This window comes from Weissella cibaria KACC 11862, from assembly GCF_000193635.1.
In the GTDB taxonomy this organism is placed as follows: domain Bacteria; phylum Bacillota; class Bacilli; order Lactobacillales; family Lactobacillaceae; genus Weissella; species Weissella cibaria.
This window is the reverse complement of record NZ_AEKT01000057.1, coordinates 57672-115342: the sequence shown is the minus strand read 5'-3', so window position 1 is coordinate 115342 and position 57671 is coordinate 57672. Positions and strand designations below refer to the sequence as shown.

The 57671-nt window shown below is 45.9% G+C and carries 47 protein-coding genes, 1 pseudogene, 1 riboswitch and 1 other annotated feature (2 of these 50 cut by a window edge); of the genes and pseudogenes, 44 read left to right on the top strand and 4 right to left on the bottom strand.

Annotated features, from left to right (window positions below; translation table 11 throughout):
* From ESE_RS0111055 to tyrS, 5 genes are all read left to right on the top strand, one after another.
* Positions 1 to 4640 carry the 3' portion of a mucin-binding protein gene (locus ESE_RS0111055; RefSeq protein WP_010375301.1) on the top strand. It extends 2749 nt beyond the left edge of the window, so 4640 of the gene's 7389 nt are visible here — the last part of the coding sequence; its start codon lies beyond the left edge, outside the window; the stop codon is at positions 4638 to 4640.
* A gap of 102 nt (positions 4641 to 4742) precedes the next feature.
* On the top strand, positions 4743 to 5108 hold the full coding sequence (locus ESE_RS0111050) for a hypothetical protein (RefSeq protein ID WP_010375298.1): 366 nt from the start codon (positions 4743 to 4745) through the stop codon (positions 5106 to 5108).
* A 53-nt stretch (positions 5109 to 5161) separates the two neighbouring features.
* Positions 5162 to 5797: an NAD(P)-dependent oxidoreductase gene (locus tag ESE_RS0111045; RefSeq protein ID WP_010375295.1), complete on the top strand. Its 636-nt coding sequence runs from the start codon at positions 5162 to 5164 to the stop codon at positions 5795 to 5797.
* Between the two features lie 669 nt (positions 5798 to 6466).
* Entirely contained in the window at positions 6467 to 7372 is a 906-nt protein-coding gene (locus ESE_RS0111040; RefSeq protein ID WP_010375292.1) for a sulfite exporter TauE/SafE family protein, read from the top strand.
* A 396-nt stretch (positions 7373 to 7768) separates the two neighbouring features.
* On the top strand, positions 7769 to 9028 hold the full coding sequence (gene tyrS / locus ESE_RS0111035) for a tyrosine--tRNA ligase (protein WP_010375289.1): 1260 nt from the start codon (positions 7769 to 7771) through the stop codon (positions 9026 to 9028).
* Positions 9029 to 9070: 42 nt separating this feature from the next.
* On the opposite strand, the gene ESE_RS0111030 is transcribed toward tyrS, so the two are convergent.
* Positions 9071 to 10264: a VanZ family protein gene (locus ESE_RS0111030; RefSeq protein WP_010375287.1), complete on the bottom strand. Its 1194-nt coding sequence runs from the start codon at positions 10262 to 10264 to the stop codon at positions 9071 to 9073.
* Positions 10265 to 10493: 229 nt separating this feature from the next.
* Here ESE_RS0111030 and ESE_RS0111025 point away from each other — a divergent pair, with 229 nt between their 5' ends.
* Both ESE_RS0111025 and ESE_RS0111020 read left to right on the top strand, forming a co-directional pair.
* Positions 10494 to 11438: an NADP-dependent oxidoreductase gene (locus tag ESE_RS0111025; protein WP_010375283.1), complete on the top strand. Its 945-nt coding sequence runs from the start codon at positions 10494 to 10496 to the stop codon at positions 11436 to 11438.
* A 141-nt stretch (positions 11439 to 11579) separates the two neighbouring features.
* Entirely contained in the window at positions 11580 to 12329 is a 750-nt protein-coding gene (locus ESE_RS0111020) for a glycosyltransferase family 2 protein (RefSeq protein WP_010375281.1), read from the top strand.
* 394 nt (positions 12330 to 12723) lie between these two features.
* Here ESE_RS0111020 and ESE_RS12305 read toward each other — a convergent pair whose 3' ends face one another.
* Both ESE_RS12305 and ESE_RS11750 read right to left on the bottom strand, forming a co-directional pair.
* On the bottom strand, positions 12724 to 12876 hold the full coding sequence (locus tag ESE_RS12305; RefSeq protein WP_010375275.1) for a hypothetical protein: 153 nt from the start codon (positions 12874 to 12876) through the stop codon (positions 12724 to 12726).
* A gap of 31 nt (positions 12877 to 12907) precedes the next feature.
* A complete protein-coding gene (locus tag ESE_RS11750) occupies positions 12908 to 13171 on the bottom strand; it encodes a hypothetical protein (RefSeq protein WP_010375272.1) in 264 nt (87 codons plus the stop codon).
* A 145-nt stretch (positions 13172 to 13316) separates the two neighbouring features.
* Here ESE_RS11750 and ESE_RS0111000 point away from each other — a divergent pair, with 145 nt between their 5' ends.
* The 29 genes and pseudogenes from ESE_RS0111000 to ESE_RS0110860 all read left to right on the top strand — a co-directional run bounded on the left by ESE_RS0111000 (position 13317) and on the right by ESE_RS0110860 (position 47291).
* Positions 13317 to 14351: a branched-chain amino acid aminotransferase gene (locus tag ESE_RS0111000; RefSeq protein WP_010375270.1), complete on the top strand. Its 1035-nt coding sequence runs from the start codon at positions 13317 to 13319 to the stop codon at positions 14349 to 14351.
* Positions 14352 to 14567: 216 nt separating this feature from the next.
* Complete coding sequence (locus tag ESE_RS0110995) at positions 14568 to 14888, top strand: PTS sugar transporter subunit IIB (protein WP_010375267.1); 321 nt, start codon at positions 14568 to 14570, stop codon at positions 14886 to 14888.
* A gap of 51 nt (positions 14889 to 14939) precedes the next feature.
* Complete coding sequence (locus ESE_RS0110990; RefSeq protein WP_010375264.1) at positions 14940 to 15266, top strand: PTS lactose/cellobiose transporter subunit IIA; 327 nt, start codon at positions 14940 to 14942, stop codon at positions 15264 to 15266.
* Complete coding sequence (locus ESE_RS0110985) at positions 15266 to 16708, top strand: 6-phospho-beta-glucosidase (RefSeq protein ID WP_010375262.1); 1443 nt, start codon at positions 15266 to 15268, stop codon at positions 16706 to 16708. The genes ESE_RS0110990 and ESE_RS0110985 overlap by 1 nt, the downstream gene beginning before the upstream one ends.
* 1 nt (position 16709) lies before the next feature.
* Positions 16710 to 18089, top strand: a complete 1380-nt coding sequence (locus ESE_RS0110980) for a glycoside hydrolase family 1 protein (RefSeq protein ID WP_010375259.1) — start codon at positions 16710 to 16712, stop codon at positions 18087 to 18089.
* 20 nt (positions 18090 to 18109) lie between these two features.
* Complete coding sequence (locus ESE_RS0110975) at positions 18110 to 19528, top strand: PTS sugar transporter subunit IIC (protein ID WP_010375256.1); 1419 nt, start codon at positions 18110 to 18112, stop codon at positions 19526 to 19528.
* Positions 19529 to 19706: 178 nt separating this feature from the next.
* Positions 19707 to 20276, top strand: coding sequence for a hypothetical protein (locus ESE_RS0110970; RefSeq protein ID WP_010375253.1), 570 nt, complete (start codon positions 19707 to 19709; stop codon positions 20274 to 20276).
* Positions 20277 to 20586: 310 nt separating this feature from the next.
* A complete protein-coding gene (locus tag ESE_RS0110965) occupies positions 20587 to 21789 on the top strand; it encodes an aminotransferase class I/II-fold pyridoxal phosphate-dependent enzyme (protein ID WP_010375251.1) in 1203 nt (400 codons plus the stop codon).
* Between the two features lie 4 nt (positions 21790 to 21793).
* Positions 21794 to 22783 (top strand): NAD(P)-dependent oxidoreductase, encoded by a 990-nt coding sequence (locus ESE_RS0110960; RefSeq protein ID WP_010375248.1) that lies wholly within the window; start codon positions 21794 to 21796, stop codon positions 22781 to 22783.
* Between the two features lie 5 nt (positions 22784 to 22788).
* Positions 22789 to 23832, top strand: a complete 1044-nt coding sequence (locus ESE_RS0110955) for a PTS sugar transporter subunit IIC (RefSeq protein WP_010375245.1) — start codon at positions 22789 to 22791, stop codon at positions 23830 to 23832.
* A gap of 123 nt (positions 23833 to 23955) precedes the next feature.
* Entirely contained in the window at positions 23956 to 24768 is an 813-nt protein-coding gene (locus ESE_RS0110950; protein ID WP_010375242.1) for an AraC family transcriptional regulator, read from the top strand.
* A gap of 173 nt (positions 24769 to 24941) precedes the next feature.
* The gene (locus tag ESE_RS0110945; RefSeq protein ID WP_010375239.1) at positions 24942 to 26348 is read left to right on the top strand and encodes a glycoside-pentoside-hexuronide (GPH):cation symporter; all 1407 of its coding nucleotides are present in this window, start codon (positions 24942 to 24944) and stop codon (positions 26346 to 26348) included.
* Position 26349: 1 nt separating this feature from the next.
* Complete coding sequence (locus ESE_RS0110940; protein ID WP_010375236.1) at positions 26350 to 27531, top strand: galactokinase; 1182 nt, start codon at positions 26350 to 26352, stop codon at positions 27529 to 27531.
* A gap of 9 nt (positions 27532 to 27540) precedes the next feature.
* On the top strand, positions 27541 to 29046 hold the full coding sequence (locus ESE_RS0110935) for a UDP-glucose--hexose-1-phosphate uridylyltransferase (RefSeq protein ID WP_010375233.1): 1506 nt from the start codon (positions 27541 to 27543) through the stop codon (positions 29044 to 29046).
* A 232-nt stretch (positions 29047 to 29278) separates the two neighbouring features.
* Entirely contained in the window at positions 29279 to 30277 is a 999-nt protein-coding gene (locus ESE_RS0110930) for an ABC transporter ATP-binding protein (RefSeq protein WP_010375230.1), read from the top strand.
* Positions 30278 to 30286: 9 nt separating this feature from the next.
* Positions 30287 to 31243 (top strand): ATP-binding cassette domain-containing protein, encoded by a 957-nt coding sequence (locus ESE_RS0110925; protein WP_010375227.1) that lies wholly within the window; start codon positions 30287 to 30289, stop codon positions 31241 to 31243.
* Position 31244: 1 nt separating this feature from the next.
* A complete protein-coding gene (locus ESE_RS0110920; RefSeq protein ID WP_010375224.1) occupies positions 31245 to 32204 on the top strand; it encodes an ABC transporter permease in 960 nt (319 codons plus the stop codon).
* Between the two features lie 13 nt (positions 32205 to 32217).
* Positions 32218 to 33099 (top strand): ABC transporter permease, encoded by an 882-nt coding sequence (locus tag ESE_RS0110915; protein WP_010375221.1) that lies wholly within the window; start codon positions 32218 to 32220, stop codon positions 33097 to 33099.
* Between the two features lie 113 nt (positions 33100 to 33212).
* Positions 33213 to 35015, top strand: a complete 1803-nt coding sequence (locus tag ESE_RS0110910) for an oligopeptide ABC transporter substrate-binding protein (RefSeq protein ID WP_010375218.1) — start codon at positions 33213 to 33215, stop codon at positions 35013 to 35015.
* A 73-nt stretch (positions 35016 to 35088) separates the two neighbouring features.
* A pseudogene (locus ESE_RS11745) lies at positions 35089 to 36846 on the top strand (ABC transporter ATP-binding protein).
* On the top strand, positions 36839 to 38629 hold the full coding sequence (locus ESE_RS0110900; RefSeq protein WP_010375215.1) for an ABC transporter ATP-binding protein: 1791 nt from the start codon (positions 36839 to 36841) through the stop codon (positions 38627 to 38629). The pseudogene ESE_RS11745 and the gene ESE_RS0110900 overlap by 8 nt, the downstream one beginning before the upstream one ends.
* A 17-nt stretch (positions 38630 to 38646) precedes the next feature.
* Positions 38647 to 39903 (top strand): MFS transporter, encoded by a 1257-nt coding sequence (locus ESE_RS0110895; RefSeq protein ID WP_010375212.1) that lies wholly within the window; start codon positions 38647 to 38649, stop codon positions 39901 to 39903.
* Positions 39904 to 40144: 241 nt separating this feature from the next.
* Positions 40145 to 40483 (top strand): thioredoxin family protein, encoded by a 339-nt coding sequence (locus ESE_RS0110890; RefSeq protein ID WP_010375210.1) that lies wholly within the window; start codon positions 40145 to 40147, stop codon positions 40481 to 40483.
* Positions 40484 to 40561: 78 nt separating this feature from the next.
* Positions 40562 to 40801: a binding site (T-box leader), on the top strand.
* Between the two features lie 100 nt (positions 40802 to 40901).
* A complete protein-coding gene (locus tag ESE_RS0110885) occupies positions 40902 to 41402 on the top strand; it encodes a GAF domain-containing protein (protein ID WP_010375208.1) in 501 nt (166 codons plus the stop codon).
* Between the two features lie 64 nt (positions 41403 to 41466).
* Positions 41467 to 42807, top strand: a complete 1341-nt coding sequence (locus ESE_RS0110880) for a dihydrolipoyl dehydrogenase family protein (RefSeq protein ID WP_010375206.1) — start codon at positions 41467 to 41469, stop codon at positions 42805 to 42807.
* A 194-nt stretch (positions 42808 to 43001) separates the two neighbouring features.
* Positions 43002 to 44063: an SGNH/GDSL hydrolase family protein gene (locus ESE_RS0110875; RefSeq protein ID WP_029237525.1), complete on the top strand. Its 1062-nt coding sequence runs from the start codon at positions 43002 to 43004 to the stop codon at positions 44061 to 44063.
* Positions 44064 to 44136: 73 nt separating this feature from the next.
* Positions 44137 to 44235: riboswitch (purine riboswitch) on the top strand.
* 108 nt (positions 44236 to 44343) lie between these two features.
* The gene (locus ESE_RS0110870; RefSeq protein ID WP_010375203.1) at positions 44344 to 45666 is read left to right on the top strand and encodes a nucleobase:cation symporter-2 family protein; all 1323 of its coding nucleotides are present in this window, start codon (positions 44344 to 44346) and stop codon (positions 45664 to 45666) included.
* On the top strand, positions 45663 to 46253 hold the full coding sequence (locus ESE_RS0110865; protein WP_010375202.1) for a xanthine phosphoribosyltransferase: 591 nt from the start codon (positions 45663 to 45665) through the stop codon (positions 46251 to 46253). The genes ESE_RS0110870 and ESE_RS0110865 overlap by 4 nt, the downstream gene beginning before the upstream one ends.
* A gap of 84 nt (positions 46254 to 46337) precedes the next feature.
* Positions 46338 to 47291 (top strand): aldo/keto reductase, encoded by a 954-nt coding sequence (locus tag ESE_RS0110860; RefSeq protein ID WP_010375201.1) that lies wholly within the window; start codon positions 46338 to 46340, stop codon positions 47289 to 47291.
* Positions 47292 to 47650: 359 nt separating this feature from the next.
* Here ESE_RS0110860 and ESE_RS0110855 read toward each other — a convergent pair whose 3' ends face one another.
* Positions 47651 to 49270, bottom strand: a complete 1620-nt coding sequence (locus ESE_RS0110855) for an L-lactate permease (protein WP_010375200.1) — start codon at positions 49268 to 49270, stop codon at positions 47651 to 47653.
* Between the two features lie 188 nt (positions 49271 to 49458).
* Here ESE_RS0110855 and ESE_RS0110850 point away from each other — a divergent pair, with 188 nt between their 5' ends.
* The 8 genes from ESE_RS0110850 to ESE_RS0110815 form a co-directional block, all read left to right on the top strand.
* Positions 49459 to 50952, top strand: coding sequence for a helix-turn-helix domain-containing protein (locus ESE_RS0110850; protein WP_010375199.1), 1494 nt, complete (start codon positions 49459 to 49461; stop codon positions 50950 to 50952).
* A 143-nt stretch (positions 50953 to 51095) separates the two neighbouring features.
* Positions 51096 to 51872 carry a glucose 1-dehydrogenase gene (locus ESE_RS0110845; RefSeq protein WP_010375198.1) on the top strand — a complete coding sequence of 259 codons (777 nt, stop codon included), beginning with the start codon at positions 51096 to 51098 and terminating at the stop codon, positions 51870 to 51872.
* Positions 51873 to 51977: 105 nt separating this feature from the next.
* On the top strand, positions 51978 to 52847 hold the full coding sequence (locus ESE_RS0110840) for an NAD(P)-dependent oxidoreductase (RefSeq protein ID WP_010375197.1): 870 nt from the start codon (positions 51978 to 51980) through the stop codon (positions 52845 to 52847).
* A gap of 157 nt (positions 52848 to 53004) precedes the next feature.
* Positions 53005 to 53247 (top strand): hypothetical protein, encoded by a 243-nt coding sequence (locus tag ESE_RS0110835; RefSeq protein ID WP_010375196.1) that lies wholly within the window; start codon positions 53005 to 53007, stop codon positions 53245 to 53247.
* A 133-nt stretch (positions 53248 to 53380) separates the two neighbouring features.
* On the top strand, positions 53381 to 54439 hold the full coding sequence (locus ESE_RS0110830) for a DUF3324 domain-containing protein (protein ID WP_010375194.1): 1059 nt from the start codon (positions 53381 to 53383) through the stop codon (positions 54437 to 54439).
* Between the two features lie 232 nt (positions 54440 to 54671).
* Positions 54672 to 55442 carry a WxL domain-containing protein gene (locus ESE_RS0110825; RefSeq protein ID WP_010375193.1) on the top strand — a complete coding sequence of 257 codons (771 nt, stop codon included), beginning with the start codon at positions 54672 to 54674 and terminating at the stop codon, positions 55440 to 55442.
* A gap of 155 nt (positions 55443 to 55597) precedes the next feature.
* Positions 55598 to 56023 carry a hypothetical protein gene (locus tag ESE_RS0110820; protein ID WP_010375192.1) on the top strand — a complete coding sequence of 142 codons (426 nt, stop codon included), beginning with the start codon at positions 55598 to 55600 and terminating at the stop codon, positions 56021 to 56023.
* Positions 55951 to 57671 carry the 5' portion of a hypothetical protein gene (locus tag ESE_RS0110815; RefSeq protein WP_158004767.1) on the top strand. 646 nt of this gene lie beyond the right edge of the window, so only the first 1721 of its 2367 coding nucleotides appear in the window; the start codon lies at positions 55951 to 55953; the stop codon falls past the right edge of the window. The genes ESE_RS0110820 and ESE_RS0110815 overlap by 73 nt, the downstream gene beginning before the upstream one ends.

Genomic DNA, 57671 nt, shown 5'->3' with positions numbered 1-57671 from the left:
GTCAAGCCGGCAGTCCGTTGGATAAGACACCAGCGACGCAGGCGCTTGCTGATTTGACGAGCCGTGGCTATACGGTGACGGATAATGGTTTGACGACGGCACCAACTGTTATGCCGACGGAAGTTATGTCGCCGATTGTCGTGACGTTGGGTCACCAACAACACGAAGCGACAAAATCTGTGACACTAACCCATACGGTTGTCTATCAAACAGCAGACGGGACGACAAAAGCGCCGACTGCCACACAAACGGCAATCGTTATGCGACATGTGATGGTTGATGATGTGACCGGGGATGAAGATGCTACCACCGTGACTTATACGGTGACTGGTGATGGAACGGTCGATGCGACCACGGGTCAGGTGGACTTTGCACCTGTTATTACACCGACGTTAGCGGGTTATACCGCTAATCACAAGACGGTCACTGCAACAGCCACGATGACTTCGCCTACGAAGCATGATGTTGTCATCTATACACCAGCAACGCAGACGGCAACTGTCACGATTGTTGACGCCACTACTCACGATACGTTGACGACAATGACGTTAACTGGCTCATCAAATAGCACGGTGCCAACCGATGCTGTACAAACGTATCTTGATAAGCTAAAGGCCGCGGGCTACGATGTGACCGACGCCTTACAGCCATTGTTGCAACAAGCGTTTGATACTGATGATACCGTCGATCAACCGTATACGTTGACGGTGACGCACCATGTGAGCCAGCAAAGTGAGACGCGGACATCAACGAACACAATCAAATATATCGGTGCGCCGACTGTGATTGATCCAGTTACACAAACGGTTGATGTGACCCGGACGTATAGTGTTGATGATGTGACAGGACGCGAAATTCAAGCGACGGATGCTGACAAGTACGGCACCGCTTATCAAGCCGAACGCTTCACCGGTAGTAATGATGCGGTCGCGACGGTTGATGGCACAACAGGTGTCATTACCTATCAGACAATCCCAACCAAGCCACAGGCCGGCTATACCGCGAAACCTGATCGGATTGATGCGGTTGCCACGTTTGATAATTTGAACGTTAATGAAGTCGTACAATATGACGCCAAGCCACAACGCGCGCAAATTACGTTTACGGATGCCATGGCAGATAATCGTGTGATTACGACGGTTTATCTCAAGGGTGAAACTGATGGCGCCATGGATCAAACTGAAGTGCAAGCACAAATTGCGGCCTTGGAGAAGGCTGGCTATGTGTTGGTAACGAATGCCTTCCCACCGACGGCAAGCTTTGATGCACAAGACGATGGTGATGGTGTACCGTCACAGTTGTATGAGATTGTGTTTAAGCATGGCGTTACAACCACAACGGATACGAAGCCAATCAGTAGCACAATTATCTATCAAGGAACAACGACTAAGGTACCGGACCAAGTTGTGTCAGCGGAAGTGACAAAGACACAGTCGGTGGATGCGGTAACGGGCGATGAAATTTTGCCGGCGAATGCTGCTAAATATGATGGTTACCAAGCACCAAAGTATGCACTAGCAACGGAGAACGCAGCAGCTAGCGTAGATGCGAAAACTGGGGCTGTTACGTTTGCACCGGTCACGACGCCAAGTATGCCAGGCTACACAGGTAATCCAACGCAGGTCACGGCGACGGCTAGTTTTGATAATCCAACGACGACTGCGGTAGTAACTTATACGCCAGCGGAACAGACTGCGCTGGTCACGATTCATGATGAAACAACGGGCAAGGACTTGCCAGCAATTAACTTAGCAGGTAAAACTGGTGACACAATTTCCTTTGCAACTGTTGAGCAGGCCTTGCAGGCGTACATTAAGAAGGGTTATGAAGTTGTTTCCGATCAGGAACTAGTGGCAGGGACGCTATTTACGCCGGCCACAGATGATCAGCAAACGTTCCAAGTGACGTTACGTCATGCGACGAAGCTGGAAACGACGCCAATTGATATGACAAATACGATTAATTATCAAGGGGTAACGTTACCAATGACGACGCAACACGTGACGGTAACCCGGACTGATACCCGGGATCTGGTAACGAACCAGGTGGTGGCGTCAACGTATACGGTACCGGCTGATGCGCCAGCCACGATTGACGAGGCAACCGGCGCAGTCACGTTCGCCCAGGTGGATTCACCAGCGGTGGCAGGGTATACAGCTAGTCAGCAGAATGTGCACCAACAAGTAACGGTGCAACAATCTACGGCGAACAATACGGTAGTGTACACGCCTGATATGCAAACCGTGATTGTGCACTATGTTGATGTTAATGGTGACAAGACGGTTGCAACGGTCACGATTAATGGGCGCAGTGATGCAAAGATTGATACGGCAACAGCCAATAAGACACTGGCCAATTTAAAGGCGACCGGTTACGTGATTGTTGACGCAGGTGATTGGCCAGCTACTTATGACACGGATGATGCGACATCACAGCAGGTGACGGTACGCTTGGATCACGGTACAACGACCCAGCAAAGCAGTTATCCGGTTCACTATACGGTCAATGCTGTAACTGCACCAAATGGCCAGCCAGTGGTTGTGGCCACACAAACAGCGACCGTGACGAAGACTGTCGTTGTCGATGCGGTCACGAAAGCGGTATTGACGGATCAAGCGCCAGCCTATGCCATCACGGGTGATGCAACGATTGCGACTGATGGGACGGTGACGTTTAAAACAGTGACCGTACCAGCTAAACCAGGCTATACGGTGACGCAATCAACGGTTAACGGCCGATTAACACCGCAACAGCAAGCAGGTCAAACGACCGTGACGTATGAGCCCGATGTGCAAATGACGCATGTGATTGTGCGTGATGCGGTAACGGGTGAAACGTTAACTAGTTATCCAGTGTCAGGGGTGACGGATGCAACTGTACCGTTGACGAGTTTGCCGGATGTGGTGGCGAAGTATGTAACGGCGGGCTATGTCGCACCGGATACTTTGCCGAGTCAGGTTGCCTTTGGTGCGACTGGTGCGGCTGATGTAGTAGTGACCTTAGCGCACGGTTCAGCTGTGCAAGTCACACAGCATAAGGTGACGAACACGGTGCACTATGTTAACGCACCAACGGCATTGGCTGATGTGGTTCAGTCGGCAGTCGTAACAAAGACGATTGTTGTTGATGCTGTAACTGGCCAACAAACGACTCAGGCAACGTACCAGACAACGGGTGCGACAGTCGATGCCAAAACGGGCGTGGTTACTTTCCCACGGGTCACGACCCCAGCCCAACCAGGTTATACACCAAATCAGCGTCAAGTGACGGGTCAGGCGTCATATGATGCTGATGGGTTAGAACAAGTAACCTATACAGCTGATCAACAACGCATTCATGTGGTTTACGTGGATGACGATGCGCATGGTGCAGTTGTCCAACATGGCGCGGACGTCATTGGCCGTTCGGATGAAGATGTTTACTTCCAACCAATTGAATTAGCAAATTATGATATTGCATCAGTTGATATGCAGGATGCCCAAGGCTTTGATCATGATGATAATCACGATCAAACAATTACAATTCATTTGACGCATGATGTTGGGACAGTGGTTGTAGCAGTTAACCGCAATGTTAGTTACCAAACGAGCAATGGCTATCCAGCGCCAAAGCAGGTGACGCAACAAGTGACGTTGCATGGTCAAATGGATTTGATTACAGGTCAGGTAACGTGGCAACCGGTGACAATAGGTGCAGTTGATACACCAACGATGACGGGCTTTACCGCCGATCAACGCCAGATAGCAGCGGTGACCATCACGTCACCAACGGACGTTCAAGATGTGACGGTGCACTACACACCACAGCAACAACAGGCTCACGTAGTGTACGTGGATGATGACCAAGATGGTCGGATTGTACAAACCGGTCCAACAATCACAGGCTTGGGTGGTAGTCATGCCACAGTAAAGCTGGTTGGTGTACCGCACTATCACGTGATTAACGAAATTGGTGGCATCGACTTTGACTACGACACAACGACTGATCAAACGATTGTGGTGCATTTAGGCCATGATCACCGTCTTGTGACAACGACGGTGCAACGACCAATTCATTATGTTGATCAGCATGGCCACCAGCTCGTACCAGATACTGTGCAAGCAACCGTTTTGACGGGGGATGAAGATTTGGTGACACAGGTTATTACCTGGTTGCCAAGTGAATTGCTAGCTGAAGCAACGCCGGTAGTGGCGGGCTATCAGACGTCAACGACTGAAATCGCAACGGTTGCGGTGACTATGCCAGGTGATTTGCCTGCTGTGACGGTTGTCTATCAACCAATTCCGGTTACGACCGTGCAACCAAAGCGTCCGGTTAAGCAGCAACCAGTTGTGAAGCATGTGCCAGCTAAGTCAGCAGTACAGCCAGTTGCGAAGGTAAGTGCTAAGCATGCTGTCGCACCAGCACCGGTGCCAGTCGCAGCTGCACAACCGACGCAAGCGGGTATGACGACGACGGCTAGTGCACCATCAACGCCAGTGATTACGGCAGCGAAGCACCCATTGGTAACTAGCGAAGGCAATTCAGTTTCAGCAGCAACGTTGCCAGAAACTGGTTTTGAACAAGAATACTGGCTAACGATTGCTGGTTTGCTAAGCTTGTTGGCGACAGCTGGTGTGGTTTTGAAAAAGGTTTTGTAAATTAATGGTATTGGGAGGCTAGAAACCTAGAGTTTCCGGCCTCCTTTCTGTTTGCAGACCTGGTAAGATGGAAGTAAAGAAAAATTGGAGAGGTTTGCCAAAATGGCTAAGAAAAAGAAAAATCCCGTAACGACGTGGGTCAAGCGACTCGCTGCGCTATTTATGCTGTTCCTGATGTTGTTTGGTGTGTTCTGGGCGGCACGTTCAGCTTTCATTCAGAATGAACCAACGAGCAGTAAAAAGGCCCAACAATCATCAGCTAAGGCGGATACACCGATTGCAGAACTCATTCTAACGAATGGGGAGTCGTATATTTTACCAGGCACAGATACGATTTCAAAGAACCCAGAAACGGTGAAGTCGATTGTGCGTCAGTCAGACGGTAGTTATATTATTACGAAGCCGGATGATCAAACCCGGGTGAAGGTCTTGAAAAACCAAGTTCGTCAGGTTATTCATGAAAAGTAAGCGAAATTGTTTGATACAATAGACGTATTAAAATGGATTTGGGAGATAACGTAATGAAGATTGCAGTGATTGGCGCAACTGGTATGGCAGGACGCGCAATATTTGAAGAAGCAACAACACGTGGTCATGAAGTGACGGCTATTGTCCGGAATGTCGAAAAGGCACGTGCCGAACTTGGCGCCGGGGCAACGCTGTTGGTATCAGATATCTTTGATTTAAAGCGTGCGACGTTGGAACAGTTTGATGTTGTGGTCAATGCATTTGCCAACCACAAGGAGGCATATTTGAATTTGGATGCGGTGACGCATTTGATTCATGAATTCCGCCAATCAGAAACACGGGTTATTTTCTTGTTGGGGGCGGCTTCATTGATTCAAGCGAATGGCACACGCCTTTTTGATTTCTTGGTCGAGTTACCAGGTAATGAAGCTTGGATTGATGAGCCACGTTATGGTGTGCTGGAATTAGATATTTTGCGCGCGACGCCAGATGTGAACTGGACTGGTGTCTCACCACAACAAAACTTCACGCCAGGACCAGCAAGCGAGCACCGCATTGCGTTGAACGATTTGTTATTGTCAGCAGATGGTAAGTCACACGTTACGGCCGGTAACATGGCGGTCGGCGTGTTAGACGAAATTGAAACACCCCAACACATCCGTGAACGCTTCACGGTTTCAGATATGTAATTAAACCAGAACCATCAAGTCTAATAGTGACTTTGATGGTTTTTTGGTGTGTCGTGCTATCGCACGAGCAACAGGTCGGGGGTGGATCCTACGCCTTTGTTCAAAACATCGGCAACCGAATGGCGCAGACGCCATTCAGCGGGGCAAGTAATTCCCCCTAAAGCCTCCGGGTCGGTGTGGGCTTTTCTGAATAGCGCTGGCCATGCGGCATGTTGCCGATTTTTGAACGCTCCGGATCCGCCCCCGACCTGTTGCAACAGCCGAGATGTACTCTGATGTTTGGGAATTTCAAAGTTGTGTAGGCATGCATAATTATAATGACAATCCCATCACTGATTACCAAACAAATAGAGATTATCTTGGCTGCTAGTATGGTGGGTGGGGTGTGACGTAGTGATTGGCCGGGGTGAACTCACAAGTTCGGCCGACCGCCGGTTAGATAAGGCGAACAGGCCTTGACCCTTAGCCCAATTATTTGGGAGCTAGCCGTTGCTCGTGCCGGCGGAGTTTACCCCGGTCAATCTTTGGCGAAGTCGCACCCCACCCACCATACTTCGTCGCAACGCGACGACCCAATAATCCAATAAGACTTACTGGTCAAAAATCGTGCCTAAACCACTAATTTTTGGTAAACTTAATTTTCGGACAAACAAATTTTAGGAGTTTTTTATGACAGAACATTTGGTATTACGCGCCCTACAGGTGCTATTAATCATTGCATTAATTGGGATGGCAATTTTGTACATCACCACAATGCGTCGCAACAAAGTAAACCTACTCCAAAAGTTTGTCCCGGGATTCATCATTGGGTTTATTACAGATTTCGGTGATACAATCGGTATCGGTTCATTCGCAACGACGACCGCGTTCTTCAAAGGTTTTAAGTGGCTGGATGACGATCGTAAATTGCCGGGTACAATGAATGCTGGTCATGCAATCCCCGTGTTTGTGGAAGCTCTGTTCTTCCTCACATCCGTTAAAATTGAAGTGTCAACTTTGATTCCAATGACGTTAGCGGCGGTGGCCGGGGCGGCATCTGGTACACGTATTACGGCTAATTGGCCAGTGCGTAAGATGCAACGCGGGTTATCGATTGCCTTGACGCTGGCGGCCGTCACAATGTTCATTAAGTTGCTGACGAACCCAGGCCATGCTGAATCAATGACGACCCACGGGTTGCATGGTTGGCTACTTGTCTTGGGCTTGGTGGTCAACTTTACGTTGGGGGTGTTGATGACCATTGGCTTGGGAAATTACACACCAGAGTTGATTTTTTTCTCACTAGTCGGTGTTAATCCGTTGGTTGCCTTTCCAGTGATGATGATGGATGCTGCTATGATCATGATGACGTCAGCGATTGGTTTTGTGAAGACCGGCCGTGTTGAGTGGCGTGGATTCACCGGTATGGCAATCGGTGGTGTTATCGGTGTTATCGTGGCTGCGAAGTTAGTGACCAACATTAACATTGCCATTTTGAGCTACTTTATCGTCGCACTAGCGTTGTACACGGCATTTAATCTATTCCGTGATTCACGTCAACCAGAACCAGCAGATATTATTAATCGCGATAACTAATTTCTAAAAGCAATGTTGCCAGAAAAAAATAATGGTAGCATTGCTTTTTAATTTCGAGACATCGCGATAACTGACAACCATGTTATTAGTATCTGTTTATCGGAAAAGGTGCGTGCTATAATAGATTTATTACATGAGCGAATTTAGTAGGGATTTTGGTGGACATGCAGAGAGCTAGCGGATGTTGTGAGCTAGCCAAGTCCAAAACCTGAATTACACTCGCACAAACATCATGTACGTCACCCCAACGTTACTGGGAAGATGAGTGGTCACGAAATATCGTGGCAATTTAGGTGGTACCGCGTTTAACAGCGCCCTAATCAGTGTTAACTGGTTGGGGTGCTTTTTATTACCCCAACCAAAAAGAATGTCATCATTTTTTAGAGGAGAGTAGCTATGGCAGAAGATATTTTGCAAGAACTAGCATGGCGTGGTGCCATCAATCAAACAACCGATGAAGATGGTCTACGCGAGCAAATGACCAAGGAACAAATCGGTGTGTACGTAGGAATCGACCCAACCGGGGATTCAATGCACATCGGACACTTGATTCCATTTATGATTTTGAAGCGATTCCAATTGGCTGGTCAAAAGCCAGTGATCGTTGTGGGTGGTGCCACTGGTTCAATCGGTGACCCATCAGGTAAGAAGTCAGAGCGTAAGTTGTTGTCACAAGAGGACGTGGCTGCTAACGTTGAGAAGATTCGCGCCCAGATGGTAAAGTTGTTCGGTGAAGATGGTTTCACAATTGTGAACAACTTTGATTGGTTGGGCAAGTTGTCATTGCTCGACATGTTGCGTGAATACGGTAAGTTGTTCTCGATCAACACCATGTTGGCGAAGGATGTCGTTGCGTCTCGTTTGGAAGCCGGCATTTCATTTACGGAATTTACGTATCAAATCTTGCAATCAATCGACTTCCATGAGTTGTGGAAGCGCGAAAATGTGCGCTTGCAAGTTGGTGGTTCAGACCAATGGGGTAACATCACGGGTGGTATCGATTTGATCCACAAGCTTGAGGGTGGTGAAGCACCAGCCTTTGGTTTGACAGTGCCTTTGCTGTTGAAGGCTGACGGTACAAAGTTTGGTAAGACTGAAGGTGGTGCCGTTTGGCTTGATCCAGAGAAGACGACGCCATTTGAGTTCTACCAATTCTGGTTGAACACAGCTGATTCTGATGTCGAGAAGATGTTGAAGTACTTTACGTTCTTGTCACAAGACGAAATCAGCGCTTTGGTAGCCGACTTGCAAGAAAATGCAGCTGCGCGCAATGCACAACGTCGTTTGGCACAAGAAGTGACGACATTCGTGCACGGTGCTGAGGCTGTTAAGACGGCTGAAACGATGACGAAGGTGTTGTTTGGTAACGCTGACGTCGCTGAATTGACGACTGAAGAAGTGGCAATTTTGGCTGGTAACGTCCCAACGTTTGAAATCGACAATGCTGAAATTGGTTTGTTGGACTTGGTTGTGGCAGCCGGCTTGGAAAAGTCAAAGACAGCCGCTCGTAAGTCAGTTAAGGACGGTGCCATCCGTATTAATGGTGAGCAAATCACTGATGAAGAAGCCGTCATTAACCCAACCGCAAAGTACGATGGACAATATGTCATTGTGAAGCGCGGTAAGAAGAAGTGGGCCGTAGCGGTCGTACGTTAATAAAAAAATGCCTGATGGAATTCTCCGTCAGGCATTTTTTCATTAGTGATGACGCTCGCTACGTGAAGTAGGTTGTTGGTCAACTTCAGGTTGTGGCGTAGTCTGTTCTTTTAGAATTGGCGCGTCGGCCATTGTTGTTGTTTTAACAATCGCTTCTGATCCAGCGCCACTAATTTTCTCGTACAACAACTTATGCTGTGGTCGGAAAATGGTAATCAGCCAATCAATGACTAAAATCACCGCTGGGGCCGCGAACAGCAAGATGAATGTATAGGTGCGGTTCAAAGTTTCAGCTGAAACGGTCCCGGTTGAGCCAATCAATTGGAGCCAGAATGGGAAGAAGTAAATGGTAAATCCAACCATTAAAGCGTTACGAACAATGATGCGCCAACGTTGTGACTTGGCGACATCGTAACGAATACGTACGACCATTTGTCCCAAAGTTGCACCGAGCAAAAGCGGCACAACACCCCAGACAATGATATAAGACAAGATGTCAGCACTCGTTTCATTGGGCAAAATTTGCGTCAAAACGAAACTAATGGCCGTTGCAATAACGAAATCCAAGCCGAATGATAGTAAGCGACGTACCAATGTTACACGGTGGCCAAGACTGCGAGCACGTTCATCCATCCGATCACGAGATGGCAACAGGATACCAAGTAATGGCGCGAAAACCCAGCCAATCAGGCCACCAGTGGTGTTCAAAATCAAATCATCAACGTCAAACAAACGGTATGGACGCCAGTATATATGGTACAAACCGGTGTATTGGGTTGTTTCATAAAAGAGCGTCAGCATGAATGTCAAAATTAAGGTGGTAAAGAAGCCACGCTTGAAATAGAAGTGCAAGTACATGCCGAATGGCACGGTTAGTAAGACGTTAAAGGCCGCTTGCGTAAAGGATGGATCCAATAGACCGGCTTTTAACCCACCACCGTGGAAGTAGGGATTGTCTTGGAAGAAGGTCCGAACAACTTGCAAGGGATCTAAATTACGCGTTGGTGCGCCGATGGCTTGCAAGTGTTCGAGAGTCGCTTCCGTTGGTAATGGTAAAATAACCAAGAAAAATGCTGTCGTGAAATAAAAAACAAAACTAAACGTCATCACCGTGTGCCAAAAGGTCACGGCACCATAACGACGATACTGTAGGAATAAAAATGGAATGAATAGCGCTATCAAAATAATAGGAAATGCAATGATAGCGTCAATAATAGGAACGCCAAATCCGCTCACGAGACTTACCTCCGTTTTTCTGTCATAATGAATTATACAGGGTTGTAACAGTAAATTCACTTAAACTTCACTTGTTAAAAAACAAGCAAAGTCGCCCTTTGTGGACATTGTCGCAAATTGTTTTTCACAATCTTGGCTTTTTTTGTTGCATTTACTTTTCGTAAGTGTAAAATTAAGGTCATCAATTAAGAGAAATAGTATTTTTGAAACGAAAGAAGGAATAATACTCATGGCTACGATGAAGGCTGTTGTATTTGATGAATTTGGTGATGTTGACGTATTCCACGAAGCAGAAGTGGAAAAGCCAGTTTTGACGAAGGGTAGCATCTTGATCAAGCAAGCTGCTATCGCAATGGACCCATACGACGTGAAGTTCCGTGCCGGTGCCTTTGGTGTACCAGCTAAGGAAAACATGATCGGTGGTTCAACGATTGCCGGTGTTGTTGAAGCGGTTGCGGCTGATGTAACTGAGTTCAAGGTTGGTGAGCGTGTTGTGGCAGTTCCTCACGAGCACGGTTACGCAGAGTACGCCGTTGTTGACGCTGACACTGCTGGTCACTTGCCAGATTCTGTTTCATTCGAAGATGCTGCTGCATTGGCTTTGGGTGGTCAAACTGGTTACCAAGCCGTTGTTGACGCTTTGAACTTGCAAGAAGGTGAGTCAATCTTGATTCACGGTGGTGCTGGTGCCGTTGGTTACGCCGCTTTGCAAACGGCTTTGTACCGTGGCGCATCAAAGATTTACACGACTTCATTGCCAACTGATATTGATTACCTACACGAGTTGAACGAAGACATCGTGGCAATCGACTTCACGACGCAAAAGTTTACTGACGTTATCCCAGAGTCATCAGTTGATACTGTTGTTGAAATCATTGGTGGTAACAACGCTTTGGGTTCAATGCAAGTTTTGAAGGATGGCGGACGTATCGTATCTACTGTTCCTTTGGGCGACGACGTTAAGGCTGCTCGCGATGCCAAGAACATCAAGGGTGACTACTACGTGATGCAATCAACGACTGAAGTTTTGACGCAATTGATGGAGCACTTGGGAAACGGTGACTACAAGGTTGCTGTTGCTGAAGTAAAGCCATTCAGCTTGGAAAACTTGAAGGAAGGTCACAAGATTGTTGAAGCACAAGCCGTTCGCGGTAAGGTTGTTTTGACGTTCTAATTGACTGATTAAAACTAATCGACAAATTAAAAATCCGCATGACCTTTTCCTACCGGTCATGCGGATTTTAGTATATAGTAGTGTCGGAAAGTGGGACAGGGATGCTGCCTGTAATTAAGAAAGCAGAAGAAGGATAAGAACATGACACAAGAACCACTTGTAACGGTTGCCGTTTTGAGTCATAACCTAGAAGGCTATATCGGCCACAGTCTAAAAACAATTAATAAGCAAACATATCGGAATATGGATATTGTCATTTTGGATGATGCATCAACGGATGATACATTGACTGAAATTAATCACTGGGTGGCCCGTGATGATCGGATGCGGTTGATTAAGAATAATAAGCGTCGTGGCGTGGCAACGATGCGCAATCGCGCGCTTAAGGAAATTCGCGGTAAGTACTTCATTTTCGTTGATGGGGATGACCAATTAGCGCCAGCCTTTGTTGAAACACTCGTGAAGGGGCTTGAAGAAAATCCTGATGTTGATATCGCAAGTGTCGGTTTTAGCTGGGGCGCCAGCGGTGTACCTAAGAAGGCGAACGAAGTTAAGTTCCGTCGCATTGATCGGGCCGCGATGTTTGAAGGGGTTACGCACCGTGGCCACGTCATTTCAGGCATGGTTTGGAACAAGGCGTACCGTTCAGCTAATCTGTTAGATAGTCAGGTACGCTTTGACGAATCATTGGAGCTAGCCGAAGATCACTTGTGGATCGCCCAATTGGTCGCATCAAAGGCGATGTCAGAGTATTCAATCTTTGCATCGGATGTCTTGTACAACAAGGTATCACGGTCAACGAGTATTATTCACACAGCCTCACATGCATTACGTGAGCGCGAACGTGAGATTGACCAACAAATCGCCCGCATTGGGGATGACATAATTTAGCGCCACGCTGCTTTTTTGTTGTGTGTCGTGCTATCGCACGAGCAACAGGCCCGGGTGGTATCCTACGCCTTTGTTCAAAAACTCGGCAACCGAATGGCGCGGACGCCATTCAGCGGGGCAAGTAATTCCCCCTAAAGCCTCAAGGTCTGTATGGGCTTTTCTGAATAGCGCCGGCCATGCGGCATGTTGCCGATTTTTGAACGCTCCGGATACCACCCGGGCCTGTTGCAGCAGCCAAGATGTTCTCTGATATTTGGGAGTGTCAATGATTGTGGCATAATGGTAGAGGGTCCAATGATGATTATCAAACAAACAGAGAATGCCTCGTCGCAACGCGGCGACGAAAGAAACTAAACACAAAAGGCTGTTCAGTATTTTCGCTGAACAGCTTTTTTTAAAGGTCATGTTTACTTTCCAAAAATTCTTCATATTGTAAATTTGATTGTGAAACTTGCGTTCGTTGCTGAGGCCCACGACGACTAAACAACATGATAATAGGACTGCTTATCAATGATAATAATCCTAAGCCTAATAATACTTTTCCCATAAGAATGTCCTCCTGCAGGTAACATGACGGTTCACTTAGAAATAAGCTGGTAGTCCGTGTGGAAACTTTTTTCGCTGATGACACGATAGGTATTCTCAGGTGACTTTATTAAGTACCAACCGGTTGTGCCCATACTTACCCCTAGTCGAGGTGTTGCGATAACGAGTACATCTTTTTCCGGTGTATTCCACCAGATTAGTTTGCGATTAAAAGCTGTCATTACCCAATCTGGCGTATCGCCAGTAGTCGTGATTTGCCATGCATCAACCTGACTGTTGTTAATTATTGCTTTCATAAGAATATCCCCCCCTGAATGTATTGGGGACAGTATGGAACACTAATAATTATTATGCAAGCGATTGGCTTACTTTTTGCAGTTGACAAAACTCTCATTTTAATCTCATAATTGTGGCACATCAAAAATATTAGGGGAAATAATTATGGGGAAAACACAGGTAACAGATTTAGATTGGGATAATCTTGGCTTCGCGTATCATGATTTGCCATACCGGTATCGTGCAGTTTACCGGAACGGGGCATGGGAGCCTGGTGAACTCATCACAGACAGTGATTTTCAAATTAGCGAAGCGGCGGTTGCGCTACATTATGGGCAACAAGCTTTTGAAGGGCTGAAAGCTTATCGTCGCCCAGATGGTGGGGTTAACTTGTTTCGCCCAGATCAAAACGCAGCCCGCATGGCTCGCTCGGCGGAACGGTTGCGGATGCCAGCCTATCCAGAAGATTTGTTTGTCGAGGCGGTGAAGCAAGTTGTGGCTGCAAATCAAGAATTTGTCCCACCGTATGGTTCGGGAGCAACCTTGTATCTCCGACCATTGTTGATTGGATCTGGTCCAGCTGTCGGTGTACATCCCGCTGATGAATATATTTTTAACATTTATGCGACGCCAGTTGGGGCCTACTATAAAGGTGGCCTAACACCGACTGCGTACGTCACGAGTGAATATGACCGAGCTGCCCACGGTGGTACGGGGCAAGCGAAGGTCGGTGGTAACTATGCGGCTTCGATGCTGCCCGGTGAACAAGCGCACGCGGCTGGGTACTCCGATGTGGTGTATCTTGACCCCCGATTGCATGAAAATATTGAAGAACTTGGTTCAGCAAACTTCTTCGGTATTACGCGGGATGGCCGTTTCTTAACACCAAAGTCGCCCTCAATTTTGCCATCAATTACCAAATACTCATTGCTGACCTTAGCTAAAGAAGCTGGCCTGCAACCTGAGGAAACCACGATTAGTATTAATGAATTGGAACAATTTGAAGAAGCTGGTGCGATGGGGACCGCGGCGGTTATTTCACCGGTTGGTTCAATTACGCATCGTGGCCAGAAGCATGTTTTTTATTCAGAAACAGCTGTGGGACCAAAGACGCAAGCGTTATATGACCGCTTAACTGGTATTCAATTTGGTACCGAAGTTGGTCCGGCCGGTTGGGCAGTCGATGTGCCGTTACAATAACTGAAAAATTACCTGGAAACCGGTTTGGATGATTGTTATCCAACCGGTTTTTTACATATTTTTGATAAATAAAGCAATAACTAGATAAAAAACTTTTATGAAAACGCTTGCATAATAAAAAGTAAGCGCTTACAATAAATGTATACCTTGATGAAAGGTAAATTAATAATTTATTAAAAATATATCATTTAGTATTTGGTGTTGGGGGAAATAATCATGGCAGAGAAGACGATTATGTTAGCTTGTGCAGCAGGTATGTCAACGTCAATGTTGGTTAAGAAGATGCAAGATGCCGCTAAGGCTGCTGGCAAGGATTATGAAATCTTTGCAACATCAACGTCAGACGTTGATGAGAAGTTGGCAAGTAGCAACAAGCCAGATGTTGTATTGCTTGGCCCTCAAGTGAGTTACATGAAGAAGGAAATCCAAGCCAAGACGGATGCCGCCGGTGTCCCATTGGACGTTATCAACATGATGGACTACGGCATGATGAAGGGCGACAACGTATTGAAGACGGCGGAAGCCCTTATTTCTTAAAGAGTTACAAGCAGCGATTTGGTCATGAGTTAATATTCGGGGGATGACGTAATGGATGACGAGCGTATGGCGGTTGTAATGGGATTGATTATGCACGGTGGTAATGCCAAGGGGCAAGCCTTCCAAGCTATTCAATTTGCAAAGGCGGGTCAGTTTGATGAAGCTGACGAAGCGTTGGTAGCAGCAAATCAAGAATTGAAGGAAGCGCATGATGTGCAAACCGATATGTTGACCAAGGAAGCTCAAGGCGAGCATACCGAAGTTGATTTATATATGGTGCATGGTCAGGATCACTTAATGAATGCCATTACTTTCCGTGATATGGCTGTTGAACTGATTGCGTTGATGAAGCGGGTACAAGCATTGGAGGAAAAGTGATGGTAAAAGGATATCGCATGCCCGACGGCTTCCTTTGGGGAGGGGCCGTTGCAGCGCACCAGCTTGAGGGGGCTTGGGACGTTGATGGCAAAGGTGTATCAATTGCGGATGTGATGTTAGCTGGTAAGAATGGTGTGCCACGTGAAGTGACTGATACGGTTCTACCAGATGGCAACTATCCAAATCACCGTGGGATTGATTTTTATCACACTTATCCAGCTGATTTTAAATTGATGAAGGAGTTGGGCTTGAAAGCTTTCCGGACGTCAATTGCTTGGACCCGGATTTTTCCAAATGGGGATGAGACGGAACCAAATGAAGCGGGACTCGCATACTACGATGCCTTGATTGATGAGATGTTGGCGAATGGCATCGAACCAGTTTTGACATTGAGTCACTTCGAAATACCGTATCATTTGGTGACCGAGTATGGTGGCTGGCGTAATCGTCAGTTGATTACATTCTTTGAACGACTTGCTCGTGTAGTCTTTGAGCGATTTGGGGATCGCGTGAAATACTGGATGACGTTCAACGAAATTAACAACCAAACATCATGGATGGATCCACACCCCATGTTGCAAAACTCAGGGTTGAAGGATTATGACGAAGCAGATGCGGAAGAATTGATGTACTTGGCATCGCACCACGAGTTGGTGGCCTCGGCATTGGTGACGAAAGCTGCGCATGAAATTAATCCGAATATTCAAGTTGGTGACATGATTGCGATGAATCCGGTTTATCCGGCAACGTCGAAACCTGAAGATATTATGATGGCTGAACGCGCCATGCAAGCACGCTACTTCTGGGGGGATGTACATGCTTTGGGGCAATACCCAAATTGGTTGCGTAAGTATTGGGACCACAAGGGCTTCGATATCGATGTGACGCCAGAAGATGAAGCTATCTTGGCCGCAAACACGGTTGATTATGTGGCGTTCTCGTACTATATGTCATGGACAGTGACGGATACTGGTGATGAATGGCTCGCCTACAACGAAGAAAGTAATCATGGCGATAATCCATTCTTACAGAAGTCGGATTGGGGCTGGCAAATTGATCCAGTCGGCGTCCGTTGGGCCATGAACTGGATGTGGGATCGCTGGCATAAGCCAATGTTTATCGTTGAGAATGGCTTTGGCGCTTATGACAAGTTGGAAGCTGATGGCACTGTGCATGATGATTATCGCATTGCCTACTTCCAAGGCCACATCGAAGCGATGGAACGCGCGGTTGTGTTGGATGGCATTCCGTTGATTGGTTACTTACCATGGTCAGGCATCGATATTGTCTCAGCTTCAACGGGTGAGATGTTGAAGCGATATGGCTTTATCTATGTTGATTTAGACGACATGGGTCAAGGTAGTGGCGAACGATATCGTAAGGATTCGTTCAAGTGGTACCAGCAGGTTATTGCATCTAACGGTGAAGATTTGGAGGTGTAGCATGACGCAACCAAACATGCCGGCAGATTTTTTCTGGGGTAACTCAGTGTCATCAATGCAGACAGAAGGTGCCTGGCAGGAAGACGGTAAGGGACTGTCAGTGTATGACGTGCGACCAGCCACTGATCACACAATGGATTGGCATGATGCGATTGATGAGTATCATCGTTATGCCGAAGATTTGGATTTAATGGCGGATATGGGGATGAACATGTACCGTATCCAAATTTCATGGTCCCGGGTCGTGCCAGATGGTGATGGGGCGTTTAATGAGGCTGGCATCCAGTATTACAGCGATTTGATTGATGCGATGATTGCACGCGGCATTGAACCAATGGTGAATTTATATCATTTTGATATGCCACTGGCGTTAGCGAAATCAGATAACGGCTTTATGTCACGACATACGGTTGACGCCTTTGTCCGGTTTGGCGCCGAGATGTTCAAGCGTTTCAGTGATCGGGTTAAATACTGGATTACGTTCAATGAACATAATCTGTATTTTACCGATGAGGTGTTTGAGATTTCAGGTTATGACCATGGGGAACGGACGTTGTCAGAGATGTATCGCATCTTCCATCATACGATGTTGGCCCATGCGCGCTTGGATGCGATTGCGCATACCAAGTATCCAGGCTTACAACTTGGCGGTATGCTAGCCCATGCGGCAACGTATCCGGCGACATCGAAACCAGAAGATGTCTATGCAGCGCGTAAGTTGAATGAGTTTTTGAACAACAACCTATATGATGCGTTTGTTTTGGGCCGTTATTCACATGAAGTCATGCACTATGTGAAGGTCCATGAGATCGATTGGGATTACCAACCGGAAGATGCCTCTGTACTAAGTAAGATGCATGCAGATTTCTTGGCGTTTTCGTATTATCGAACGGATACAGTCAATGCAGATAAGATTCCAGCCGGTGAGGCGCCGAATCGTTATTTAAACACAGCAAATGAGACGAATCGTTTCTTAGAGACGAATGACTGGCAGTGGACGATTGATCCATTGGGCTTCCGGACAATCTTGGCGGATGTGTACAGTCGTTATCGTGTGCCAATGTTCCCAATCGAAAATGGGATTGGGTTACATGAAACATGGGACGGTGTTCATGAAATTGCAGATGAGCGGCGAATTTCATATCATCGTGACCATATTCAGGCCATGAAAGACGCCATGTTTGAAGATGGTGTCGCAGTACTGGGTTACTTGGGTTGGGGCTTAATTGATATCCCAAGTTCTCATGCAGATATGGAGAAACGTTATGGCTTTGTTTACGTCAACCGGTCGAACCATGATTTGAAGGATATGAGGCGCGTACCTAAAAAATCTTATCATTGGTTCAAACAGGTCATGGCGACAAACGGGGATAAGCTGTAGCCACTTTAGGGGGAAACATTATGGATAATGTTGGACGAGGTAATTGGGTCAGCGAGAAGTTGCTGCCACCCATTATGAAAGTTGTTAATACGAAGGCGATGAATGCCCTGAAAGATGGGATGGTTTACTCATTACCATTCATCATCATTGGGTCAATCTTTTTGATCTTATCAAATATCCCGTATAAGCCAGTTGCGCAAGCGTTGACTGATTCGGGTTGGAGTGCCATTTTTACCCAGGCATATACCACATCATTCGGGATCATGGCGGTCTGGGCGGTTGTTGGAATTGCCTATGTTTATGTACGTAATGAAGGGTTTGAGGCCTTACCTGCTGGTTTGACCTCACTTGCAATCTTCCTGGGCTTGCAGTCATTGCAAGTTGCCTCACCATTGTCAGCAGCAATGGGTAAGGCTGGTTCAGGAGTTGGTAGCTTATCAGGGACACAAGTAGCAGAACACATCGATAAGTTGCCACACGCTTTGCAAACTTTCTTGACGTCACCAGTTACTGGGGCAATCAACATCACCTGGCTGGGTGGTCAGGGAATGATTGCCGCCATCTTGATTGGTATCTTCGTCGGTTGGGGATACTCAGCTATGTTGCGTGCCGGTTGGAAGATTACGTTGCCTGAGCAAGTGCCAGCTAACGTTGCGAACCAATTTACGGCAATGATTCCAGCGGGTGTTTTGATTACCGTGGCGATGTTTATCTACGCCTTCTTCAGCTTCATTGTGAAGGAAGACTTGTTGCAAACGATTTACACGTTGATCCAAACACCACTACAAGGATTGTCAGATTCATTCGGTGGCGCTTTGATTATCGCCTTCTTGGTACCGTTCTTCTGGTTCTTCGGTGTCCACGGTGGATTGATTATGGGAGCCATTACAACTGGTTTGTTGGTACCAAACACATTTGATAATGCGGCTTTGTACCACGCTGGCAAGTTGTCATTGGCTAACGGTGCCCACATCGTGACCAACGAGTTCTATAACAACTTCATTAACCTGACTGGATCAGGTATTACCATTGGTTTGGTGATCTTTACCTTGGTGGCTGCGCGTTCAGTGCAATTGAAGTCATTGGGAAAGATTGAAGCTGTACCAGGTTTGTTCAACATTAACGAACCATTCTTGTTCGGATTGCCATTGGTTTTGAACCCATTCTTGGCGATTCCATTCTTCTTGACGCCGGTGCTAGTTGCCGCATCAACATACTTAGTCATCTACTTCGGTATTGTGCCACCACTAAACGGTGTGGCCGCACCTTGGACGACACCACCAATTATTTCAGGATTCTTGATCGGTGGGTGGAAGATGGCCGTTTGGCAAGCTGTTGTTTTGGTAATGTCAGCTGCGATCTACTGGCCATTTGCTAAGCGTTATGACAAGATGTTGTTGGCTCAAGAGCAAGAAGCTGAGGCTGCTGAAAACGCCTAAAAATTGTTAGTGAGTCAACGAATTCCCTGAAAGGGGGGATGCGGATAACATGATAACCCAAAATGTTAGCGTGTCCGGTTACATCTCCGTGTAATCGATTAGGTACGCTCTATTAGAAGCGACGGTCTATCCTCTAGGGTAGGCCGTCTTTTGTTTTTAGAAAGACAGGTGAATACAGATGGCGAATAATTTGACGATTCATACCCCAATTGCGTTTAATGATTTGGCGGGTAATTTAGGTCGCAAAGTTGAAGAGGTTAGCTTAACGATTGCTGGTAATCACTTCGATGCGACTAAAAGCACAGCGTTATCTTGGGGGCTGATGTTAGCGCCACGGAGCGGTCGTGAGATTGGGGCGTTAACGCTAGCAGATAACGGTATTAAATTGCAAGACGCAACCGGTAGCGAGATTGAGACAGTCACATATGAAGATGTATCGCGGGTTGAAGTAGGTGTCCTGCAGTCGTTATCTCGTTATAGTTCGGCAGTCTTACCTTATAGTCATTTCTGGACCTTTATAGAAATAACGTTACGTGACACCCGTGTTTTACAGTTTATTAATGCTAATCTGGCAGCTGCACCAGTCTTATTGACGTATCTCAAGAAACAAGCGGTTCGGGAGGTAGTTGATCCGTTTGAATTGGTTGATTTAACTGCGACTGAAGTGAGCACCTACGTGACACAACATTTTGAAAGCCAGGCTAAGTTGGTCAATTATCCTGTGACAGTAGCTGGATTGGGTAATTAACATTCATTATGATAAACTGTTGACAATAATTAGAAAGAGATTAGAATTAAAACCATCAAGAAATCAAGGAGAGCAAAAATGATGATGACGCCAACAATCACAACTACAAACGTCTATTACTTTTGGTTCTTTCGGCAACTATCCGAATTGAGCTAAAAGCATTTTTGCACGGCTTCTCGGATAGTGATTAAAACATCCGAGAAACCAAATAAAACGCCCGCGATTTTTTGCGAATACGTGTTTACCAGGTAACCGGATGTTTTCCATTAAGGAAACGTCCGGTTTTTTATTGTCTAAAGGAGAAATGATTATGCCCACGATGAAAGAGTCACTCAGCCAACGATTGAACCAAGATTTAGCGAAAATCCAGCCCAACGAAATTCGAGCGTTTGATGCGAAAGTTTCGGCGATGCCAGACATGATTAAGTTAACGCTCGGTGAACCCGATTTCGATGTGCCTGAAGTCGCAAAAACTGCAGCCATTAATAGCATCACTGCCAATGATTCCCACTACGCGCCAGGCAATGGGTCGGTGGCGTTAAGGGAGGCTGCAACCAATTTCTTGGCTGACCGCTATGGGTTAACATACGATGCGGATACAGAAGTAGTGATTACAATCGGCGCGACTGAGGCAATCTATGCCACGTTAACAGCTGTATTGAATCCAGGCGACAAAGTCTTAATTCCGACACCAACTTTCCCACTCTATGATGCCATTACGCTCATGAATGGTGGTGAACCCGTGTACTTGGATACTAGCGCAACGAGATTTGTGTTGACGCCGGTGCAATTACGGGCGGCGATTGCGGAACACGGTGATGCGATCAAGGCAATTGTCTTGAATTACCCCTCTAATCCAACGGGGGTGACATATTCAGCCGCAGAATTAGAGGCGTTAGCAACTGTCCTGGCTGACACGGACATCATCGTGATTGCTGATGAAATCTATTCAGAATTAGTTTACGAAACCGCCCATGTGTCAATTGCCACCTACTTGCCGGGCCAGACGTTGTTGCTAAATGGGGTGTCTAAGTCACATGCCATGACGGGTTACCGCATCGGGTTTATAGCCGGACCGGCGGGCTTGATGCGCACGGTGGGAATGACCCACCAACTAGTGGTGACGTCACCATCCAATCCGGCGATGGCTGCCGCAACCGTGGCGTTAGGAACCGAAGCAGGGCATGCAGCAACCTTAGCAATGAAAGCACAATACGCTGCACGGCGCGATTTCGTGGTGGAACAGATGCGGGCAGCTGGGTTTGAGGTTGAAACACCAGGTGGCGCCTTCTACGTTTTCGCTAAAATTCCGGCTACGCATAACCAAGACGATCGTGCATTTGCCCTGGCACTTGCTGAAAATGCCCACGTGGCAGTTATCCCGGGTAGTGCGTTTGGTCAAGGTGGGGCCGGTTACTTACGTCTCAGTTACGCAACGAGTTTGGCAACTTTGACGGAAGCCATGCAACGCATTAAGACATACATGCAAACAGCAATGACTGTAGGAGAATAAAACTATGAAAATTTTGATGACAAGTGTTCGAGATGATGAAGAAGCAGCAATTGCAGCCTACACGGCCCGGACGGGAGTTGAGATTATCACGTCAGCAGCACCGTTGGAAGATAACCTTGACCAATTGGCGGCGGTTGATGGGGTAATTATGCAACAACGGAATCGATTAGCTGATGCAATTTACGCACAATTAGCTGAAGCTGGTTTGAAACAAATTTCAACGCGAACAGCTGGGTATGATGTGATAAATGTGCCACTCGCCCATGAACATGGCTTGCGTGTGACAAATGTCCCGGCCTACTCACCACGAAGCGTCGCCGAACATGCCCTGATGCAAATCCTACGTCTGCTACGTAAGTCTTATGAAGTTGATCGCCGTGTGGCAAACAATGATTACCGCTGGGGCGGGTTGCAGGCCAAGGAAATTCATTCCGCAACCATTGGCATTATTGGTGTTGGCCGGATTGGTGGTGCCTTGGCCAAATTATTGGCCGCGTTGGGGGCAACGGTCCTTGGTTATGACGTTAATCCGCGCGATGATTTGGCAGGTATTGTGACGTACACAACCAAAGCGGATTTGTTGCAGCGGGCGGATGTGGTCAGCCTACACGTTGATTTAAATGAGACGTCAGTTGGACTAATTGGAGCTGCTGAATTTGCGTTAATGCAGCCAACCGCGGGCTTGGTGAACGCGAGTCGCGGACCGGTAATCGATACGGCAGCATTAATTACAGCCTTGGAGACAGGCGAATTGGCCGGAGTAGCGTTGGACACCGTGTCAGGTGAAGAAACCATCTTTAATGTCGATCACCAAGATGACGGCTTGACGAGTCAGCCAAATATCGAAAAGTTGCACGCGATGTCGAATGTCATGTTGACACCGCATATCGCCTTCTTTACGAATATTGCGGTGCAAAATATGGTTGATATTGCCCTGGATGATGTGCAATTAATCTTGAACGGTGAGACATCACCACATGAAATTGAGAGGTGAGCATAATGGAAAAACCACAATTAGCAGTAAAGCCAACCATCATGGCCGTTCTGAACGGGAACTCATTTGCGGTTGTCGCCGCGTTAATTCCGGCCGCTTTGATTAGCCAACTACTCAAAGCGCTACCGCAAACAGGGCTGGTTGGGCAAGTTGAAGTAATGGTCGCATTGGCGCAAAGCACGTTACCCTTGATTGCCGCATTTGTTGTTGGTAATATGTTGCGCCTGTCTAATTTGGAAACAGCCTCAATGGCGTTGGCAACTTTTGTCGCATCGGGCGTTGTGACAGTTAAGGGCGATGCGTACATGATTGCCGGTACTGGGGTGATTTTGAATATCATGTTAACGACTTTGATTGCCAGTTATGTGGCCTGCTTGAGTAGTCGATTACTGGGTCAATTACGGATGGTCTTTGAACCATTGGTTGTACTACTTATCAGTGGTGGGATTGGTCTACTGACATTGCCAATCATGGTGGCGGTGCAAGGTGCAGTGGGTCAAGTCGTCGCCCAAGCAACCCGGGTATCACCATTGTTGATGGGGGTCTTGTTGGGGATGCTTTTCGCCTTCTTAATTGTGTCGCCACTCTCATCAGTTGGCATTGCCACGGCGATTGGTTTGTCCGGCGTTGGATCGGGCGCTGCGAATGCCGGGATTGTCGCTGCAGCGATTACGCTTGCTGTGATGGGAGCTGGCGTAAATTCAGGTGGGGCAATCATTGCCCACTTTATGGGTTCACCTAAAATTCAGATGGCCAACATGTTATCACATCCGAAATTATTCATGTCGGTATTACTAGCTGCCGGTGTGAGTGGCGGCGTAGCGAGTTTGCTGGGGATGTCAGGCACGGCCTTTTCCGCCGGCTTTGGCTTGTCCGGCTTTATTGGCCCCTTGACTGCGCTGAATGAGTCGCAGGGTGACTTATTAGGTATTCGGGTGATACTGGCGTTTATTGTGGTGCCCTTACTATTGGGCATCTTAATGAAACTAGTATTTATGAAAAAGGTGCCATTGATTCAAGGTGAAGAATTAGCGTTACCGGATATTTAGGGCGTTCCAAAAGCAGTCGCGTTGGTGACTGCTTTTTTATATTTAGGGCAGAATTGCCGTTGTGCTAACCGCATTCCTGACATATACTCAAGGGGCAATCTAATAGTCGAGGGGGCGAAACAATTGCGAACATTTTTTAATGTGGCAGATTTAAGTTTGCCAGTCATGGTTGAACACGTGGGGGCGGAATGGCAACAGGGGGTTATTATTCGCTATCAGGGTTTTCCGCACTTTCATTGGTTGCAGTCACAAACTGGAACGGGGGCGTTTTGGGTGCGTGACAAACGCTATGAGTTGGCGCCTGGCATGGGGATTTTAATTGCCCCTGGCGTGCCACACCGGTATGAGCCGATTGGCAACGAACCGTGGCAGGTCCGGTTTGCAACCTTCCAAGGGTCCTTGGTTGATGATTTACAAAAACAAATGGTGAATTCAGAGTTTGTTCTGATTGAGGCAAGTGATGCACTGGTGTATGAACGGCTACATGAGACGTTATTGACGCGATTAGGTCATGAGCCGGCGGATGATCTAGCAATCTCGGCGGCTGCCTATCAGTTATTGCTGTGTCTGACTCGCCATCAGAAACAAACGATTGATCAACATCAACCAGATTTTCAACAATATGTTGGACCGGCGATTGCGTATATGCAGGAGCACCTAGCAGAGGATATTTCAATTAGCCAACTAGCAGCAATGTTGTCAGTGTCTACGCAGTATCTTAATCGGGTGTTTAATCGATTAGTGCAGCAGACACCGAGTGAATACCTGACACAGATTAGAATTAGTCATGCCAAGAAACTGCTGGTATCACAAAAATATTTAAAAATTAATGTCGTGGCTGAACAAAGCGGTTATGCAGATCCAGCCTACTTTGGTAAAGTTTTTAAAAAGCAAACGGGCGTTAGTCCATTGAATTATCGCCATTGGCAAACATAACCTGGTTGAGGTTGAGACGGCTGCTGCTGTCTCAACCTCTTTTTGTGCTGCTCATCACACTGTTTCAATAAGTTATATTTTTTGGTTTTATATGTCCTTTTTCTAAAATGAAAGCGCTTTATTATTAATTAGTAGGGTAATAATGAAACCAAATTATTGGGGGATAATTTAACATGAATAAGGTGAAGCAGTATCTGTCGTATGCGGCAGGGGCGTTTGGGCACGATGCCTTCTACGCGACATTGAGTACTTATTTTATGATTTTCGTGACAGGACAATTGTTTGATACGCCGGACAAGGCATTTAACAATCAAATGATTGGCTGGGTCACAACGATGATTGTGGGTATTCGGTTAGTGGAAATTATTTTCGATCCAATCATTGGTGGTATCGTTGATAATACAAGGACCCGTTGGGGAAAATTTAAGCCATGGCTAATTATTGCCGGGCTAATTAGTTCAGTATTGTTGGTTGTTATTTTTACGAATTTTGGCGGGCTAGCAACCGCTCATCCAATGCTTTACTTGGTTTTGTTTGGCATTGTATTTGTAACGTTGGATGCATTCTATTCGTTTAAGGATATTGCGTTCTGGTCAATGCTACCAGCGTTATCACTTGATAGCAGTACGCGTGAAAAGTTTGGTACGGTGGCACGCTTTGGTTCAACGCTAGGACAACAAGGTGTCCAAATTGTCGTTGTGCCATTGGTCATGTTTTTCTCAATCACCTTTACAGGCGCACACACTGAAACGCGGACCGGTTGGTTCTGGTTTGCGGTTGTCATTGGTGTGATTGCTTATCTTGGGGCGTTGTTGACGGCCGCAGGTACGAAAGAAGAGGATAATATCGTCCGCCAAAACACTGAAAAAGTGGGTCTGTTGGAGGTCTTTAAGGTCGTCGGTAAAAATGATCAATTGATGTGGCAAGCCATTTCATACATTATGTTCGCATTGGCTTATGTTGTGACAAACTCATTGTTGTTGTACTACTTTAAGTATGTCATGGGTGCTGATAGTAAGTTCTACTTGGTTGGTATTTTTACCGCCATTGAAGGGATGGTTGCCGTCGCAATTTTCCCAACGTTAACGAAGTTTTTGGCACGTCGGACGATTTTCTTCAGTGGTGCCGTAGTCATGCTAGCGGGTTATGTCTTGTTTATGGTTGCCGGTAACAATTTACCAGTTGTTTTGACAGCAGTGACGATGTTTTTTATGCCATATCCAATCATGTTCTTGGTTGTGCTGATGACGATTACGGATTCAGTGGAATATGGCCAATGGAAGTTGGGGACGCGTCACGAATCAGTGACATTGGCAATTCGACCATTGCTAGATAAGTTAGCAGGTGCCTTTGCTAATGGTGTCGTCGGCTTTGCTGCCGTGGTTGCTGGGATGACTGGTAGTGCTAAGCCAAGCGATATTACTGCGCAAGGGTTGCAACTATTTAAGGTATTTATGTTCTACGGGCCAATGATTTTGATTGTTATTTCAGTCTTGATTTACTGGCGTAAGGTGACGTTGACCGAAACACGTCACGCTGAAATTGTGGCAGAATTAGAAGAGCGATTGCAGGAGAAGTAAAATGGCATATGAATTACAAGAAGAATTAGCACAATCATTTAACAAGCGGTTTGGCTATGATCCAGCCAAGCTTTATTTTTCACCCGGTCGGGTTAACTTGATTGGTGAGTATACAGATTTTAACGGGGGCCACGTTTTCCCGGCTGCCATTAGCGTTGGGACATACGGGGCAATTGCTCCACGTGATGATAATCAAATTCGGACGTATTCGGCAAACTATCCTGAAGCGGGGATTCAAACGATTACGGTGACGGATTTGGCGTTGCGCCCCTACGATACCTGGATTAAGTATCTCCGTGGTGTCATGACGGTGATGGCTGAAGCTGGTTACCCAGTGTCAAAAGGGTTTGATTTGGCCATTGTTGGCGATATGCCCACGGCGTCGGGCCTCTCATCGTCAGCTTCTTTGGAGATTTTGTTGCTAAACATGCTCAAGGATATGATGGGTTATCAGATTGATAAGTTGACGATTGTTAAATTAGGTCAAGCTGTTGAAAATGATTATCTAGGTCTCAAAACTGGCATCATGGACCAATTTGCGGTGGCCTTCGGGGAAGACGAACAAGGGATTTTCTTAGACACCAACACCATGGCGTATGAGATGGTGCCAGCCGAATTTGGCGAGTATCGATTGCTAGTCATGACCACGAATAAAAAGCGCGAATTAACGGATTCTAAGTATAATGAACGACGGGCGGAATCTGAAGAAGCCCTGGCGTTGTTGCAAGAAAATGTTGATGTAGAAACGCTGGGCGATTTAACAGTACCGCAGTTTGAAGCAGCGGCCGCGGATTTTGAAAAAGACCATGCTCTGGTCATGAAGCGAGCTCGCCATGCGGTATCTGAAAACCAACGAACGATTGCAGCGAAAGCGGCCTTACAAGCACATGATTTGGTTCAATTTGGTGAATTGCTGACGGCATCACATGCATCTTTGCGTGATGACTTTGAAGTGAGTGGTATTGAGCTTGATACACTGGTTGAGACGGCCTTACGTCAGCCTGGTGTCTTGGGTGCGCGGATGACAGGAGCTGGCTTTGGTGGTTCGGCCATTGCGTTAGTTGAAAAAGACCAAGTACCAGCAGTTACCACGGCGGTTGGGGATGTGTATACCGCTGAGATTGGCTATCAACCCGCCTTTTTTGTCGCTGAAATTGTTGCGGGCACACACGAAATTGCGTAGGAGATAAATATGTTAGATGCACATGATACCCAGTTAGTGCTGGATTTTGTCGCTTGGGGTGTTAAATTAGGTGCGTATTCAGATTTGGAAACGGTGTATCGCACTAATTTAGTGCTAGCTGAAATTCAGGCAAATGGGGTGACTTCTGGACTGGTGGGAAACACCGAGCGGTCATTAAGTGACTTAGCGACAGCTATTTTAGCCTTGGCCCCCCAGTCGGCTACCGACCGCTGGCAGGTGGAGATTGATCGCGCACGATTGCTTAACATTGTGACACCGACACCTGATCAATTACAACAAACGTTCATGGCGAAGTATGCGCAAAGTCCAGCAACCGCAGTGGCTTATTATTATGACCTAAGTCGCGCCGTGGAAAATGTGAAAGTTGCCGATATCCAACGTAATATTGCTTATACAGCGTTGACGGATTTCGGTGAGTTGGAAATCACGATTAATTTATCTAAGCCAGAAAAGACGACGGCTGAAATAAAAGCAGCTGCATCGGCGCCTAAGAGTGACTATCCACCAACCGCTTTAGATTATACAAACGAAGGATTTGTTGGTTCGATTAAACAGGCGCCACGTAGCACGCACCGGTTTATTCGTGAAACAGTGAACGGGCAAACTTGGGGTTGGCATTATTCGCCGTATGCGTATTTTGAAGAGCATGCGATCTTTGTCGATTTTGCGCGTGAAGCAATGACCATTGACCGGCAAACGTTTGCCAATTTATTGACGTTGGTGGCACGATATCCGATGTATTTTGTTGGGTCAAATGCTGATTTACCAATTGTGGGTGGCTCGATTTTGTCACAAGAACATTTTCAAGGTGGCCGGCACGTCTTACCTTTGATGAAGGCCCCAGTTGAACGTGAAGTGACATTGCCTGCCTTCCCAGCAGTGCATGCTGAAATCCTCAAGTGGCCAATGACAACCATTCGCATTACGGCTAAAGTCGCCGCCGATATTGTGACGGCTAGTGAATTTATTCGCCAAGTCTGGGCAACGTATTCAGATGAGCGGTTAGATATTCATGCCATCAGTCCAACGGGTGAGGCGCAACATACGATTACCCCGATTGCACGACAAGTAGGTGATCAATTTGAAATGTACTTGGTATTACGTGACAATGGCACTTCAGCCACGTACCCGGATGGTATTTTTCACCCACATCCAGATGTACAACACATTAAGCAAGAGAATATTGGCTTGATTGAAGTGATGGGGCTGGCAATTTTACCTGCGCGGTTACAGACAGAGCTACAGGAAATTGCTAACTACTTGGTCGGCGATCAACCGTTAAGTGCAGTTGCACCGAGTCACCGCGATTGGGCGGCCGCCTTGCGTGAGAACGCAACAGTTACACGTGAAAATGTGATGACTGTTATACGCCAAGCTGTGGCTGACGTATTTATTCGAGTGCTAGCTGATGCGGGTGTGTATAAATACGATACGGCTGGCCGTGAAGGCTTAATGCGCTTCATTGCGCACTTAACGGCTGCCGGTAAGCAGTGATGATAATTTAAGATATTGCACGAAACACATGCAGCTAACCGAATGTTATTGGTTAGCTGCATGTGTTTTTGCGTATGAACCCGAAAAAAGGAAATTTAAAGTTGGATTTCAAGGGGGAAATCCGATAATTTTTCTTGTAAATTAAAATTAGATTAAAACAAACTATTGAAAAACTCATAATATCGTCATATTATAAAACAAATCATTTTATAAAAAGTAAGGGTGGCAAAATATGAGCGATGCGGAACTATTAGTTGCAAAAAATGTCAGTGTCAGTTTTAAGATTCACGGCCAATATGTCCAAGCAATCGAAGATGTTAGTTTGTCGGTACGGCCGAATGAGGTTGTGGCTTTGGTGGGTGAATCAGGTTCCGGCAAGTCAACCTTTGCCACGTCAATTATTGGGCTACATGATTTAACACTGACCCAGGTAACCGGACAGATTTTAGTTAATCAACGCGATGTACTGAATTTAGCACCGGCTGAGTGGACACAAGTGCGCGGCGCTGAAATCGGCATGATTTTTCAGGACCCACTAGCAGCGTTGAATCCGTTGATGAAAATTGGCGACCAAATCAAAGAAGCGTTGGCGGTGCACGATGTTTACCAAGAGCCACAATACAATGACCGCGTGATTGAATTGCTCAATCAAGTTGGGATTCCCTTCCCAGAACGTGTGGCGAATGAGTTTCCACATCAGCTGTCTGGGGGGATGCGGCAACGTGTCGTGATTGCGTTGGCAATTGCGAATAAGCCCAAGTTAATCATTGCGGACGAGCCAACTACCGCATTGGATGCGACGATTCAGGCGCAAATTTTGGACCTACTCCAGGATATTCAGGCTGAAAATGGGGCCGGCATTATTCTCATTACGCACGATTTGAGTGTGGTGGCTGAGGTAGCTGACCGTGTGGCGGTCATGTATGCCGGCCAAATTGTGGAAGAGGCTGAGGTCGGGGAACTCTTCGCTAATCCGAAGCACCCGTACACGCGCTCACTACTACGGTCAAATCCAAGTTTGGACAATGAATCGGATGAACTTTACGTCATTCAAGGGACTGTGCCTGGTTTGACACACATTGACCACCACCGCGATATGTTTTTGGATCGGACGCCATGGCTGCCCGAAGACGTGCGCCAAGAACAAGATCCAAAGTTGGCGGAGATTACACCAGGTCACTGGGTGCGTGGTAATGCATGGCGGGTATTTAAGTTTGCTGACGAAGATTGAGGTTAGATAATGAGTGAGTTATTAAGAGTAGAAAACGTTAAAGTACACTATCCGATTCGAAGTGGGTTTTTCAATCGGGTGACTGATTATGTATACGCGGCAGACGGGGTAAGTTTCTCAATTGAGGCTGGTAAAACGTATGGGTTAATTGGGGAATCAGGATCCGGTAAGTCAACAATCGGGAAGGCCATTGTGGGATTGGAGCCGATTACGTCAGGACATATTTATTTTCAGGGCGTTGATATGACGGACGCCAAGAACCGCGCCCATGTTAATTACAACAAGGACGTGCAAATGATTTTCCAGGACTCGATGTCGTCGTTGAATCCACGTAAGACAGTGTTTGATATTATTGCGGAACCATTGCGTAATTTTTCAGGGTTAAAAGAAGACGGGCTGGCCCAGGAAGTGCGGCATTTGCTTGATATTGTCGGACTGCCGGCTGAAACGATGTACCAATTTCCATTCCAGTTTTCAGGTGGTCAACGCCAACGTATTGGGATTGCCCGTGCAGTGGCGACAAAGCCTAAGTTGATTGTCGCGGATGAGCCAGTTTCAGCATTGGACTTGTCAGTGCAAGCGCAAGTGTTGAATTACATGAAACGCATTCAAAAAGACTATGGCATTGCCTTTCTGTTCATTTCGCACGATTTGGGTGTTGTGCGCCACATGACGGAAAATTTGGCCATTATGCACGCCGGCCGATTGGTTGAAATTGGTTCACGTGACGATATTTTTAACCATGCCCAACACTTGTATACCAAGCGTTTGTTAGCAGCAATTCCAGAAATTGATGTGCCGAATCGGGCGAAAAATCGTGCCCACCGTAAGGCTATTGAACAAGAGTTTCAGGATCAAAAATCAGCATATTATGATGCCGATGGCCGGGCGTTTCCGTTAGTCGCGGTTAGTGAAACCCACCAAGTGGCACTGCCTGAATCAATGCTAGAAGGAGAGGGGTTCTAATATGTGGAAAACGATTTTGCGTCGATTGCTGATTATGATTCCGCAATTGTTTATTGTGTCTGTGTTGGTCTTTTTCTTGGCCAAGTTAATGCCTGGTGATCCATTCTCAGGAAAATTTGGGCCAAACACTGACCCAGCTCAAATCGCGGCATTACGTAAGGCTGCTGGGTTGGATGATCCGTGGACGGTGCAGTATGCCCGTTGGATTGGCAATGCGGTGCACGGTAATTTTGGTGATTCTTTCCAGTTGAAGCAACCAGTTGCACGTGTGATTGGTGCCCGTTTGGGGAATACGGTTTGGCTGTCATTGCTGGCCTTGATTGGTACGTATGTGACGGCAATTACGATGGCATTAGTGGCAGCTCGTCGTGAGAATTCACGGACGGACCATGCGTTGGTGGTCTACAACTCATTGATTTATTCGTTGCCAGCTTACCTATTTTATTTATTTGGTATTTTTATCTTTGGGTACACGCTTGGCTGGTTCCCAACATCGGGAACAGTGTCGGCTGACGCTAATGGCTTCTTCCCGGTCTTGGGTAGTCGCCTGTATCACATGATTCTACCGGCTTTGATTGTGGCACTGATTTCAACAACCAGTACCTTTTCGTACTTGCGTTCCGGTATTTTGGATGAGTCCAAGCAGGACTATGTGAAGTTAGCCCGGGCAAAAGGGGTGCCTGAGAATCGGATTTTCTCACGGCACGTGTTGCGTAACGCCTTCTTGCCGATTGCTTCAACGATGGGGTATGCCATTACGGGTATTTTCGGGGGCATGATTATTGCAGAAACGATTTTCTCATTCCCAGGAATTGGGTCATTGTTTGTGCAATCAGTTTTGACGCGAGATTATCCGGTGGTGACCACGTTGGTTCTATTCAACGGTGTCTTAGCGGTGTTGGGTGGTTTGTTCTCAGATATTATCATGAGTGCAGTCGATCCTCGTATTCGAATTTCTTAAGGAGGCGCAACAAATGGAACAAGCAAAGAAAACAGCGCCGACATTACGAAATGCCTTGCGACGCGAATTTCAACAAGATCAAGTGGCTCAGTTTGCCATAATTCTATTACTGTTACTGACAGTGGCTATTTTTGTGGGTGCGTTGTTTGTCCCCAAAACGGCTTACACGGACGTCAATATTATGAATCAATACCTACCGCCAATGACAGACGGGCACATCTTTGGTACCGATAATGGTGGTAAAGATATCTTTTCATTGTTGGTGGTCGCTGCGCGTAATTCTTTGACGATTGCGTTTTTCGTAACCGTGCTTATTCTGGCACTCGGTACGATTGGTGGTTTAGTTACGGGTTATTTTGGTGGCGTTTTTGATCTCGTGTTCATGCGTTTTATCGACTTTATGACAATTTTGCCAGTGATGATGATTATTATCGTGCTGGTCACGGTTATTCCGCATTACAACATGTGGTCATTGATTATCATCATGACGTTGCTGGGGTGGTTTAACACAGTGCGTTTGATTCGTGCGCGAACGTTGGTTGAGGTGAATCGGGATTATGTCCGAGCTTCTAAGACGTCAGGAACGTCTAATTTGAAGATTATTTTCCGCGAGATTTTTCCGAACTTATCATCGTTGATTATCGTTGAAGCCACGTTGATGTTTGCTGGAAATATCGGTCTTGAGACGAGTTTGTCATTCTTGGGCTTCGGTCTGCCGGCGAACACGCCATCATTGGGAACGTTGATTAACTATGCAACCGACCCTGAAACGATGACAGGTAAGCCGTGGGTTTGGATTCCTGCCGCAGTGATGATCTTGTTGTATACCGTATTGATTATGATGATTGGGCAAGCGCTACGACGGGTAGCTGATCAACGCCAATCACTAGGCTAACCGACTAATAACATCTAAATTAGAATTTAATTAGAATAATGTGTTGACAATTAAAATTACCGCGAGTAAAGTCAATGTCAACGAAATATAAGGGAATATATGGGGGTGTTCGTATGAGTAAGGCAGTTAAATGGTTGCTCGGACTGGTCGTTGTGGTGTTAGCGGCGGTCGCAGCGTTCTTCGCGTTCGGTCACGGGAATGATAAACAAGCTGTGAATCATGACAAAGTGGGTAAGTTGCCGGTTGCGTATAACAATCCGGGTAAGGCTATCAAGGGTGGCGATTTGAAGATTGCGGCTGTGTCAGATACACCGTTCCAAGGATCGTATTTGTCACCGTTGTCAGATGATGCGTTGACGAGTGATATGTTCAATCCGACAGGTCAAGGATCATCAGGAATTTTCGCAACTGATAAGCAATTTAAGATTAATGATAAGGGTGCTGCTACGGTTAAGTTTGACGATGACGCTAAGACGGCAACTATCACGCTGAATAAGAAGTTGACCTGGTCAGATGGTAAGCCAGTGACAGCCAAGGACTATGAGTTCACTTATGAAGTGTTGGCAAACAAGGCGTATGGTTCAGATCGTTGGACAGAGTCATTGGCTAATATCGAAGGTTTGTCGGATTTCCACGATGGTAAGACCAAGACGATTTCAGGTATTACCTATCCGGATGGTGAAGACGGCAAGAAGGTAGTGGTTCACTTCAAGGCGATGAAGCCAGGAATGCCATATTCAGGAAATGGCTACTATCTTGAGACGGTTACGCCATATCACCAGATTAAGGATATCGCACCTAAGAAATTGGCATCATCGGAAGCTAATACAACGAAGCCACTGGTTTGGGGTCCATATCAAGTTGCAAAGGTGGTGCCAGGTGAGTCAATTAGGTTGACGCCGAACAAGTACTACTATGGTGAAAAGCCTAAGTTGAATTCAATTACTGAACAGGTGGTTTCACCAACTAAGATTGCGGCAGCCTTCAATGCACACAAGTACGACTTGTCAATTGAGAATATTGCGTCATTGTACCCACAAATTAAGAAGGCCTCTGGCTATAAGATGACGGGGCAAAACCAATTGTACGTCTCAATGGAAGTCTTCAACTTGGGACACTATGATGCCGATAAGAGTGAAAACGTGCAAGACCGTGATACACCTTTGCAAGACAAGCGTGTCCGTCAAGCACTGGGATATGCCTTGAATACGCAACAAGTTATTGATAAGTATTCAAATGGGCTTGGAACACGGGCAACGTCATTAATTCCGCCAGTCTTCTCATCTGTGCAAGACAAAGATGCTAAGGGGTTCCCATTGAACCAGAAGAAGGCCAACGCTTTGTTGGACGAAGCTGGTTGGAAGCTGAACAAGAAGACGGGTTACCGTGAGAAGGACGGCAAGGAGCTTGATTTGGTCTATATGGCTCGTTCAGGTGCACCAACATCAGAAGCGGTTTCACAAAACAACATCCAACAATGGAAGAAGGTTGGGGTTAAGGTCAGCCTTTACGGTGGTCGTTTGACCGACTTTAACAGCTGGAGCAAGATTGTCCAAGACGGTACGAGTCAAAAGTGGGATATCACGGATGCGGCTTGGGGCTTGTCATCAGAACCTTCACAAATGGATTTGTTCTCAAAGGCCGCTCCTTACAACTTGGGTCACGCGACGTCACCTGAGTTGACGAAGTTGTTGAATGACATTGACTCTCAATCAGCTTTGAAGACGTCATACCGTAAGGAAGCCTTCAAGAAGTATCAAGAGTACATGAATGATCAAGCATATGTAGTGCCACAAAAGTTTGCTATCGATTACACACCAGTTAATGATCGTGTGGTTGGTTGGACAAAGGCAAATGATGCATACGATCTTTGGGAGAAGATTGGTGTGACCTCAAATGACTTGGCAACCAAGTAATTAGAAATATTAAAAGGCTCGTGACGGTCTGCGTCATGAGCCTTTTTCTTCAGAAAAATAGTAGGAGGGGACGATGAGATTATTCTTTCGTTTGAAATGGTTTATTCGCCTGGAATGGCGTTCATATTTACTCGGCATTCTAGCACTATTGGGCGTGGCAATGCTTGGCTTAATTCCGCCGATTATGATTGGTCGCTTTGCAAATTTGATCAGTGAGCGGGCACCATCTGGTGCTACGCTCGGTCCAATTATTGTCTGGATTGCGATTGCGACAGTTGGTCAATATCTCTTACGGTTTGGTTGGTCATATTTTATTTGGGGAACCTCGGCTCGTTTGGAGCGCTTGATGCGGTTGCGTTTATTGAACCACTATTTGGAGATGGATAAGCCCTTCTTTCAGAAGCACCGAACGGGGGACCTACTGGCCCACGCAACAAATGATATCAATCAACTGCAACGTGTTGCCGGCAATGGCGTGTTGCAATTATTCGATGCGTTGATTACCGGTGTATCAGTCGTTGCAGCGATGGCTGTGGTGGTGAATCCACTCCTGACCATTATGGCAGTCGTGCCACTGCTTGGGATTACGTTGGTGGCGCAACTGTTGGGTGGCTCGATTTCTGCCGCCTTTTCAGCAGTGTAGGATATGTTTTCGCAGTTGAATAATAAGACGCAAGAGTCGTTGATGGGCATTAAAGTATTAAAGACTGTTGGTGAAGCTGCCGAAGATACTGCCGACTTTCAAACAAAAATTAATGATTCAATTCGGGCGACCCGCCATGCCGAGCGGTTAGATTCCTTGTTTAATCCCGCCATTACGATTTTAACGGGAATTTCGTTTGTTGGCACGATCATTTATGGTGGATACCTTGTGCAGACTGGGGCGCTGTCGATTGGTAGTTTGATTACTTTTGTCACCTATTTGTCGGCGCTAGTTTGGCCTTTTTTAGGGTTGGGCTTTTTCTTTAATAACTTGCAACGCGGTAATGCAGCCTACGAACGGATTACGACGTTATTGGCTGAACAACCAGCAACACTGGATAAAAAAGGGCTAAAACAAGTGCCACGCGGTGACTTACAGATTGATCTAACGACGTTTCAATACCCAGATGCCACTGAAGCGGCATTGCAGAATGTGCACGCGACTGTTCAGGCTGGAAATACTTTGGGACTTGTCGGTCCAGTTGGGTCAGGAAAAAGTACGTTGATTCAATTGTTGCTACGTGAGTTTGATCAGTATGTCGGTAGTATCAAAATCAATCAAATTGATATTCGTGACTATGACAAAGATACCTATCTACCAGCGATTGGTTATGTGCCACAAGATAATTTTTTGTTTTCAACCTCAGTGTTAGAAAATATCCGGTTTGCAGATCCAAACATTTCATTGGCGCGGGTACAAGAAGCCGCTCGCTGGGCGGCCTTGCATGATGACATTATGAATTTGCCAGACGGTTATGATACACAAGTCGGCGAACAAGGAATTTCATTGTCGGGTGGTCAGCGCCAACGGCTCGCGATTGCCCGAGCGTTGATTATCAACCCGGATATTTTGATTTTGGATGATGCGTTATCAGCAGTTGATGCGAAAACGGAGCAACAAATTTTAACGATGCTCCATAATCAACGCCGAGGCAAGACGACGATTATCGCCACGCACCGGCTGAGTGCAGTCGTTCAGGCGGCCGAAACGTTGGTGTTTGAACATGGTCGGGTAGAAGCGCGGGGCACGCATAGTGACTTAATCCAGCAAGGCGGTTGGTATGCCCGGATGTTTGCGGCGCAACAGTTATCGGAAAAACTTGATCAGGAGGTGACGACCCATGGCTAAACAAAATACGTCCGCATGGTCTGGCAAGATGACCGCGGCGACACAATTTCAAACGGTTCGGGCACTATTTCGTTTTATGAAACCGTATGCCAAATATTTTTACGGTGCTTTGATATTGGCCGCTGCCATTTCAGTTGTAAATGTGTTACTACCACGCTTGCTGCAGACATTCATGAACCAGCATCTGCATCGCATGTCACCCACGTGGCGATTACTAATTGTTTTCGCATTATTGTATTTTACAATCACTTTGGTTAAAGCAGTGGCACAATTCTTCAGTGATTATTGGTTTATGTCGGCAGCTGAATTTATGGTGGAAGATGTGCGGATGAAGCTGTATCGAAAACTACATACGTTGGGGATGCGCTACTTTGATCAGACACCAGCGGGATCGTTAGTGTCGCGGGTAACGAATGACACCAGTTCGTTTACAGACTTTTGGGAGTTGTTTTTGACGTTAACGACGGGTGTGTTTGCAATCGTGTCCGCGTTTATAGCCATGTGGCTGACGGATGTACATGTGATGCTAGTGACGCTGTTATTTGTGCCGTTGCTGCTTGGTAGTATTTGGTTGTATCAAGTCGTGGCAACGAAAGTGTATCGGCATATGCGTGAAAAGTTGTCGCAATTGAACGCCCAATTGGCAGAAGCAATTACGGGGATGTCAGTGATTCAGCAATTCCGGCAAGAAAGTCGGTTAGCGGGTGAGTTTGCGCAGACAAATAATGCCTATTACCAGGCCCGTGTGCGGATGGTGAAAACAAATTCATTATTGCTATCGCCCATGGTGGACTTGTTATATGGCGGCGCTATTATTGCGGTAATGCTGACGTTCAGTTGGACGAGTCAGTCAGCAACCATAGCAGCTGGTACGGTGTATGCGTTTTTGTCATATGTGGCGGCGTTTTATAACCCATTTGATTCGGCGATGGATTCGTTATCGTCATTTCAAGATGGGGTGGTCGCGGGTAGTCGTGTGTTGGCGATTTTAGCTGACGACACGTTGGAACCAGCCCAGCAAGCACCGGCGAATGGTCGGATTACGGCGGGAAAAGTTGAGTTTCGGGATGTCAGTTTTTCATATGACGGTGAACATGACGTCTTAAAGCATATTAGTTTTGTAGCCGAACCTGGGCAAACAGTGGCGTTGGTTGGCCACACCGGTTCTGGTAAATCATCAACGATTAATGCCATGATGCGGTTCTATGAATTTCAGTCGGGGGATATTTTGATTGATGATCAGAGTATTCGCCAATTGGATATGGCTGATTTTAGGCGTCAAGTTGGCCTAGTTTTGCAAGAGCCATTTCTATTTTATGGTGATATTGCCTTCAATATTCGGCTTTACAATTCGCAAATTGCGGATGAACAAATCGAGGCGGCTGCAAAATTTGTGCATGCGGATGAATTTATTCGGAGTTTACCGCAGGGCTACCATGAACCGGTTGTTGAACGAGGCGCAGCGTTTTCAACTGGTCAACGGCAGCTACTGTCATTTGCACGGACAATTGTACGTGATCCGAAAATTTTAGTGCTTGATGAAGCTACGGCTAACGTTGATACCGAAACCGAGACGATTATTCAGCAATCCTTGGCGAAGATGCGACAAGCACGGACGACGATTGCAATTGCCCACCGACTATCAACCATTAAAGATGCTGATTTAATTTTGGTGCTTGATCAGGGGGAGATTGTCGAACGCGGGTCCCATGAGAGTTTACTGGCCCAGCATGGTCGTTATGCCGATTTGTATCGTATGCAGATGGGTGAGACGTCGGATTAATTAGGGGGGTAGGCGTTATGTTTCAAGCATTATTTTTAAAAAACCAACAATTTCGCACGATTGCGGTCAGTCGGGCGTTTCAGGCGTTTGGTGCAACGCTGTTCACGTACGCATTTTTGGTGTACGCAGCAGAATTACCGCATGCCAAGTTAGCGGTGTCGGTTATTAGTGTGGTGCTGGCGTTGCCCAGTATGTTGCAATTTTTCTTTGGTGCAATCGCTGGTCGGGTGACGCAACGAATTCAATGGATTTTAACTACCCGTTTAATTGAAATCGCAGGCTATGTGGTCATTGCGGTAGTCTTTGCTACGACTACGCCAGGCTGGTTGCCACTATTAATCATTTTGCCGTTTTTGGTGTTGAGTGATGTGATTAGCAACGTGGCCGGGTTGGTTTTGCAGCCGTTAATCAAGCATCTTGTGGTGGATGAACACTTGGAAGCGGCGAACGGGTATATGATGGCGATTAATAATATACTAGCGATGGTTGGTGGTGTGATTGGGGTTAGTTTGCTGGCGCTCGTGCATCATAATTTCACTATTTTTGCGTTATTGAACGGTGGCTTCTTTCTATTATCATGGGTGAATCTGTTTATTGGGCGCCGGCAATTATTGGTCACGGACCGACAGTTTTCCGATCTCGTTAAACCGGCCGATACACACCTGCGTGCGATGATGGTAGCTGGCTTTGCGGTGGTGAAGCAAGATGCGATGATGGTTTACATCATTAGTATGGCGGGCCTGGTTAATTTATTGGGAAATGCCGCGCAAGGGTTGCTACAACTGTCGGTACTGGCTAATAAGCAAATGTGGCATGGTGGTTACGGGACAACGTTGGCGCTGATCGATGCTGGCATCGGTGTCGGTATCGTTGCTGGTTCGTCCTTGTTTAATGGCTATTTGCATAAAATCAAATTACCAAGTTTGGTGAACGTGGTATTAATGATGATGGTGATTAATGCACTAGCGGTATTGTTCCTACCCCGGTTCGGTCTATTAATTGTGATTAATTTTCTGCTTGGTTTCGCAATGGGCAAATTAAATCCCAAGTATGGCGCCCTGGTCACACGTATTGTACCGGAAGAACACTTAACAACCGTTGCTGGATTGTTGGGAACGTTTGAAATGATAGGTGTGCCATTGGGTCAAGTGGTTTTCTTAGGAATTGCGAATATCTTCTCAACTACAATCGCATGGTACGGTATTGTGGGGCTGGGGGTTATCCTAATCGGCTATTCCGTTAAGATGATGCGACGAACAGCCACCATCAATTGATAACTATCCGTTTTCTAATTATACTAATTTAATATTAATAAAACTGTTGACCGAGTTGTTTTTACGGCGTATTATCAACCCTGAAGAGGTTTGACTAGCCTCTGCTAATGGCGTGAAAACCGCGGTTAGTAAAAAGCGCCCTGACCTTCCCGTTTCCAGGCGCTTTTTTCGTCTGTTGACGAGTGCGTGATAAAACGATAGGGTGTTAGGGAGAGGGAAAGTGTTTTAAGGGAGCAATACTATGGAATTTTATAAGCCAGTCAATCATACTGATGATGAAATCAAGGACTTGCTTGCCCAACCAGGCAAGCAAGTGATGTTCTTACAAGCCGATTGGTGTGGTGATTGTAAGGCAATTAAGCCATTTGTCAAAGATATTAAAGAAGCCGTTGAAAATGCGGGCGCTAGCTGGTTCGATGCCGATCGTGATGCCAATTTGGCAATCGCTCAAGAGCAAGGCTTAATGGGAATTCCAGCCTTTGTCTTGTTTGAGGGTGGCGAACAAGTAGCGCACATTGGTAACGGTGAGCGATTGAACCCAAATGATGTTTTGGCATGGGTAACTAAAAATATTGCTTAAAATTAGATGAACATTTTCTCATATTAGTGTTGACATTCTAATTTGGGGCGTGTAATATACAGTTCATCAAGTTAAGACATAAATTCGTTGATGAGAAGAGTAGTGTTACGAACTGATTCAGAAAGCGGCTGGTTGATGAGAAGTCGTTCTGTTCAAGACATGAAGATGAGCTCGGAGAAATGGTGATGGTGCAAGCTGTTACCACGGCAGGAACCGTTATCTTCCCTGGTTTATCCGCTTGAGTGCGGCGAACTGTAGAGGTGTATTTGGTGACAAATACATAAATTAGGGTGGTAACACGATGAAGTCGTCCCTAGTCAGACATTTTAGTCTGGCTAGGGACGACTTTTTCTTTTTATCCGCGAATTTATGAGTTGTTAAGAAGATAGATTATTTGATTAAAGTGAGGATATATATTATGGCTATTGAGATTACACGTGCAGAAGCAGATACCTTGGTAAAGACACCTTTGATTTCACAATTGTTGATTGAGTGGATTAAGGGTGAAGAATCAGAAAAGTTCCCATTGGCCAACTTGGCGAATGCGGCGGCTATTTTGCAAGAAAACTTGAAGCAAGTTAACTGGGCCGGTTTTTACTTGTACGATGAGAAGATTGATGAATTAATCTTGGGACCTTTCGTTGGAAAGGCTGCGGTTGTTCGCATTAAGCCTGGTTCAGGTGTGGTTGGCGATGCCTTTAGCAAGCAAGAGACGATTCGTGTCGCCGATGTGCACGTCTTCGACGGTCACATCGCTTGCGATCCTGCTTCAAATGCTGAAATTGTTGTGCCATTGACGACAGCTTCAGGTAAGCGTTTGGGTGTCTTGGATATCGACTCAACGGCCTTTAACCGTTTTGGCATTAAGGAACAAGCTGAAATCGAGCACTTTACTAAGATTTTGTTGCAATACATCTAAGCCAAACTTGCTAGACAAGACTGGTATGATAGAACTACAAAATTAAAAAACGTAGGAGATAGAAATGGCTGAAACATTGCATTATGACGTTGCCATCATTGGTGCTGGACCAGCAGGACTCGCTGCCGCGGAAGATATTGTGGCCGCTGGTAAGACGGTTGCCTTGATTGAAAAGTACCTCTGGGGTGGCACTTGCCCAAACTATGGTTGTGACCCTAAGAAAATCCTTTTGGCCGCGGTTGAAGCGAAAGAACACGTTGAGTTTCTGAGCGGTGACGGTGTCGATGGTCAAGTGGCGATTAACTGGGAATCATTGATGGGCCGTAAGATGCGCTTTACGGAAGCAATTCCTGAAAAGACAGTGCACTCATTGGATGCAAATGGGATTGCGCACGTTTATGGGGCAGCCCACTTCATCAACTCAGATACAGTTGTTGTGCATGGGGATGAAGACATTGAAGTACAAGCAACCGACTGGATTTTGACGGTTGGGCAACGTCCAGCTGAGTTGGATATTCCTGGGGCTGAGCTAACGATTGATTCAGAGACGTTCTTGAGTTTGCCTGCAATGCCAGAAGACGTTGTGATTATCGGTGGTGGTTATATCGCGGTTGAATTTGCGTCAATTGCGGCCGCTGCTGGGGCACAAGTGCACTTGGTGGTGCGTGGTAGTGAGTTATTGACTGGTTTCGATGAAGCTTTCGTTGATACGCTACTTGATCAATTAGATGATCGTGGCATTCGGGTGTACTTCAACACAGAAGTGACTGAAGTTGCTAAGACTGATGACGGGCTGAACGCCACATTGAGTTTTGGTAGTACGTTGCCAACAAAATTGGTTTTGCGCGCAGTAGGTCGTGTGGGTAACAATGACACGTTGGCCTTGGAGAATGCTGGGGTTGAAGATGATATTCACGGGATTAACGTGGACGAATTCTTGCGGACGTCAAATCCACACATTTACGCGGCGGGTGACGTTGCCAATACAAGCCGACCACGGATTACAACGGTGGGTTACTACGAAGCACGTTACGCAGCTTCAGTGATTTTGGGTCATGACGAGCCAATTACGTATCCGGCTGTGCCAGTTGTTGTATACGGGACGCCTAAGTTAGCAGCTGTTGGCGTACCAACGCAATACGCTGAGGCGGATGGCTATTCAGTTCGTGATATCGATATGACCAACTGGTTTACGTATTACCGAACAGGTGAGCCAGCTGCCCGGGCCAAGGTTGTCTTGGACGCAAATAAGAAGTTGGTTGGTGCCACGGTTTTGAGTGCGCATGCCGATGAGTTGATTAATTACTTTACTGAAGCGATTAATAACAAAGATGGTTACCAAGCGATTCGTGATCGTTTGTATGCCTACCCAACGCCGGCGTCAGACTTAGAATACTTCTTCTAAAGCTTACTTTTGAGGCTGAGACAGTGAATGCTGTCCCAGTCTCTTTTTTGTTTCAAATTTGTGACAAATTTAGAGAACAAAAATAGATTAATCATGATAATCTGTAAGTAGCAGGATAATGGATGGGGTTCAGATTAATGAGAAAAGGGATGCTGTGTCTGTTGGTGAGTCTGGTGGGGGCAATGTCTGTACCAATGACAGCATCAGCAGATACGTTATGGGCGATTGGTGATTCCACTGCGGTTGGTTGGGATGGCCATAAAATTGTAACGGCGCCGTATCCGTTGGTGGCAGCGGATAAGTTACATGTGACGGCGCACAATGAATATTCGGTTTCGGGCGCGATGATTTCAGGACATTCGACGTATCAACGTGATTTTTCAGCAACAACGCAACTAATTAGCAAGGACAAGGCGTTTAAAAAAGCCAATCTTGTGTTGATAGGGTTAGGTATCAATGATTATTTGCACAGTGACAATGCATTACCAGTTGTGATTGGGACGTTGCAGAATAATGTACGCCAATTAAAGGCCTTAGCACCACGGGCGAAGTTTTATGCGTTGATGCCACAAGGAACATGGGAAGACGGGGATACGCTCAACACGATTCGTCTAGGTGGCTATAGTTATTTGCAAGAGAAACAAGCGTTGTTGTTGGCATATCAACAGTTAGGTGTTAAGCCGATTAATGCCCGCGTGGTTAATAATTTTAACTACCATAAAGAGTTAGGTGATCATACGACGCATCCAACTCAGGCCGCATATTATAAGATCGGTGAGGCTGTTGCCAAGCAAATTGCGGGGGACGGTTACAAGGCTAAAACATATACTGGCTGGCGGGACAAACGCTATTACATTGCCGATAAGTTAGCGAATGGGTTGCAAACAACGGTCGCGGGTTATCGTTATTTTGATGATGGTGTTGCGCTAAAAAGTCGGTGGTTAAAGCGGAACGGCAAAACCTATTATTTAGCTAAAAATGGCGTGCCTGCCCAGGGAAATATTCTAATTGATCACAAAGTATATGCGATTTCAACAACCAGTAACGGGTCAAACCAGTTAACAAATACCTTTGCTTCACGTGGCCTAGTTAAGGATGCTTATGTCATGGTTAAGGATGTGACGGGGCGCAAGGTTGGCTGGCGTTGGATTAAAGATGGTCGACCCTATACTGGGAAAAAGACGGTTCATTATAAAGTGTATACCTATAAAAATGGTATTCGCCAAGCAGCCACGGCTGGCTTACCAATCAAGTAATGACGAACGATTTTTATTCTGTTGAAAATAATGTTTGCATTTTCTGGTAAGTTTGCTATAGTAAGTAACAATTAAATATGACGTAATCACTATCGGTATAATTGCTGGAGAATGGCCAGCGAGTTCCTACCTGTTTCCCGAGAGACAGACTACTGATAGTGTTTTAAACGATATTCGTGCACCCATTCTGCATGCTTTTTAAGCGTGAGAGTGGGTGCTTTTTTCGTTAGTTAACCTGTTGGGGGTAGTGGTTGCGACACACATGGAGGGGTTATTTATTATGGAAGCTGTCGCAGGTGTTAAAGCCGAACCGGTCGTGAAGACTAATAAACTACAAGCGCTAGTGTTGGGCTTGCAACACGTGTTAGCCATGTATTCTGGGGGTATTCTAGTACCGTTGTTAATCGGGGCAGCACTGCACTTTACACCACAACAAATGGCGTACTTGATTTCGGCGGATATCTTTATGACAGGAATTGGTACATTGCTACAGCTAAAGAGTACGCGCCTCACTGGTATCGCGATGCCAGTTGTGTTAGGTTCGGCGATTCAGTCGGTGTCCCCCTTGATTAATATAGGTGGCACGTTGGGTATCGGTGCGATGTATGGTGCGACCATTTCAGCGGGGGTCTTCGTATTTTTGATTGCGGGCCTATTTGCGCGATTACGTGAATTTTTTCCGCCAGTTGTTACGGGATCTTTGATTACGGTGATTGGGTTTGCGTTGATTCCAGTTGGTATTCAAAATTTAGGTGGCGGAGATGTCGCTGCCAAATCATTCGGTAGTCCAGCAAACCTAGCAATTGGTACGTTTACGATTGCAATTATTGTCCTCGTTAGTTTGTTAGCGAAAGGCTTTACCAAGGCCATTTCAATTCTATTGGGAATTGTGCTGGGGACCGCTTTTGCCGCAATTTTGGGTAAAGTATCGTTAGCACCCGTTGCGGCAGCGTCATGGTTCCATTTACCAACGCCTTTTTTCTTGGGTGTGCCAACGTTCCATTCTTCAGCGATTATTACGATGATTATCATTGCGTTGACCTCAATGATTGAGTCAACCGGTGTGTACTTCGCGTTAGCTGATTTAACGGGACGCAAGCTAACAAATCAAGACATGGCAAAGGGATATCGCGCTGAAGGGTTAGCCGTGGTGCTATCTGGTTTGTTTAACACCTTTCCATATTCAACGTTTTCACAAAATGTTGGTGTGGTGCGCTTATCAGGCGTTAAGACGAAACAACCTATTTACTACGCTGCAGTTATTTTGATTTTAATTGGTTTGTTACCAAAGTTTGGTGCACTGGCGACGATTATTCCAACATCTGTGTTGGGCGGGGCCATGATTGTCTTGTTTGGTACGATTGGTATCCAGGGAACGACCATTTTGCGCACGGTTGATTTTGGTAAGGAACGCAATTTAATGATTGCAGCCATTTCAATTGGGGCCGGCATTGGTGTCACCGTGTATCCACAAATTTTCCAACAATTACCAGAATTAATTCGTTTAGTGATTGAGAACGCCGTTGTTGTCACATCCGTGTTGGCAGTGTTCTTAAATATTGTTTTACCAGGTCGTGAAAAAGGGGAAGTCACAGCATCATGAAGTTATTAGAAGAACGTATTCAAACAGACGGTCGCGTATTGGGGACTGAAGTGTTGAAAGTTGATAATTTTTTAAATCATCAAGTGGATCCAGCGCTTATGCAAGCTATGGGGAATGAATTTGCCCGGTTATTTGCAACAGAAAAAATCGATAAAGTACTGACAGTTGAATCATCTGGCATTGCGCCGGCTGTTTTTGCAGCGTTGGCCTTAAACGTGCCAATGGTGTTTGCTCGTAAGAAGCAGTCGTTAACGCTCTCAGGAGATCACTACGTAGCTGATGTTTACTCGTTTACCAAGCAAGAGACGAACCATATTTTGGTTGATAAGCGCTTTATCCAACCGGGCGAACGCTTGTTGTTGATTGATGACTTCTTGGCGAACGGTCAAGCGGTAGCGGGGATGCTCCAAATTGCGTCTGACGCAGGTGCCACAGTGGTTGGGGCCGGTATTGTTATCGAAAAGACTTTCCAAAAGGGCCGCGCGCTGCTAGATGAACAAGGTGTGCGCGTTGAGTCCTTGGCCCGCATCGCAGCTTTCGAAAATGGTCAGGTGGTTTTTGCGGATGAGTCACCTGTTGCTAATTAACATTCGAATAATAATTTCATTGGTTGTTCATAGTGTTTTAAGATAAATAAGAGTAGACTGAAACTATACTATGGAGGTGAAAACATGGCACAAATTAATTTGGGTGGCTCAGGACTTATGGTTCCTGATGTAGCCCTTGGTGTAATGCGTATCGCGGACAAGTCTGCAGCTGAAGCACAAGCTTTGGTTGAAAAGGCAATGGAAAAGGGCGTGAACTTCTTTGATACGGCTGACATTTATGCAGCTGGTCAAAGCTCAGTTGTCCTTGGTCAAGCTTTGAAGGACGCCGGTATTGCGCGTGAAGACATCATCTTGCAATCAAAGGGTGGCATCATCTTGGAAGATGGTCAAATCTCTGGTGATGGTTGGAAGGGTCCTCGTTACGACTTTTCAAAGTCACACTTGATTTCAGCTGTTGATGAAGAGTTGAAGCGTCTACAAACGGACTATTTGGATGTCTTCTTGTTGCACCGCCCAGACACGTTGATGGATCCTGAACAAGTTGCGGCAGCTTTTGATGAGTTGCAAGCGGCTGGTAAGGTTAAGCACTTCGGAACGTCAAACATGAACCCATGGCAAGTCGAATTGGTTCAAGCTTCTTTGAACCAAAAGTTGGTTGCGAACCAATTGCAATTCGGTATTATGCACACGGGTATGGTTGATTCAGAATTGCACGTGAACATGTCAGATGAGCGTTCATTTGATCACGACGGTGGCATTTTGGCCTACTCACGTTTGAAGAACATGACGATTCAAGCGTGGTCACCATTCCAATATGGTTTCTTTGAAGGACCATTTATCGACAACGATAAGTTCCCAGTCTTGAACCAAAAGTTGCAAGAATTGGCTGATAAGTACGGTGTAACGAAGAACACGATTGCCGTGGCCTTCATTTTGCACCACCCAGCTAAGATGCAAGTTGTTTTGGGTTCAATGAATGTGAACCGTTTGGACGAAATGATGGACGGCGACAAGGTAACGTTGACGAACCAAGAATGGTACGACATCTACTTTGCAGCCGGCAATGATTTGCCATAAACAGCGTTAAAAAATGAGCGTCACTGCTTTTGCGGTGACGCTCATTTGCGTTTATGTGTCGTGCTAGCGCACGAGCAACAGGTTCGGCTGGCATCCTGCGCCTTTGTTCAAAAACTCGGCAACCGAATGGCGCGGACGCCATTCAGCGGGGCAAGTAATTCCCCCTAAATCCTCAAGTGCTGTGTGGACTTTTCTGAATAGCGCCGGCCATGCGGCATGTTGCCGATTTTTGAACGCTCCGGATACCAGCCGAACCTGTTGCAGCTACCGAGAGATTCTCTGTTATTTGGGATCTTCAGAGTGTTGCCAATAGCAGATTATAACGCAAAAAAGCACCGCGTGATGCGGTGCTTTTGTTGTTAGAACATTAACATAATGGCACCGGCAATTCCGACGAGCAGACCGTAAACCAGGGCTGGAATAGCAGTTTTACGTAAGATTGCACCTTCTTGACCGGCCAGGCCGACCACGGCACTGGCTGCAACAATGTTGTGTACACAAATCATATTGCCGGCTGCCGCACCAATGACTTGCAAAGCTAAAATAATGGGCTTGGCAAGATGGGCATTGGCTGCGACGTCAGCTTGAATTGGCGAGAAAGTCAAGGTTGAAACGGTTGCACTTCCCGTGATGAAAGCACCGAGTTCCCCTAAGAAAGGTGCCACGAATACCCACACACCAGCCATATGTTGTGACACGGTTTTGGCGATATAAGTTGGCATTGACGGTAAGTTCATGCCGTTGGTGCCGGAATTCGAGAATACTTGTACCATAATCAAGGTCACCATCAACGTCACACCAGTGCCAACCATCGAGGCTAGCACCGACTTGGCCGCTGGCACAAAAGGTTTCAACGTTCGGGCTTGCACCAAGAGGGCGATAGCCGCAGCTAATGTCAAAATGAAGCCAGGCGAGTAAAGGACCGGCCAGTCGGAGCTAATCCCTTTAATCCCTAGGATGTTAACCCAGCCAAAATCGATGGCGTTGGTCATGAAATGCTTTAGCCAACCAATGGTACGTGATAGTAAGAGCAGTACAACAACAATCAAGTAAGGCGACCAAGCTGTCAGCAACGACATATGACTTGATGCGTGTTGCATCGTTTCTTCATCATTTTGCACACCATCGCCGGTAAAATTCGCACCCTTCCAAGGATTGGTGAAGACGGTTGTTGGCAATAAGATGCGATATTTGAGTGTTAACACAGCAATGATCAAAACGGTTAATGGTGTGAGAATCGACACGAACTCATAACCAATTGTGTGGGCGTAAAGCCAGGCGAAAACGTTATAAACCAAGCCAATTAATAATGCCCATGGCGTAATTTCTAGCCACGATTTGATCGACTTTTTGCCTCGATTGAAGAACGTAACGAGCAGCATAACCAACATCAAAGGCATGAATGTTCCACCAAACAAATCGATGGTAGTCATCGTACCGGCAATATTGTTCATGAAGTCAGCAACATTTGCTGGGGCGACGTTACTCAACCCGACGGTTAGTGGCGTCCCAACGGCACCGTATGCAGCTGATGTTGAATCAGCGACTAAGGCTAAGGTAACGCCCGCAATTGGTGTGAACCCTAAAGCGATTAGTAAGGGTGCTGTGACCATTGCAGGTGTCCCAAAACCAGATACACCTTCAATCAAACCACCAAATAAATAGGCAATTAAGACTGCTAAAATACGCATATCAGCGGTTAACGATTCGAACCCGGCGTTAATCCGTGTGATAGCGCCGGTGTGGCGTAAAACGTGTAGCATCATCAAGGCCCCAAACAAAATCCAAAGAATTGGGAATGTTTTGTGAATGCCTTGTAGGATAGAGGCAAACATCACATTGTTTGGCATTTGCCAGATGAACCAGCCGGCTAAGGTGACGACGAGCGCACTGATAGCCATCCCTTTTAGTGCCGGCATGTTGAACACGGCCAACAGAATAAGCGGCAGAATAACTGCCAGAAGTGCAATAAATAGCATAGAACCCCCAAAGTTCGCAATTGAAATAGATGTCTCTTGTAGTCTACATGAAGAACTTCACAAATAAAGGGTTTCTATATTTTTTATTTGTTACACGAGTTTTAGATAAGACGTATCAGTTGATTTCGTGATAGTATCTGGGATAAGTGGCAGTATCAGGTGAGATGATGGTGTGAGAGATGAAATGGATGCATGATAAGCAGGATCGGAATAAATTAAAGTTATTTCGATACATGCGAACACGTGGGGAAGCCCCGGTACTCCAGGTAATGGAAGACCTGGATATGTCACGCTATATTGTGTTATCAACAACACAACAATTAGCGATTGATATTGAGATGATTACAGGTATGACGGACGGCATTTTGATTGAAGGTGGATCAGATGTTCGTTTTAGTGTGCCAGCAACGGTGTTAGATTGGGAATCGTTAGGACTACACTATCTTATGACGTCGATTCGCGGCCGAATGGTACACGAATTATTTCATGAGCAAGTGACGTCGTGGGAAGAATTTGCCTTTGACGTTGATGTGTCGGTCCCCAAGATGTACAAGGAACGCGCGCAAGTCGCTGAAGATTTAGCACGTGAAGGAATCCGAATTTCGCGAGATTACAAATTAGTCGGGAATGAAGAACACATTCGGTTATTCAAATTCGAGATGTTAACTTATTACAATGGTCGGCGAGATTCACCATTTCCGATCGATGTGCAGGAACAAGCGCGCGAAGTGGTGAATGAAATCATTGTGCCGGAGTGTGGCACGTTGCGTGAAACACAATTGGTAGGGTTGCGCCATCTGTATGCAATTTGGTGGTCGCGTTTTAGACAGCGTCATTTTGTGTCGACAGGGTTTACGAATCGCTTTTTAAAGCCAACTGCTGAGTTATCTGATCGTAGTCGACGCCTCATCCATTTACTGATGGAACGGATGAGTGACACACCTGACTTGCCGGTTGAAACAGCCGCAAGTGAGGCACGGTTTATCATTCTAACCATGCATACGTTGGGACTTTTCCCGCCGGAGCAAATGATGACCGACGTGACAGATTCAGTCATCCAGTACTGGCATCATTTTGAACGGGCTTTGAAAGAAAGTTATTACTGTCTCTTCATGCTTCGGGCCGATCAAGTTGATATTCGGTCCGTCACGCGCGTGCTTGAACCTGAAATTTTACGGTTCTTTGTCTTCCCATATGTGGGAGAAGAAGATTATGAGTACATGACGAATGTTGCTGACATTGCACCGGAATATCCGTTGGCCTATGAGTTCTCTAAGGATGTCATGCGCCACTTTAGTGAGTTTACGGGAGTGCCGGCGCGTGATTTGGATAACTTTATGTTGCCAGATTTGATTGCGACAGTGATGGGTTATCCTAATTTTTATCGGGCAATTCCAGCAGTTAACATCACGATTGACTTTGGCGGCCATCACGGCATCGAAGAAGTGATGGCAATGTCGCTGAATGGCTTGCCAGGTTATAAAATTCAAATTAACCATGTTCTATCTGAATATACAGATATTTTGGTAACGGACGCTCCCCAGCCTAAGGATGAACCTTATACGGCGCTCATTTGGCGGGGAATTGGAACGCCAGGGCAAATGACAGAGCTCTTACAGGAAATTAATCGCGTTAAGATGAAGAAGTTCAATGCTTGGCGAGATAATAACAAACATAAATAATAGTAGCGAAACAACACAACACCGTGTTAGTTTCGCTTTTTATTTTAGCGAAACAAGTGCGTGAAACCGTTTACAAAATATAAGCGACGCGTTACAATGTATTTGTTAATTAAATCACATGCAAAGAAAAGAAGGCATTTATCATGGCTGAAAAAGTAGCAATTGTAACTGGTGGTGGACAAGGTATCGGTGAAGGTATCGCATTGCGGCTAGCCCAAGATGGTTATGCAGTCATTGTTAACGGACGCACCCAAACTAAATTGGACAACGTGGTTAATAAGATTGTTGCAGCTGGGGGCGAAGCGACAACCTTTGCGGGGGATGTACAACAAAAGTCAGTTAATGAAGAAATGGTGCAATTAGCATTGACTAAGTATGGCCGTTTAGACGTCTTCGTAGCCAATGCTGGTATTGATTGGGTTGATACAATCGAAGAGACGCCAGAAGAACAAGTTGATAATGTCTTCAATATTAACTTAAAGTCACAAGTCTGGGCTTTACAAACGGCACCGGCCGCTATGCGTAAGAATGGTAAGCAAGGCGGTTCAATTGTATTGGCTTCATCAATTGCGGGGATGGAAGGTTTTGAGATGTTGGGGATTTACTCGGCAACCAAGTTTGCTACCCGGGGTCTGGTGCAAGCAGCGGCAAAAGAGTTGGCGACCGACAATATCCGTGTAAATGCCTATAATCCAGGAATCGTCTTAACGCCAATGTGGGATCAAATTGATGCCCGTTTTGCTGAACGCAAGAATGTTGCCATTGGCGAAACACGCCAAGCGTTTATTGATGGTATTTTACTTGGTCGTGGTGAAGAACCTGATGATATTGCTAAGTACGTGTCATTCTTGGTGTCTGACCAAGCCGATTACATCACTGGCCAATCGTTAGCTGTTGATGGTGGTGTGAAGTTCCAATAAAATAGTTATGAAACCGGTTTTGTGCGCTGCACAAAGCCGGTTTTTCAGTTGCGGGATGATAGTGGGTGTACAATGAAGGTACTGAAAATAACGAGGTGAATGAACATGAAGATTGGATTCATCGGTACCGGTGTCATGGGGCGCGGTATCATTAATAACTTATTGCAAGCAAATTATGAAGTGGTTGTTTTCAATCGCACGAAAGCACATGCCCAATCAGTCTTGGATAATGGTGCCACTTGGGCAGACTCACCAAAGGAAATCGCTGAAGCAGCAGACTTGGTGATTACCATGGTTGGCTATCCCAAGGATGTGGAAGAACAATATTATGGTGATAATGGGTTGTTTGCTGGCTCACACGCCGGTCAAATCTTTGTTGATATGACGACGTCAACGCCAACGTTGGCTGAACAATTGGCCGTTGATGGTGAGAAGTATGATGTTAAGGTACTTGATGCCCCGGTTTCTGGTGGTGATGTTGGTGCTAAGAATGGTACGTTGACCATTATGGCTGGTGGTGATGAAGCGGCGTACGACAGTTTGCAACCAATCTTTGATGTGATTTCAAAGGCAGCTAACCGCTTTGGTGTGGCTGGTCGAGGTCAACACACTAAGATGGCCAATCAAATTATGATTGCCGCGACAATGTTGGGTATGTCAGAAATGATGGTTTATGCAAAGGCGGCTGACCTAGATGTGGCTAAAGTAATGGCAACTTTGTCAGCTGGTGGCGCCCAAAACTGGTCATTGGATAACTATGGCCCCCGCGTTTTGGCAGGCGATTTTGAACCTGGCTTCTATGCAAAGCACCTATTGAAGGATTTGCGCATTGCGTTGGACGAAGCGGCCAAGATGAATCTATCTTTGCCAGCAACTGATTTGGCTGAGGCCTTATATACCAAGCTTGTTGAGCAAAAGAACCTTGGTGATGAAGGGACACAAGCACTGGTTAAGTTGTGGGCGCAATTTGCATAATGTCCTAAATTTGAGTGAAATAAGACAGGTTTCGCACTTTTTGTAAGTGCGAAACCTGTTTTTTAGTGTCTATGGTTCAATTTGAGGAGATATTAAAAAATCAGCCAATTATTCGTTAAGATAAAAACATCAAGAAATGACGTGGAGGCAAATAGGCATGACGATTGGACGCATATATTCAGATTTAAAGGCAATGTTTGAGCTTTTAGCTTGGATTACGTTCATTTTTGTGTTGTTTGTTTTGTCTTCACGTTATTTGTACGGGATGGATTACAGCATCTTTTTACCATTGGTTGTGATGTTGTACGCTGGCGTATGGGTTGGCTTGTCAGTCGCTTTAGTTTTGACATGGATTTTCAGTGCCGGAACTGCAAAGCAAGCGACTCAGACGACGAAGTAGTAGTGACGAACTGGCTAGATTTCGATGAAAAATCTGGCCAGTTTTGCTTTGATTTAGAAACTATAGGGCGCATTTCCTTTTCAACACTGCTATAATCACTTGTATAAAGTACGAGAATACGGAGAGTGGAAAGATGATTGGACGGAAGTTGTGGTCAAGTTTGGCCATAGTGACGGCTGCATTGGGGGCGCTTGGCGTGGCAAAGCCAGCGGCGGCAGCAGACTATAGTAATAACAATCCTGAAATGGGTGTCATGTTATCGAGTATTGAAGATGACACGGATACAAATAATTCAACATGGGAATTGAATACGAAGCCAGGTAAGGTGTTGCAAGGTTCAGTGTCTGTTCAAAATGCTTCAGACGCGGCAGCAAAATTCACAGTATCAATGGAACAAGCGCGCACAAACGATCAAGTGAATATCATGTATCTCTCAGGTGGAACGAATAAGTCACTTGATCCGAACATGAAGTTTTCTAACCTTGCCAAGGTTGATGGTAAAGACAACACAACAGTGACGGTTCCGGCTAAAACAACTGTGCAAGTGCCGATTACGTTAACGATGCCAGCAAAGGAATTTGATGGTTACGTGTTGGGTGCCGTGGTCGTTAACAAGGAATTGCCAAAGGGTTATAAAGTTGAAGGTGGTGTCACGAACCGTTTCGTTTATGTGAAGACGGTTCAAATCACAGAATCGATCGTCAACCCAACAGCGGTTTTGACGAATGACAAAAAGGGATTGGTTAAAGTTTCTGACGGGCGTCAAATTTTCCAATTGCCAATTCAAAATAATGTGCCAAGTTATATTGGTAACATGAGTTTGAAGGCTAAGGTTACCTACAAGAGTACTGGTGATACAGTTTTGACGGATAGTCAAAAAAATCGCTCAGTCGCACCTAATTCATCATTTACGTATCAGATTCCATCTGAACGGGTGATGAAGGCTGGTAAGTATCACTATGTTGTCACGATGACAAATGATAAGACGAAGAAGAGTTGGACGTTTAGTGATGACTTTACGGTCTCACGTGCATCAGCTACGAGCGTTGGTATCGGTCGATCAATTGCTTTTGTGCCAACTTGGATTTGGCAATTGCTAGCTTTGTTCCTTGTCTTAATCGGCTTCCTATTCTTCCTTTTGTGGAAGCGTCGCAAGGATGACGAAGATGAAGATGAGACAACCGCAAAATAATTTCAAAAATTGAAAAAAATATCAAGACGGAATCCTTGCAAAGGGGTTCCGTCTTTGCTTTGAGCTAAAAACGACCATTTTTGACGTGTTTTTTACTAACTTTTAAAAAATTAGCGAAAACAGGCCCAATTTAAGTACTTTTTGTAAGAGCCGTATAAATCGGAATTATACTAATTCATGTAATAAAGGAACTACTTAAAAAAGCCTAAGAAGCACAGAGAGGGAAAGAATTATGATGAAGCAATTTTTGATGAGTGTTGCTGTATTGGGAGCCGCAGTTACTCTAGCTGCACCAGCAGTTAACGCTGACGCAACTTTCGCAGGAAAGACTGGAACGACTGATGTAACGTTCCAAGGAGACACGACAACTAAGCCAGGTACAACGGATCCAAAGGACCCAGATAACGGTGCTACGGTTGGTGGTTTGACTTTGACGGCTGTACCAAGCTTTTCGTTTAAGGATGCTGGCGCAACGCCTAAGATTACCGAAGCTTCAACGAAGGTGTTGACGGCTAACGGTGTATCAACGCAACCAACTGGTGACACGACTGGTACAAACAACACGTCATCATCAATCTATGTTCGTGATACACGTGGTTTGACGGCTGATGCAGCTGGTGCTGGTTACAGCATCTACGCCTCAGCTTCACAATTGAAGGCTGGTGATCAAGTCTTGCCAGTTGCTTCATTGAACATGACGGTTGCTGACGGAACTGCTAATTCAAACGGTGGTTTGATTACTGGTAAGAGTGCCGTTTCAGTTTACCAAGCTAACAATTCAGTTTTGAAGGGTGGCACTGCTAAGACTGCTGGTGACGCAACTTTGGGAACGGTTGCCGGATACGGTAACTTGATTGCTAAGGGTGACGGTAAGACTAACGGTGACAACGCAACTGGTGCTGTTTCTGCAGAATTGAACTTGAGCAGCAATGCCGTTCAAGCACAAAAGTACACGGGTACGATGTACTACACGTTGGTTGATTCAGCTACTTCAGCTAACTAATTAACATACGCTAAGTAATTAGACCGATCGTGACAAGTCATGTTTGGTCTTTTATTGGATAAAACACGGTATACTTATTTTTGGTAAGTTGTACCGTGATACATATAAGAGAGAATTGAAACTATTTGGGGATAGTGAGAAAGAGAGGCAACATCATGAAGAACACACGGCGTTTACAAGCAAAAGTACAACATATGGCGTTGGCTTCAATTATAATCGCAGGGATTGTTGCGCCGATTGTCCAACTCGCACCATCATTGCCAGGTATGAGCTTGCAAGATGTGAAAGCGGCAACTGGAGTGGTAGATAAGGTAGATAAGGGTACTGCCAGTGAAAATTACGCGCGTGATTTGTTAGGCGGTAGTTATTCAGGTACCACTCCTGCGATGTTGGCTGGTCAGACAGGCGTTGTCGATGGATCTTGGAAAATTACACCACGAGATACATCGGCTGCATATGCAAAGCGTACAAATGCGAAAGGTGATTTCCCATTCAATATGCTACAACGTTGGCTAATGGTCAAAATAAAATTTTTGATGGTAGCCAGGCTAGCACATATGACTCAACGTCAACTATCGTAAAGTTGACAACGCCGGTAGTGAATGAAAGTACGGACGTAAATCGAACGGCGACTTATATGGCTGTCAGTCCTGCATCTGATACAAGTACCAAGACTGCTAGTGGATCAACTGATGAGCTGGCTGTAGCAGCCGGAAATGTCGGAACCGCGACAACTAGTGATGCACCAACTAAGGTTAGCGGGTCGTTGAACAAGTTGTATAGGTTTACAGGTAAGCAGTATCTAAGTCTTCATACACCGGATGATTCTACAGGACTAAAACTTACCAATATCAGCTCGTATCTAGATTCAAGTACTTTTTCAGTGAAAGTTATTTATGCTGATGGAACAATATCTGATGTTGATTCTGGTGGTGTAGATGGTTACTCAACATGGTACCCAACTAGTAATGTACAAGGTATCTTCTACAGTGTTGATCCGAAGACAGGTGCATTGATGGTGAAGCACGGTACGATTACGGTCAGCAAAAATAAGACGACGTACAATTATTCATCGCCATTAGCCGTTGCGACGGATGGTGATTGGCAAAATGCAGCTGGTAGTCCAGCAACGAATATTTACGTCTACTCGAAGGTAAAAGTACCAGCATTGGGACAACAGCTAGTTTTGTCAGGAAATGTTAAGATGCCTACGAATGGCGATATGCGCCAGTATTCAGGTGATACGCGCATGTTTGGTGCGGGATCTACGACAAATACGCCGGTTAACTACAATGTGGCTGGTAATATACCCGAAACTTCTAGTACTTCATGGTATGGTTCATATGAAGAAGGTGGCTTCAACATCTTGAAGCATACTGATACAGGAGTTATTACACATGATGTGTCGTACACGGATGGAACGGGTAAGTCAATTACCAGTGGAAGTAGCGACAGTTACAACCAAGTAATTGCGTCAGATAAAATCACGAATACGCAGAGTCAAGATTCAACTGGTACGTACACGATTACGACTGGAAGCAATAATGTAACGTTTGCGAAGCAGCCAGCATTTGTTAATGCGAATGGTGATGATGTTTCTACGGCAGTTGGACTAAAGGACATGACGTACTACGATGCAACGGGTGCTAAGACAACTGATTATGCTAAAGCTGTTAAGGCCACTATGACGGTGACAATTCCAGCGACATCTAGCTACACAATCAAGTCAGTCTTCCAAGCATCAAAAACCGAGTCAATTACTTCAACGACCAGCATGACAGGTACGGATACCAACATGGCTAAGATTGACTTAACAAAGTCGTTTACTTGGAATGGTGCAGCTGCGGTAACGGGAAGCATTAATTATGTGGATGCGAATGGTAATCAGGTTGCTACAGGTTCTTACACTAAGGCGCCAGGATCATCAACTTCAGACATCACAGCCCCAACGACAACTGACGGTTACCGTTACAAGTTTGTGAGCGTTGATAAGTCAACGTATGATGGTAGTGATATCAAGGTGACGGTTGCAAAGATTGCAACTGGAAACATTAACTACGTCTACAATGGTAAGACAGTTTCATCTACGCCATTTACGGATCAAGATGCTGGTAAGACGATTGCAAACATCGCTGCACCAGCTGGTACGGTTGATGGGTTGCGTTACAAGCTTGCTGATGCAACGAAGTCATATGCTTATCCTGATAAGGATGGCGATGTGAACGTCGA

Excerpts from the sequence above, each read along its gene's own strand:
- ESE_RS0111050 (WP_010375298.1), top strand. The coding sequence starts at position 4,743 with ATGGCTAAGAAAAAGAAAAATCCCGTAACGACGTGGGTCAAGCGACTC.
- ESE_RS0111045 (WP_010375295.1), top strand. The coding sequence starts at position 5,162 with ATGAAGATTGCAGTGATTGGCGCAACTGGTATGGCAGGACGCGCAATA.
- ESE_RS0111040 (WP_010375292.1), top strand. The coding sequence starts at position 6,467 with ATGACAGAACATTTGGTATTACGCGCCCTACAGGTGCTATTAATCATT.
- tyrS (WP_010375289.1), top strand. The coding sequence starts at position 7,769 with ATGGCAGAAGATATTTTGCAAGAACTAGCATGGCGTGGTGCCATCAAT.
- ESE_RS0111025 (WP_010375283.1), top strand. The coding sequence starts at position 10,494 with ATGGCTACGATGAAGGCTGTTGTATTTGATGAATTTGGTGATGTTGAC.
- ESE_RS0111020 (WP_010375281.1), top strand. The coding sequence starts at position 11,580 with ATGACACAAGAACCACTTGTAACGGTTGCCGTTTTGAGTCATAACCTA.
- ESE_RS12305 (WP_010375275.1), bottom strand. The coding sequence starts at position 12,876 with ATGGGAAAAGTATTATTAGGCTTAGGATTATTATCATTGATAAGCAGT.
- ESE_RS11750 (WP_010375272.1), bottom strand. The coding sequence starts at position 13,171 with ATGAAAGCAATAATTAACAACAGTCAGGTTGATGCATGGCAAATCACG.
- ESE_RS0111000 (WP_010375270.1), top strand. The coding sequence starts at position 13,317 with ATGGGGAAAACACAGGTAACAGATTTAGATTGGGATAATCTTGGCTTC.
- ESE_RS0110995 (WP_010375267.1), top strand. The coding sequence starts at position 14,568 with ATGGCAGAGAAGACGATTATGTTAGCTTGTGCAGCAGGTATGTCAACG.
- ESE_RS0110990 (WP_010375264.1), top strand. The coding sequence starts at position 14,940 with ATGGATGACGAGCGTATGGCGGTTGTAATGGGATTGATTATGCACGGT.
- ESE_RS0110985 (WP_010375262.1), top strand. The coding sequence starts at position 15,266 with ATGGTAAAAGGATATCGCATGCCCGACGGCTTCCTTTGGGGAGGGGCC.
- ESE_RS0110980 (WP_010375259.1), top strand. The coding sequence starts at position 16,710 with ATGACGCAACCAAACATGCCGGCAGATTTTTTCTGGGGTAACTCAGTG.
- ESE_RS0110975 (WP_010375256.1), top strand. The coding sequence starts at position 18,110 with ATGGATAATGTTGGACGAGGTAATTGGGTCAGCGAGAAGTTGCTGCCA.
- ESE_RS0110970 (WP_010375253.1), top strand. The coding sequence starts at position 19,707 with ATGGCGAATAATTTGACGATTCATACCCCAATTGCGTTTAATGATTTG.
- ESE_RS0110965 (WP_010375251.1), top strand. The coding sequence starts at position 20,587 with ATGCCCACGATGAAAGAGTCACTCAGCCAACGATTGAACCAAGATTTA.
- ESE_RS0110960 (WP_010375248.1), top strand. The coding sequence starts at position 21,794 with ATGAAAATTTTGATGACAAGTGTTCGAGATGATGAAGAAGCAGCAATT.
- ESE_RS0110955 (WP_010375245.1), top strand. The coding sequence starts at position 22,789 with ATGGAAAAACCACAATTAGCAGTAAAGCCAACCATCATGGCCGTTCTG.
- ESE_RS0110945 (WP_010375239.1), top strand. The coding sequence starts at position 24,942 with ATGAATAAGGTGAAGCAGTATCTGTCGTATGCGGCAGGGGCGTTTGGG.
- ESE_RS0110940 (WP_010375236.1), top strand. The coding sequence starts at position 26,350 with ATGGCATATGAATTACAAGAAGAATTAGCACAATCATTTAACAAGCGG.
- ESE_RS0110935 (WP_010375233.1), top strand. The coding sequence starts at position 27,541 with ATGTTAGATGCACATGATACCCAGTTAGTGCTGGATTTTGTCGCTTGG.
- ESE_RS0110930 (WP_010375230.1), top strand. The coding sequence starts at position 29,279 with ATGAGCGATGCGGAACTATTAGTTGCAAAAAATGTCAGTGTCAGTTTT.
- ESE_RS0110925 (WP_010375227.1), top strand. The coding sequence starts at position 30,287 with ATGAGTGAGTTATTAAGAGTAGAAAACGTTAAAGTACACTATCCGATT.
- ESE_RS0110920 (WP_010375224.1), top strand. The coding sequence starts at position 31,245 with ATGTGGAAAACGATTTTGCGTCGATTGCTGATTATGATTCCGCAATTG.
- ESE_RS0110915 (WP_010375221.1), top strand. The coding sequence starts at position 32,218 with ATGGAACAAGCAAAGAAAACAGCGCCGACATTACGAAATGCCTTGCGA.
- ESE_RS0110910 (WP_010375218.1), top strand. The coding sequence starts at position 33,213 with ATGAGTAAGGCAGTTAAATGGTTGCTCGGACTGGTCGTTGTGGTGTTA.
- ESE_RS0110900 (WP_010375215.1), top strand. The coding sequence starts at position 36,839 with ATGGCTAAACAAAATACGTCCGCATGGTCTGGCAAGATGACCGCGGCG.
- ESE_RS0110895 (WP_010375212.1), top strand. The coding sequence starts at position 38,647 with ATGTTTCAAGCATTATTTTTAAAAAACCAACAATTTCGCACGATTGCG.
- ESE_RS0110890 (WP_010375210.1), top strand. The coding sequence starts at position 40,145 with ATGGAATTTTATAAGCCAGTCAATCATACTGATGATGAAATCAAGGAC.
- ESE_RS0110885 (WP_010375208.1), top strand. The coding sequence starts at position 40,902 with ATGGCTATTGAGATTACACGTGCAGAAGCAGATACCTTGGTAAAGACA.
- ESE_RS0110880 (WP_010375206.1), top strand. The coding sequence starts at position 41,467 with ATGGCTGAAACATTGCATTATGACGTTGCCATCATTGGTGCTGGACCA.
- ESE_RS0110875 (WP_029237525.1), top strand. The coding sequence starts at position 43,002 with ATGACAGCATCAGCAGATACGTTATGGGCGATTGGTGATTCCACTGCG.
- ESE_RS0110870 (WP_010375203.1), top strand. The coding sequence starts at position 44,344 with ATGGAAGCTGTCGCAGGTGTTAAAGCCGAACCGGTCGTGAAGACTAAT.
- ESE_RS0110865 (WP_010375202.1), top strand. The coding sequence starts at position 45,663 with ATGAAGTTATTAGAAGAACGTATTCAAACAGACGGTCGCGTATTGGGG.
- ESE_RS0110860 (WP_010375201.1), top strand. The coding sequence starts at position 46,338 with ATGGCACAAATTAATTTGGGTGGCTCAGGACTTATGGTTCCTGATGTA.
- ESE_RS0110855 (WP_010375200.1), bottom strand. The coding sequence starts at position 49,270 with ATGCTATTTATTGCACTTCTGGCAGTTATTCTGCCGCTTATTCTGTTG.
- ESE_RS0110850 (WP_010375199.1), top strand. The coding sequence starts at position 49,459 with ATGCATGATAAGCAGGATCGGAATAAATTAAAGTTATTTCGATACATG.
- ESE_RS0110845 (WP_010375198.1), top strand. The coding sequence starts at position 51,096 with ATGGCTGAAAAAGTAGCAATTGTAACTGGTGGTGGACAAGGTATCGGT.
- ESE_RS0110840 (WP_010375197.1), top strand. The coding sequence starts at position 51,978 with ATGAAGATTGGATTCATCGGTACCGGTGTCATGGGGCGCGGTATCATT.
- ESE_RS0110835 (WP_010375196.1), top strand. The coding sequence starts at position 53,005 with ATGACGATTGGACGCATATATTCAGATTTAAAGGCAATGTTTGAGCTT.
- ESE_RS0110830 (WP_010375194.1), top strand. The coding sequence starts at position 53,381 with ATGATTGGACGGAAGTTGTGGTCAAGTTTGGCCATAGTGACGGCTGCA.
- ESE_RS0110825 (WP_010375193.1), top strand. The coding sequence starts at position 54,672 with ATGATGAAGCAATTTTTGATGAGTGTTGCTGTATTGGGAGCCGCAGTT.
- ESE_RS0110820 (WP_010375192.1), top strand. The coding sequence starts at position 55,598 with ATGAAGAACACACGGCGTTTACAAGCAAAAGTACAACATATGGCGTTG.